This window comes from Desulfatitalea alkaliphila (assembly GCF_022968795.1).
GTDB classification, from domain to species: domain Bacteria; phylum Desulfobacterota; class Desulfobacteria; order Desulfobacterales; family Desulfosarcinaceae; genus Desulfatitalea; species Desulfatitalea alkaliphila.
Map to the genome: position 1 here is coordinate 57,672 of NZ_JALJRB010000016.1, position 53,593 is coordinate 111,264.

Genomic DNA, 53,593 nt, shown 5'->3' on the forward strand with positions numbered 1-53,593 from the left:
TGCCCATGAAGTCGTCGATGTCCAGTGTGGGCAGGGTCACGTCCTTTCCCTCGCCCTCCATGAAATCGGACAGGGGGACCACATAACCGTAGCGCGCATGGGTGCCGATCAGGTCGGAGTCGTTGATCCAGCCGTCGTAGATGTTTTGCCCCGACGCCCACTGGGTTTGCAGCTTTTCGATGACGTCCCCTTCCTGGATCAAGTCGAAGGAGATTTTGATGCCGGTGATCTCCTCGAAGGCCTTGGCCAGCACCTTGGCTTCGTATTCGTGGGTCGGGATGGTTTCGGAAACCACCTTGATGTTCATGCCCTTGTAGGGCTTGGCGGCGTTGATGAACCACTCCATCTCCTTGAGTTGTTCCTCCTTGGTCAGGGTCGACGGCTGGAACTCCGTTTCGACCCACCGCTTGGCGGCCGCCATGTCCGCCGCGACCGGAGCGGCCGCCAGGGCGAGAATGAACGTCGCCGCAATGACGAGGGGCAGTGTCTTTTTCAATCGGACTCTCATGGGGAACCTCCTTTGCGCCTTCAGGGGTGGGATGGGCATGACGGACGGGGTTCGCCGGCGTGAAGGCAGGGGCGTCGGGCGATTGTCGGCCGTCCGGATCGGGTGGCAGTGCCGGGAGCTGACGCACCGGCGGCTGTTTTCCTCCTTGGGCAAATGCATTGCATCGACTTGGTGGTGCATCGGGTGTTTTGGGCGGTGGCTGTCAACCCCACCGCATTACGGTGAAAACCCATACTGCCGATACAGGCAGTGCAATCCACAAATTCAAATCCGTGAAGCCGATCCAGACCAGATGAATGTAGGCGGTGCCCAGCAAACCGACGAAAAAGCGCGTTCCCCGGGTGGTGGGGATTCTCAGAAAACCACGGCGTACCAGGGTGGGCGATACCAACTCCCAAACGAGCATACCCATGATCAGCAGAAAGATGACGATGAAAAAGATGGCCGTAGGGACCGTCCAGTACATCCACTCGAGACCCATTTTAACGCCTCCCTATACGCGACCCAGAGCGAATCCCTTGGCCAGGTGGTTGCGCACGAACCAGATGACCAGGGCGCCCGGTACGATGGTCAGGATGCCGTTGGCGGCCAGCAGCCCCCAGTCCAGGCCGGTGGCGCTGATGGTGCGGGTCATGGTGGCCACGATGGGTTTGGCCTGGGTTACCGTAAGGGTGCGGGCGAAGAGCAGCTCGACCCAGCTGAACATGAAGCAGAAGAAGGCGGTGACGCCCACGCCGGCCCGGATCAGCGGGATGAAGATGGTGATGAAAAAGCGCGGGAAACTGTAGCCGTCGATGAAGGCGGTTTCATCGATTTCCTTGGGCACCCCGGACATGAAGCCTTCCAGAATCCACACCGCCAGGGGCACGTTGAACAGGCAGTGGGCCAGGGCCACTGCGATGTGGGTGTCGATCAGATTGAAGGTGGAATAGAGCTGAAAATAGGGCAGCAAGAAGACGGCCGGCGGTGCCATGCGGTTGGTCAGCAGCCAGAAGAACATCTGCCCGTCTCCCAGAAAACGGTAGCGCGAAAAGGCGTAGGCCGCCGGCAGGGCGCAGGCCAGGGAGATCACGGTGTTGATGGTCACGTAGATGATGGCGTTGACGTAACCCATGTACCAGCCGGAATCGGTGAAGATTTTAATGTAGTTGTTGAAGGTGATGTCCACCGGATAGAGGGAGAAGGTGCTGAGAATGTCGGCGTTGCTGCGCAGCGACATGTTGAGCATCCAGTAGATGGGCAGCACCAACAGGAAGAAATAGGCCGCCAGGGCCAAGGTGCGCTTGCGGACTCTCATGATATCTTTTCTCCTCTGCCGACGTTGAGCAGGGCCTGGTAAAAGATGAAACAGAACAACAGCACGATGAGAAAGTAGATCAGGGAGAAGGCGGCCGCCGGCCCCAAGTCGAACTGGCCGGTGGCCAGCTTGACCAGGTAGATGGACAGGAAGGTGGTGGTGTTGCCCGGCCCGCCGCCGGTCAGGGCAAAGGGTTCGGCGTAGATCAGGAAGCTGTCCATCCAGCGCAGCAGCACGGCGATGGTCAGCACGCCGCGCATTTTGGGCAGTTGGATGTAGCGAAACACCGCCCAGGCCGAGGCCCCGTCGATGCGGGCCGCCTGGTAGTAGGCTTCCGGTATGGCCCGCAACCCGGCATAACAAAGCAGGGCCACCAAGGGGGTCCAGTGCCACACCTCCATGGCCATCAGGGTGATCCAGGCGTACAGGGGGCGGGCCGTGTGGTCGAAGGGCACTTGCAGCAAGTCGAGGCTGTTGATCCAAACGCCGAACAGGCCGATGTCGGGGCGGGTGAAGATGATCCAGATGGTGCCGATCACGTTCCAGGGGATCAGCAGCGGTATGGCCAGGGTCACCAGACTGGCCGACACGCCCCACCCCTTTTTGGGCATGGCCAGGGCGATGAGGATGCCCAGGGGAATTTCAATCAGCAGCACCAGTCCGGAAAAAATGAACTGCCGCCACAGGGCATCGTGCAGCCGTTTGTCGGTCAGCATCTCTTCGTACCACTCGGTGCCCACGAAGACGGCGTTGCCCGGTCCGAAGATGTCCTGGATCGAATAGTTGACCACGGTCATCAACGGGATGATGGCGCTGAAGGCCACCACTACGAAGACCGGCAGCACCAGATACCACGCCCGATTGTCTTCCCACTTTTCCATCATCAGCCCACCAGCCTTTCGTCGGCGAACAGTCGGGTCCATTGGGGTGGAAAGCGCAGCCAGGCTTTTTCCCCAGGTACCGGGTGGGTCTCGGGAATCCGGGCCACCACCGTTTGACCGTCCAATGCCGTGGTGACGATCTTGGCGTCGCCCTGATCTTCGATGAGCCGGACCGCCACCGGTACGCCGCCGCTGACCTGCCGGCTGTGCACTTCCAGGTGCATGGGGCGGATGCCCAATTCCAGTTTGCCTCTGGCCCGGCGGCCTGCTTCGGCCGTTTCGGAATCCAGGGGAATGACGGCGCCGTTGACATGGGCCGTGTCGCCTTCCAGCCGGCAGGCGAGGAAGTTCATCCCGGGGCTGCCGATGAAGTAGCCGACGAATTTGTGTCTGGGTTGCTCGTAAAGCGCCTCGGGCGTGCCCACCTGGACCACTTCGCCTTCATACATGACCACGATGGTGTCGGCGAAGGTCATGGCCTCCACCTGATCGTGGGTCACATAGACCATGGTGGTGCGGGACCGTTCGTGGATCTCCTTGAGTTTGCGGCGCAATTGCCATTTGAGGTGGGGGTCGATGACCGTCAGCGGCTCGTCGAACAAAATGGCGGCCACATCATCGCGCACCAGGCCCCGCCCCAGGGAGATTTTCTGCTTGGCGTCGGCGCTCAGGCCCGCCGCCTTTTTGTTGATCACGCCCGTCAGATCCAGCATGTCCGCCACCTCCTTGACCCGGTGGCGGATCCGGTCGGGGGCGACGCCGCGGTTGCGCAGGGGAAAGGCCAGGTTTTCGGCCACGGTCATGGTGTCGTAAAGCACGGGGAACTGGAAGACCTGGGCGATGTTGCGCCGTTCCGGGGCCATGGCGGTCACATCCCGACCGTCGTAAAGGACTTTTCCCTGGCTCGGTACCAGCAAGCCCGAAATGATGTTGAGCATGGTGGTCTTGCCGCAACCGGATGGTCCCAACAGGGCGTAGGCCCCGCCGTCTTCCCAGGTGATGTGGATTCGCTTCAAGGCATAGTCTTGCAGCGACTGGGTGCGGGGAGCATAGCTGTGGGCCACCTCCTCCAGGTCGATCCGCGCCATGGAAGCACTCTCCTCGGTTTCGCGGTGCCCTCAGACCCGGCAGGCTTCACCGGGGGCGGCTGCCAGACGGCCCGCCGCGTCGAACACGAAAAATTGGCAGGGGTTGACGTAGACCGGCACCTCCCGCCCGATTTTCAATTGCTGCACGCCATTGTGCTGGATGACCAGCCGGTGGCCGTCGTAGACCACATGAATGAATGTTTCCGACCCATTGATTTCACTCAGCTCCACTACGGCGCGCAACTGAATGTCGTCGGCGCCGGACGGTGCGATGCACAGATGGTTGCATCGCACGCCGAAGGTGTAGTCGCTCTCCGCCAGACCCTGCATATGCTGTTGCAACGGCATGTGAATGTCTTTGCCGAGATGCGCCCGTCCCTGGTGCACCTTGCCCGGCAGAAAGTTGATCGGCGGGTCGGAGAAAATCTCCGCCACCCGGGTGGTGGCCGGTCGGCGATAGACTTGGGCCGTGGGCCCGACTTGCAGCATGCGTCCTTCGTCCAGCACCACGATGTCCCCGCCGAGCATCAGCGCTTCGGCCGGTTCGGTGGTGGTGTAGACCACGATGGCATCCCGCTGCTGGAAAATCTGTTGCAGCTCGACCCGCAACTCTTCGCGCAGCTTGTAGTCCAGGTTGACCAGCGGCTCGTCGAGCAGCAGCAGTCGGCTCTCCTTGACCAGCGCCCTGGCGATGGCCGTGCGTTGCTGCTGGCCGCCGGACAGTTCCGAGGGCAGGCGGTCGAGCAGATTGTCGATGTGCAGCATGGCCGCCGTGCGGCGCACCCTGGTGTCGATCTCCGTTTTGGGTATGCCGGCCAGCTTGAGGGGCGAGGCGATGTTGTCGTAGACGGTCAGGGAGGGGTAGTTGATGAACTGCTGGTACACCATGGCCACGCTGCGTTTGCGCACGGTCACTTTGGTGACGTCCCGGCCGTCTTCCAGCACACGACCGTGGGTCGGTTTGTCCAGACCCGCCATCAAACGCAGCAGGGAGGTTTTGCCGGCCAGGGTGCGGCCTAGGATGACGGTGCGCGAACCCGTGGCGAGTTCGAGCTGGATGTCCTTTAAATGGATTTCACGGCCGACGATTTTGTCGACCCCTTCAAGCAGCAGCCCCATTGCCGGCTCCCCGATCCGATTCTACCGCAAGGCGGCATTTCATCCCGTTCGTATCCGGTGGTGCGGGTGTGGTGGCACTTTTGCCGTAGTGCTTGGAAAGAATGGGCCGATGGTCCTGCGAAAAGGAAAACCACGCATTTCGGATTTTGTTGATCCTGTCATCTGCTACCCGCTTGAAAGCGGAGCGTGGCGCTATGTCGATACTCGCCTTTTACGACGCCATCTTAAACCATGATCATTTTATATCAACCCCATTTCTGTTTCGCAAGTGAAAAATTGTCTTTCGAAGATGAAAATCAGGGTCAAGGTTGTATTGGCTGAATACCAATGCGCAGCGGCCGCTTTGGCCCACTGTCAGGCCACGATCAAGCGCACTTCGGCGGCGGTCATGATTTCCACCAGGCTGCCGGGCGGCTGTCGGTCGGTGAAGAGGGTGTGGATTTCGGCGATGCTGCCCAGACGCACCATGGCGTTGCGGCCGAACTTGGTGTGATCGGCCGCCAGAAAGACTTTGCGCGAATTGTCGATGATGGCGCGCGCCGCGCGCACTTCGCGGTAATCGAAGTCGAGCAGGGTGCCGTCCAGATCGATGCCGCTGATACCGATGATGCCGAAATCCACTTTGAACTGCTGGATGAAGTCGATGGTGGCCTCGCCGATCAGGCCGCCGTCCCGGTGCCGCAACAGACCGCCGGCGACGATCAGTTCGAAATTTTCGTTGGCGGAAAGGATGTTGGCCACGTTCAGGTTGTTGGTGATGATCCGCAGCCGTTTGTGGTGCACCAAGGCCTGGGCGATGGCCTCGGTGGTGGTGCCGATGTTGATGAAGAGGGATGCATGGTCCGGGATCTGCTCGGCCACCCGTGCGGCGATCTGCCGCTTTTCTTGAAAGCAGATGATTTTGCGTTCCTTGTAGGCCACATTTTCCGTGCTCGAAGCGATGCCGGCACCGCCATGAAAGCGTTGGATCTCGCCCGCCTCGCTCAAGGCATTGATGTCCCGGCGAATGGTCTGGGGGGTGACCTGGAATTGGTTCGCCAGGCCTTCGATGGTCATGAAGCCGCTGGCTTGCACCAGTTGCTTGATGCGGGTGTGGCGTTCGTTGGGCGTCAGGCGGCCGGATCGTTGTGCAAGATGGTCCGGCGTCCGGGCCGGCGCCTGATCGGGATCATGGGGAGGGGCATCGGTACGGTGGGTCATCGGGCCTCCGTTGGTTTGGCGAGACGATATTCGATGTGTAATATTATGAAAATAAAACTTTCAATAATGAACATTTTCGAGGTGACAGTTGTGCATAAATTTGCTAAATATTCAATATGCGTTTGCATGTGGGTGCATGTTCGCCAATGTCAAAGAAGTAACATCCGGACGGTTCATTCACAAGCATAAACCCCCGGCGCGGGCCCTTGGCGCAAATTGATCCTGAAAGAAGGGCGATATTGCGATGCAAACCCAAGTGCTGATCATTGGTGCGGGCGTTACCGGTACCGGTTTGGCGCGTGACTTGGCCATGCGCGGCGTTGACTGCGTCGTGGTGGACAAGCAGGATGTCAACGCCGGTGCTTCGGGCGGCAACCATGGTCTCCTGCACAGCGGTGCCCGCTACATCGCCTCCGATGCGGCCGCCGCCGCTGAATGCCATGCCGAAAATCGGATTTTGAAACGGATCGCGCCCCACTGTATCGAGGCCACCGGCGGTTTGTTCGTGGCTGTCGCGGGCGATGATGAAAATTACATCACCGATTTCGCCGACGCCTGCCGTCGCTGTCGCGTTCCGGTCATGGCCGTGGAACCGAAAGACGCCCTGGAGATGGAGCCGGCCCTTTCCCGGCGGCTCATCGCCGCCTTTGCCGTGGATGACGCCACCATCGACCCCTTCAGGTTATCCCTCAACAATATGGCCGGTGCCCGGCAAGCGGGAGGGCGTTTGTTGCGCCATCACCGGGTGACCGGATTCGAGGTGCATGCCGGTCGCATTCGCCACACCCGGTTGCGCGATGAAATCACGGGGCGCGATCTTTTCGTGGCGGCCGATGTGGTGGTCAATGCCGCCGGCGCCTGGGCCGGCACGGTGGCGGGTCTCGCCGGCGCCCCGCTGCCCATGCGCTGTTCCAAGGGTACCCTGCTGGTTACTCAGAGCCGTTTGGCCTCACGGGTGATCAACCGTTTGCGCCGCCCCACGGACGGCGACATCCTGGTGCCCGGCGGCACCGTATCCGTGCTCGGCACCACCTCGGCGCGGGTGGCCGATCCCGACGGTGTCTATCCGGAGATCGATGAGGTGGATGCCATCATCGCACAGGGCGCGGCCATGATCCCCGAATTGGCGACCAGCCGCTATATCCGCGCATTTTGCGGCGTGCGGCCGTTGCCCGGCGATGGGGCGGCATTCGCCGATGGCGACGGTGACGATCGGGCCGCCAGCCGCGGTTTTCTGCTCATGGATCACCACCGGGCACCGGAACGCTTGGCCAACTTCATCACCATCACCGGCGGTAAGTTGACCACCTTCCGTTTGATGGCTGAGAAAACCGCGGACCTCGTGTGCGAGCGGCTTGGGGTGGTCGCACCCTGCCGCACCCACTGTGAACCGTTGCCCGATGCGACCACCGAACGCTGGACCCAGCCGGGGCTGGCACCCGCGGAGTGGTGGCGCCGCAAGGCCGGCGGCGATCTGTTGCTGTGCGAGTGCGAGATAGTGCCCCAGAGCACGGTGGATCAGATCGTGGCCGGCCTCGGCGCGCTGGGTGGTCGGCCGAACCTCAATGCCGTCGCCCTGCGCAGCCGCATCGGCAAGGGCCCCTGCCAGGGGACTTTCTGCAGTCAGCGGCTGGCGGCCTACCTCTATGATCGCGGCCATTTGGCGGGCGATGTGGGCATCGAGCAACTGCGGTTGTTTTTGCGTGAGCGCTGGCGCGGGCAACGGCCTTTGCTGTGGGATCTTCCCCTGGCCCAGGCCGAGTTGCTCGAGGCCATGCACTGCGGCCTCTTCGGTTTGGAACTGGACTGAAGGTCCCGTGCCGACCCAAAAACAGGGGCAATTGCGATGAACGATGAACGCTGCGATGTGGTCGTCATCGGCGCCGGCTTGACCGGGTTGGCCGCCGCGCTGTTTGCGGTGCGCCGCGGTCTGGACACGGTGCTGGTGGGGCGGACGGGCGCCCTCGGCTTTGCCAGCGGACTGTTGGACCTGCTCGGGGTGCACCCGGTGGGCGGTCACACGCCGCTTGAAGACCCCTGGCAAGGCATCACCGCTTTGCGCGCGGATCAACCGCAGCATCCCTATGCCTTGATCGATAATCCCGCCATCGAGCGGGCGTTAGGGACGGTTTTGGCTTTTCTCGCCGCCAACGGCCACCCCTACATCACCCGGCCCCATCGCAACCAGACCGTTCCGACCGCCGTCGGCACCTTGAAGACCACCTACGCGTTGCCCTGTACCATGGCGCCGGGCGCTATGGCATTGGCCCGCCGGGTCCCTTGTTTGTTGGTGGATTTCCACGGATTGAAAGGATACAGCGCCCGCCAGATCGCCGCCACCCTCGCCGGTGTCTGGCCCGGACTGACCCCGGTGCGCATCGCCTTTCCCGAAGCCCATGGGGAACTGCTTCCCGAACGGCTGGCCCGCGCCCTGGATACGGTGCCGGCGCGGGAAAAGCTGGTCGCCGCCATTGGTCCCCACCTGGGCGAAGCGGCCGCCGTGGGCCTGCCGGCGGTTTTGGGGTTTTATCACAGCCCGGCGGTCGTGGCGGAGCTGCAGCAGGGGTTGGGGGTGCCGGTTTTCGAGATTCCCACCATGCTACCGGCCGTCGGCGGTTTGCGCCTGCGGGAGCTGTTCGAAACGGCGTTGCCCGCAATGGGGGTCCGTTCCCTGTGGCAGCAATGGGTCGATGGGGCGCGACGCCTGCCGGACGGGCGATGGCGTTTCAGCGTGGCGGCGCCCTCCGGGGAACAGCACTTCACCGCCCGCGGCGCAGTGCTGTGCAGCGGCCGTTTTTTCGGCAAAGGGTTGCATGCCGATCGGCACGGTATCAGGGAACCCCTTTTCCAGCTGCCGGTGGTACAACCGCCCCATCGCGCCGATTGGCATCACAAGGATCTGCTGGCCCCTGAAGGCCATCCCATCAATCGGGCCGGGGTGGCGGTGGATGAGACCTTTCGTCCCGTGGACGGCCGGGGGCGGCTTGTTCACGACAACCTCTTCGCCGCCGGCACCCTTCTGGCCCACCAGGATTGGGTGCGCCAGAAGTGCGGCAGCGGGCTGGCCATCGCCACGGCCTACGCCGCCGTGCGGGCTTGTGCGGCTTTGATTTGAACAGCGTACCGTTCGATGCCGCTCAGCGAAGAACGATTGGCATTCAAGCCGGCCCTCGTATATGATGGCACAGCAGCCATCCCAGCTTCCGGGGGTGCATTTCCGATGGAAACTGTCCAATGTCAATGGAGGGATTATGGGAGATTACATCGGCGCCTTGGATCTTGGCACCACCAGCAACCGCTTCATCGTTTTCGATCGCCGCGGTCGTATCGTCGGAGAGTCCCAGAAGGAGCACCACCAGATTTTTCCCCAAGCCGGTTGGGTCGAGCACGACCCCATGGAGATCTGGCACAACACCCGGGAGGTGATTCGCCGCGCCCTGGCCAAAACAGGCCTGCGGGGCACCGACATCACGGCCATCGGCATCACCAACCAGCGGGAAACCACGGTAATGTGGGACAAACGCACCGGTCGCCCTTACATGAACGCCATCGTCTGGCAGTGCATGCGCACCGATGAGATGTGCCGACGGTTGACCGCCGACGGCGGGCAGGACCGTTTCCGGGAAAAGACCGGCCTGCCCGTTTCCACCTACTTCGCCGGGCCCAAGGCCCGCTGGATCCTGGACCATGTGGACGCCGCGGGGCAAGGGGTCGCGGCCGGCGATGCGCTGTTCGGCACCATCGAAACCTGGATCATCTGGTGGCTCACCGGTGGACCGGACGGCGGCGCCCATGTCACGGACGTCACCAACGCCAGCCGGACCTTGTTGATGGATGTGCACACTTTGTCCTGGGACGATGAGATTTGCGACATCATCGGCGTGCCGCCGTCCATCTTGCCGCGCATCGTGCCCTCGATCGACGTGGACACCTGGGGCACCACCCGCAAGGACGGCCCCCTGGGGGCCGAAGTGCCGGTGTGCGGGGCCTTGGGCGACCAGCAGGCCGCCCTGGTGGGCCAGGCCTGTTTCGACGTAGGTGAAGCCAAAAACACCTACGGCACCGGTTGCTTTCTGCTGCTCAACACCGGTGAAACGGCGGTGGCCAGCCGCCACGGCATGCTCACCACCGTGGCCTATCAAGTGCGCGGCCGCAAGCCGATCTACTGCCTGGAGGGGTCCATCGCCATCGCCGGCGCCCTGGTGCAGTGGCTGCGGGACAATTTGAAGTTCATCCAGCACGCCGCCGAAATCGAACCCATGGCCGCCAAGGTGCCGGACAACGGGGGCGCCTACATCGTGCCGGCCTTCTCCGGCCTCTTCGCGCCCTACTGGCGCTCCGACGCCCGGGGCGTCATGGTGGGATTGACCCGCTTCATCAACCGCAACCACATCGCCCGGGCGGTGCTGGAGGCGGTGGCCTATCAAACCTTGGATGTGGCCGAGGCCATGCAGAAGGATTCCGGCGTGGCCCTGAGCAGTTTGCGGGTGGACGGCGGCATGGTGGTCAATGAACTGCTGATGCAGTTCCAGGCTGATATCCTGGGCGTGCCGGTGATTCGTCCCAAAATCACCGAAACCACCGCCCTGGGCGCCGCGTCGGCCGCCGCCCTGGCCAGCGGCTTCGTGAGCGGCTTCGTCGAACTCAAGGCCAATTGGGCCATGGACAAAACCTGGCAGCCGCGAATGGACGCCGACCAGCGGGCCAAGGGCATCGCCGGCTGGAAGAAAGCGGTGGAGCGCACCCTCAACTGGATCGATTGACATGTCGCTTTCAACCCCCGATTTCGATTTCGCCACCGCCGGCCGGATCCTCTTCGGCGCCGGCGTGGCGGCACGCATTTCCGCCGAAGCGGCGACGATGGGGCGCCGGGCCTTGCTGGTCTGTGGCCGCCGGACGGTGCCGGCCCTGGCGTTGGGGCGGCGACTGGAAGCAGAAGGAATGAAATGGCACATCTTCTCCGTGGCGGGCGAACCGGAGGTCGAGCAGGTGTCCCAGGGCGCGCGCATGGCGCGGGACCAACGCTGCGATCTGGTGATCGGCTATGGCGGCGGCAGTGCCCTGGACGCCGCCAAGGCCATCGCCGCCCTGGCGACCAACACCCGGCCGGTGGAGACCTATCTGGAGATCATCGGTCGTGGCCGACCCTTGGACCGGGCGCCGCTGCCCTGCATCGCCGTTCCGACCACCGCCGGTACGGGCAGCGAAGTGACCCGCAACGCCGTGCTCAAAAGCCGTGATCATCAGGTCAAGGTCAGTTTGCGCAGCCCCGGCATGCTGCCCGCTGTCGCCGTAGTGGATCCGGCACTGACGGTGGATGCACCGGCCCACATCACCGCCGCCACCGGCTGTGACGCGCTCACCCAATTGCTGGAAGCCTTCGTGTCGACCAAGGCCAATGCCCTGACCGACGCATTGTGCCGGGAGGCGCTGGGTCGGGCGGCGCGGGCCCTGCCGCGGGTCGTGGCCCGGGGGGATGACCTGGCGGCCCGCACCGAGATGTCCCTGGCCGCGTTGTTCAGCGGTCTGGCCCTGGCCAACGGCGGACTGGGCGCGGTGCACGGCATCGCCGGACCGTTGGGCGGCATGATCGAGGCCCCCCACGGCGCCCTGTGCGCAAGGCTGTTGCCTGCGGCGGTGGCCGTCAACCTGGAGGCCCTTGCCCGCCGGCAACCGGACGGCCCTGCACTGGCACGTTTCGACGAGGCCGCGCAGCGCATGCTCGGTCGTACCGACGCCGGCGGCGTGGATCTGGTGGCCTGGCTGGAACAACTATCCTCCCAATTGCAAATTCCATCCCTGCGCCACTGGGGATTCACATCCGAAGCCGTGCCGGCGCTGGTTGCCAAGGCCAAGGCCGCCAGCAGCATGAAAGGCAACCCGATCCCGCTGAGCGAAGAAGAACTCGCCAAGATCGTATCCCAGGCAATGTAGTGGGGGACGAAAAGGGGGACGGGTGGGGGACGTTCATGAAAATATGAATTTTCCTTGCGCGATAGTTGCTGTGCAAGCAGATGAAACGGAAAATTCATATTTTCATGAACGTCCCCCTTTTGCGTCCCCCTTTTGTCAGCGCAGGTATTTGTCGCGCAGGGCGGCGGCCATTTGATTGACGGCGGCGAAGGCGCGTTCCACGGTGCGCTCTTTGTCGGGGTTGACCAGGCAGCAGGTGGCGGGGGATAGCATGCCTTGGGCGATGGTCCGGTCCCGGTCGACCCCCTTGGCCCACACGGTCTGCCAAACGGTCTCCAGACGCTGGATCAGGGTGGGGATCTCTTCCTGGGCGAAGGCTTCGAAGCCGGTGGGCACGATACCCCACACGATGATGCCGCCGCGGTCGAGAAAGCGGCCAATGGCGGGGGCGTAGGAGGCGAAGATCTCCGCGTTGGTGTAGACGTCCAGCGAGAGTACTTCCAGGTCCAGGTTGAGCAGGAAATCCCAGTCCGGATTGCCGCAGAGGTGGATGCCCCGGGGACGGTCCACCTGGGAGAAGAATTGGTCCAAGTCCCCTTTGGCCTTGATGTCGCCGTAACCCGCCATGGCGGAGAAGAGAAACTGCAGGCCCGGTTCGTCGACGAACATGAAGGCGTTGGAATTGAGCTGCCGCAGTCGCGCCAGTTGGACGTTCAGGCGCTGGGCCATGAAGTCGAGCATGAAGGGCCGCACAGTGTCGTCGAAGAGAATGGGCCGCTCGTCCTGGTCGAGCACATTGAAGCCGAAGCTGATGGGGCCTTCGAGTTGACCGCGGATGGCGGGCCGCTCGGAAAGGTCCAGCTCGAGGAACCGGTGGTATAAGGCCGAGTAGGTGGTACTGATGTCGAACATTTCGGGATCGCCGAAACGGGACAGCACGCCTTCCAGTTCTTCGGCGAATTTGTCCATGGAGAAGCGCAGGGTGCGTTTCTTCATGTCCAGCACGATGCCCGGAAAGTGTTCGGCGGCCTGGACATACATGTCTTCGTAGTAGTTGTAGTTGGGCAACTGGGGCCAGAAAGGCACATCCAGGGAGAGGGCCGTTTCCAGGGCGCGCTCCACATCGGTGTGCGGCATGACCGCCATGGCGGTGGTCAGCAGGTTGCCGGGGATGGGGTTGTCCATTCAGTTCCTTTTCCGCGCGGGCGTGACCTGCGCTATCATTTCAAAGGATTTCCTTCTCTTCGCCGCCGAAGTAGCGCATGAACTGCACCCGCTCGTAAACAGCGGGATTGTCGGCGGCATCCTGGCTCAATTTGCCGCGGAAATCGGCTACCCTTGCATACTTATGGCGCAGCATCCAACTTTGCAGATCGCTGCGCATGGCGCTGATCTGTTCCGGTCCGTTGCGATAGAGACTGGAGGCCACCTGCACGGCCGCGGCGCCGGCCAGCAGTTGCTTGATCACCGCGGCGCCATCGTGCACGCCGGTGGAGGCGGCCAGGTCGCAATCCACCTTCTTTGCCATGATGGCGATCCAGCGTAGCGAAACGGTCAGCTCGGCCGGCGTGCTGAACACGAAAGAGGGTTTGATTTCAAGCTTTTCGATGTCGATGTCCGGGCTGAAGAAGCGGTTGAACAAAACGAGCCCGGCCACGCCTGTGCGGGAGAGCCGCTGGATCGTTTGGGCCAGGTTGGAGAAATAGTAGCTGATTTTCAAGGCCACCGGGATGGATACCGTCTTGAGCAGTTTTTCGATGATGGCGAAGTAGATCTGTTCCTGCTCCTGGCCGGAGCGCGCCAGATCCGAAGGCATGAAGAACATGTTCAGTTCGATGGCATCCGCACCGGCTTCCTGGATCATGCGGGCAAAAGCGGTCCATTCGTGGGAATAGACGCAATTGATACTGGCGATCACGGGGATCTCCACCCGGCTTTTGGCCGATTTGATCAGCTGGAGATAGTGCTCCAGCTTCTTGCCCCGCAGGTGGAAATCATAGTAGTCGAACTGATCCAAGGGCACTTTTTCCGCCGCCGCCTCCTTGAGCACCGCCTCGTGCTCGTGGGCGATCTCCTCTTCGAAGATCGACTTCAGCACCACGGCGCCGGCACCGGCCCGAGCCACCCGCTCGATCTTTTCCACCGATCCGGTCCACCCGGAGCTGCCGGCGATGATGGGATTGTTCAGGTGCAGGCCAAGATAACGTGTCGACAGGTCCATCGGATTCTCCTTTCTGAAAATCCCTGAAGTGTATTACGCTTTTCTCACCCTTACGACCACTTTGCCTTTGACCTTTCGGTCCATCAACCGTTTCATGGCCTCGGGTATCTGCGCCAGGTCAATGGTCGAATCGATGACCGGTGCGATTTTGCCTTCCGTGAACCAGCGGGCCATGGTTGCCAGGTTGCGCCGCTGACCCTCCACGTCGCGGGCCGCCCAGGCGCCCCAGAAGACGCCGACGATGGACCTTTCGCTGAGCAGAGCGTAGTTGAGCGGGATGCGCGGTATGTCGCCGGCGGCAAAACCGACCACCAGCAGTCGCCCGCCCCATGCGGTGGCGCGGAAGGCCGTCATGGAGTATTCACCGCCCACCGGATCGAAGATTACGTCGGCGCCCCGGCCGTCGGTCAGTTCCAGGGTGCGTTTGCGCAGATCTTCCGAGTTGTAATTGATGGTGAGGTCGGCCCCTTTCTCCCGGCAAAGGGCCAGTTTTTCATCGGTGGAAGCCGCCGCGATCACCCGCGCGCCCATGGCCTTGGCCACTTCGATGGCGGCGATGCCCACACCGCCGGCGGCGCCCAGCACCAGCACGGTTTCACCGGGCTGCAGTCGGCCGCACTCCTGAAAGGCATGAATGGCGGTGGAATAGGTGATGCCGAAGGCCGCGGCAGCGTCGAAGGTCATGCCGGCCGGCATGGGCACAATCTTGTCCCGAGGCGCCAGGCACATTTCGGCAAAGGCGCCGTGGCCGGAGAAGGCGATCACCTTGTCGCCAGGCGCCACATGGGTGATGTTGGTTCCGACTTCGCGCACGATACCGGCCAGATCCATGCCCGGACTGAAGGGCAGCGGCGGTTTGAACTGGTAGCGCCCCTCGACCATCAGGGCGTCGGGAAAGTTCAGCGAGGCACTGTGGACTTCGATCAACACCTGATCGTCGTCCGGCGGCCGCAGCTCAATCTCTTCCACGGCACAATTGTCGACAGGTCCGAATTCGGTGCACACAAACGCTTTCATGGCTGCTCCTTACTGCGGGATTCATTGTCCGGTCCGGCCGGCTTGGCGATTCAGCATGGCCATCAGAACCATGGCCAGCAGGCCGAAAAGCACGAAAACCGAGAACCCCTGCGGGTATCCCGCCGGGCCGCTGATCTTGACGAACAACCCCATGGCCAGAGGGATGACGAACCCGCCGAAGGCGCCCAGGCCGCCCACGATGCCGGCCGCGCCGCCCACCGCCGCCGGGGTGTACTTGGGCACCAGTTTGAAAACCGCCGCATTGGCGAACCCCATTCCCAGGGCCAGCGACATGGCGCCGGCGATGGCGATGGAGCGAAGGGGGCCGGCCAGCAGCACCAGCAGGGCCCCGAGGGCCACGACGGCGAAGGCGGCCATGGTCACCCGTTCGCCGCCCCATCGGTCGGCGGCGAACCCTCCCACCACCCGCAACAAGCTGGTGGAGAGGGAGTAGAGGGCGGTCAAGCCGCCGGCGGCCACCATGCCCATGCCGAAATGTTCGGCCCAGTAAGTGGGGAACCACACTGTCAGGGCGATGAAGCCGCCGAAGGAGATGAAATAGAGCAGCGTCAGCACCCAGGTGCGGTAATCGCCGGCCGCCTTGCGCAGCGATTGCCGTGCGGTTCCCGTGGGCATCAGCTCCTGGCCGCAGGCGTGCAGCAACGCGTCCGGATCGATCTCGATGCCCATTTCGCGGTACTGAAAGTAAGGCGCATCCCGCATAAAGGCAAACAACAATATCATCAGCAGCACGATGGCGGCGAACCAGAGCACATAGGCCAAGGAAAAACCGAGCCGGATCACCAGAAACGGGAGCAGCAGGGCGAACAGGCCGGGGGCCAGGTTGCCCAGGCCCGCGTAGACGGCCAGCGCCGATCCCTGCCGTTTTTGCGGATACCAGTAAGAAACGCTGGGCACGCCCACGGAGAAGGTGGCGATGCCGCTGCCGCACAACACGCCGAAGAATAGAAAAAGGGGGTAGTGGGCGGGCGACGGTTGCGGATAAAGGTGGAACATCAGGGTGATGCCGGCGATGCCGGCCGCCGCCAAACCCAGCAGCAAAAGTACGGGTTTCTTGCCGCCCACGCGGTCCACCACGGCGCCGAAGGGAATGCGCAGCAGGGAGCCGCTCAAGGCCGGACTGGCGGCCAGCAATCCCATCAGCAGGGGGCTCAAGGCCAGACCCTCCTTGAGTTGGGAGACGATGGGGCCGAAGGCCGAAACGCCGGCAAAGCCCCCGAAAAAGGCCAGGCTGCTCCACACCAGGGCGGCGCCGCGGGTTGACCGGGCCTGACACACATTTACCATGTCGTTCATGGCGACACTCCTATGGGCTTGGTTCTGTGACCCGGCGCCTCGATCAGATCCGGCGTGCGTCCGGCGTTGCCCGCGCCGGCGCAACATGACGCCGGAAGAGCACCCGGCGCCGGAACAGGTAGAAAACCGGCGCGCTCCAGATGTGCACCAGGCGGCTGAAGGGCGAGAAGGCCAGCAGGGCCCAGGCGGCGGTCACGTGCAGTTGGAAGCTGATGGGCACGCCCTGCATGAGGGCGGCATCGGGGGTGAAGGTGACGATGCCCCGGATCCAGGGGGCCACGGTGTACAGTACGTTGTGGTCGCCGAACAGCACATTGAAAAGCCCGGTGGTGATGACGAACAAAAGCCCGAAGACGGTGATCGTGTCGTTGATGGTGCTGACCGCCCGCACCCGTGGGTGGGTCAAACGGCGCCACAGCAGCAGCACAATGCCGACAAAGGCGGCGATGCCCACGGCCAGGCCGCTCCAGTGGGCGATGGCCAGGTGGGCCTGGTCGTCGATGCCCACCAGGTCAAAGTACCGCTGGGGAACCAACATGCCGCCGGCGTGACCGAAGAAGGTGAGGATGATGCCCCAGTGAAAGATCACCGAGCCGGCGAAGAGGGATCGCTTCTCCAGAAACTCGCTGGAGCGGGCGTTCCAGTGGTAGCGGTCGGTGATGTAGCGATAGCTGTGTCCCAGCACGAAGGTGGCCAGGCACATATAGGGAAACACGGTGAACGCGAGAATGTGGGCCAGGTCCATGGTAGCCTCCTTATTGGGTGGCGCGGGCCAGTGACCGGAGCAACGCGGCGTATGCCGGCGCCGTTTGCGCAAGCGGCCCGGCGATCTGTTCCAGGCTTGCCAGGCACTCCTTGATTTCGCCGTCTGTACCGGCTTGCGGGCATAGCGACAAGAATTCCAACACCAACGGCAGGTAGTCGGGCAGATCCCCCGTGGTGCGCTCCCAGCCGGCCTGTTCGTATTGCCGCTGCAGCCGCGCCAGGGCGGCGGCCCGCTTTTCGTTGTCGCCATATCGGTGCCAGGTCAGGTTCAGGGGGGTGGATGGGTCCAGGTCGAAGGCGCTGGTGTACTCGGTTTGCAGGGACAGCAGGGAATTGTTCGTTAAATGGTTGAGGAACCCGTCGATGCTCTTCCGCAGGTCATCATGCGCCAGGCGGGCGGCGGCTTGACGCATATGGGGCACCTCGGCCAGCAGTTCATCGTCCGGGTAGTGCAACAGGGCGGATACCAAACTCAAGGCTTCGGCAGGCAAGGCAGTGGTCATGGGGGGCCTCCTTTCCGGGCTACATGGCGTCGCCGAAGCCGCAGGTGCCCTGGCGCTTGTATATACCGGCGTCTCCCGCCGGCGCAGTGGGCAGCACAAATCGGTCGTCCAGGCGCGCCAGGGCCAGCAGATGGTAGATCCGGTCGGCCGTGGGCAGGTCGAGGCCGACCTTGTCCAGCACTTGGGTGTCCGCGGTTTGTCCCAACCGCAGGGAGCGCATGTATTGCCGCACAGCCATCAGCCGGGAGAGGGCCAGGCGCACGGGCACTTCATCGCCGGCGGTGAGTAAATTGGCCAGGTAGGTGATGGGGATGCGCATGCGGTCGACCTGGTCCACCTGATCCTGCGCGTCGGTCGTGTCGGCCTGGACGCTGACCGGGCTCAGGGGCGGCACGTACCACACCATGGGCAGGGTGCGGAATTCCGGGTGCAAGGGCAGGGCCAGGCGCCACCGGCAGATCAGGGCGTGGACCGGCGAGCGTCGGGCGGCGGCCAGCACATTGTCGGCCAGACCCTGGGCCTTGGCGGCGCGCCGCACTTCGGGATCTTCGGGGTCCAGTAGCATCTCCATTTGCGCCGGGTAAACTGCTTGGTCGGTTGGGGCCGCGGCGGCCTGGGCAATGCGTTCCGCATCGTAGAGCAGCACGCCCACATAGCGGATGCGGCCCACGCAGCTGTGGGCGCACAGGGTGGTCTGTCCGGCTTCGGTGCGCGGATAGCAGAAAAGGCACTTTTCGGCCCGGCCGGTGTGCCAGTTGAAGTAGACCTTCTTGTACGGGCAGCCGGAGACGCAGTAGCGCCAGCCCCGGCAGCGCTCCTGGTCCACCAGCACGATGCCGTCCTCTTCGCGTTTGTAGAGGGCGCCGGAGGGGCAGGAGGCCACGCAGGCCGGGTTGAGGCAGTGTTCGCACAACCGCGGCAGCCAGAACATGAACACGTTGCGGAACTGCAGGTAGGTGGCGACTTCCAGGTTTTTGAAGTTGACGTCGCCGCCGCCGGTGGTGGCCAGACCGGCCAGGTCGTCCTCCCAGTTGGGGCCCCATTGCAGATCCAGGGGTTCGCCGGTGAGCTGGGAGCGGGGCCGGATGGCGGGCTGGTGTTGGCGCGCCGGGCTTTCGATCAGCTTGGCGTAGTCGTAGTCCCACGGCTCGTAGTACTGGTCGATGGTGGGCAGGTCGGGGTTGTGGAAGATGTTCAGGGTTTTGTGCACCCGGCCGCCGGCCGCCAGTTGCAGACCCTTTTCACCAAGGGTCCAGCCGCCCCGGTGAATCTGCTGGTTCTCCCACTTGCGCGGATAACCGATGCCGGGTTTGCACTCCACATTGTTGAACCACATGTACTCGGCGCCTTTGCGGTTGGTCCAGACGTTGTTGCACGGCAGGCTGCAGGTGTGGCAGCCGATGCATTTGTCCAGATTCAACACCATGGCGTATTGGGCTTTAATCTTCATACCACTGCACCTCCCCGGCCTTGCGGACCACGATCATCTCGTCGCGCTGGGCGCCGATGGGTCCGTAGTAGTTGAATCCGTAGCTGAACTGGGCATAGCCGCCGATCATGTGGGTGGGTTTGACCATCACCCGGGTGACGCTGTTGTGGGTGCCGCCGCGTTTGCCGGAGCGCTTGGACCCCGGCGTGCTGATCAGCCGCTCCTGGGCGTGGTACATGAAGGCCTTGCCCGGCGGGATGCGCGGGCTGACCACGGCCTTGGCCATCACAACGCCGTTGAGATTGAAGCACTCCAGCCAGTCGTTGTCCTGGATGTCGATGGTGCGGGCGTCCGCGTCGTTGATCCAGATGGCCTCGCCGCCGCGGAACAGGGTCAGCATGGGCAGGGTGTCGGAGTAGGTGCTGTGGATCGACCACTTGGAGTGGGGGGTGAGGTAGTTGAGCACCAGCTCCTTGCCCGGTTCGCGCGCCATCCGGGTGGATGCCAGGGCCTGGAGGTCCAGCGGCGGCCGGTAGAGGGGCAGCTGCTCGCCGAAATCGCGCATCCAGGGGTGGTCCTGGTAGAACTGGGCGCGGCCGGTTAGGGTCCGGAAGGGCACTTTTTCTTCGATATTGATCACGAAGGGCGAATAGCGGCGCTCTTCCGACTCGATGCCGCTCCAGACCGGGGAGGTGATGATTTTGCGCGGCTGGGCGGTCAGGTCGTCGAAACGGAAGCGCTCGCCGCGGCGGGCTTCACTCAAATGGCGCAGGGCGAGGCCGGTGCGCTTCTCAAGGGCGGCCCAGGACTTGTACGCCGTTTCGCCATTGGTCTCCGGCGCCAGCATCAGAATGGTCTCGGCCACCTGTTTGCCGGTCTCAAGAGATGGCCTTCCCTGTGAAATGCCCGGTTCCGCCACGGTGCCCAGCAGTTTTTGCAGCGCCTCGGTCTCTTCTTTGGCCGGCCACATGATGCCTTTGGAACCGACCCCCACGTCGGCGGCCAGCGGCCCCAGCGCGGTCATCATCTTGTAGGTGTTGGGAAAGTCGCGGGTGACCACCGTCATGGCGGGCATGGTGCGGCCGGGTACGGGATCGCACTGGCCCTTGCGCCAATCCAGCACTTCGGACTGGGCGATTTCACCGGGGCTGTCGTGCAGCAGCGGCGTTGCCACCAGATCTTTCATACTCCCCAGGTGTTCGACGGCCAGGGCGGAGAACTTCTCGGCGATGGTCTTGAACTGCTCCCAGTTGGTGCGGGTCTCCCAGGGCGGGTCGATGGCCGGGTTGAAGGGGTGGATGAACGGGTGCATGTCGGTGGTGTTCAGATCGTGCATTTCGTACCAGCCGGCCGCCGGCAGGGCGATGTCGGCGTACATGGCGCTGGTGGACATGCGCAGTTCCAGGGTCACCAGCAGATCCAGTTTGCCCTCGGGGGCCGGCTCGCGCCACTCGATCTCCTGCGGACGCAGCGCGCCGTCGGTGTTGAATACCGCATGATCGGTGCCCAGCAGATGTTTGAGAAAATATTCGTGGCCCTTGGCGCTGGCCCCCAGCAGGTTGGCGCGCCAGAGAAACAGCAAACGGGGGAAGTTGGCCGGGTGGTCGGGGTCTTCCGCCGCGAAACGCAGCTCGCCTTTTTTGAGTTCTGCCACGGCGTGGGCGATGATCTGTTCATCGCTTGCGGCGCCTTGGGCCACGGCCTCCCGAACCAATTCGAGGGGGTTGTGGTTGAACTGGGGATAGGAGGGCAGCCAGCCCAGGCGGGCGGCGATGACGTTGTAATCGGCCAGATGGGTGGCCGGGGGCGATTCGGCCAGGGGGGAGCGCAGCGCTTCGGGCTTCAAGGTGTCATAGCGCCACTGGTCGCTGGCGAAGTAGTAAAAAGAGGTACCGTTCTGCTGGCGGGGCGGTCGGCGCCAGTCCAGGCCGAAGGCCACCTGGGACCAGGCCGCCTGGGGTCGTACTTTCTCCTGGCCCACATAGTGGGCCCAGCCGCCGCCGTTGACCCCCTGGCAGCCGCACAGGGTGGTCAGGTTGATGATGGCGCGGTAGATCATGTCGCTGTGAAACCAGTGATTGGTGCCGGCGCCCAGGAAAATTATGGATTTTCCGCGGGTCTGCTCGGCATTGGCGGCGAACTCCCGTGCCACCCGGATGGCATCGGCCCGGGGCACGCCGGTGATCGCCTCTTGCCAGGCGGGGGTGTAGGGACGGGGGTCGTTGTAATCGGCCGGGTCATCGGCGGCGGCTTCAGGTGCGCCTGGATGCCGGACCCCCAGATGGGCGGCCATCAGATCGAACACCGTGGTCACCTGCAATGCGCCGGTGGGGGTGTTGATGGAGAGGATCGGTACCCGGCCTTGGCGGATGCCGGCCCCGTCGACGGCAAACAGGGTGAAGGACGCGTCGGCCCAGCCGTCGGCCGTTTCGGCCAGGCTCAGCAGCGGGTCGATGCGTCGACCGTTTTCTTCCAGCTTGAGATTCCAGCGCCCCTCCTCGCTCCAGCGGAACCCGATGCTGCCGTTGGGCACTTGCAAAGACCGGTCCCGGGCGTCGCACACCACCGTTTTCCATGCGGCGTTCGGGGTCTCCAGGCCAAGGTCCGCGGCCCGCAGGAAGCGGCCCGGCACATGGCTGTCCGCGCTGGGCGTCAGCACCACCAGGAAGGGCAGGTCGGTGTACTGCCGGGCGTACTCCATGAAATAGGGCACCTGGCGCTCGATATAGAACTCCTTGACGATCACGTGGGTCATGGCCATGGCCAGGGCCGCGTCGGTGCCCGCCTTGGCCGGCAGCCAGGTGTCGGCGAACTTGACGTACTCGGCGTAGTCGGGCGCCACGGCCGCCACCCGGGCGCCCCGGTAACGGGCCTCGGTGTAGAAATGGGCGTCGGGGGTGCGGGTCATGGGCAGGTTGGTGCCCCAGACGATGAAGTAGGCGGATTCGTACCAGTCGGCGCTTTCGGGCACGTCGGTCTGCTCGCCCCAGATCTGGGGCGAGGCCGGCGGCAGGTCGCAGTACCAGTCATAGAAGCTGAGCATGGCGCCGCCGATCAGGGAGAGAAAGCGGGCACCGGCGGCATAGCACACCATGGACATGGCCGGAATGGGCGTGAAGCCGAAGATGCGGTCCGGGCCGTGGGTTTTGATGGTGTGCACTAGGGCCGCGGCGATCAGAGCGGCCGCCTGGTCCCAGGAGACGCGCACGAAGCTCCCCTTGCCGCGTGCCTTCTGAAACCGGCGTCGTTTGGCGTCGTCGCCCACGATGCCCGCCCAGGCGGTGACCGGATCCTCGCCCCTGTCAAGAGCGGTCTGCCACATCTCCATCAGACCGGCGCGCACCAGGGGGTGTTTGAGCCGCACCGGGCTGTAGGTGTACCACGAGTAGGTGGCCCCGCGGGGGCAGCCCCGCGGCTCGTGGTTGGGGAACCCCTCGCCGCAGGCCGGATAGTCCGTGGCCTGGGTTTCCCAGACCAGGATGCCGTCTTTCACATAGACATCCCAGGAGCAGGAGCCGGTGCAGTTGACGCCGTGGGTGGAGCGCACCTTCTTGTCATACTGCCAGCGGCGGCGGTACAAGTCCTCCCACTCGCGTTGGCCGCAGCGGGTTTCGGACCAGCCGTCGGCGCTTTTTTCCTCCTGGCACCCATGCTGCGATCCGCGCGGTCGAAAGAAACGCAATCGCTGCAACCATCCATTGGTCATGAGACACCTCCCGGTCAGGCAAAGGGAAACGAAAGATTGGTGCACAAAATTGCGAAAAATGCGGGCCTTGGAGATAGGATATGCGCCATTCTAAAACAACGCATTGACTTAAGTCAAAAATTAAGCCTTGCATTCATCGGCACCGCTTGTTAAGCGAATATGCAATTGTAAATGTTTCCGCTGTTCATTCCCTTTCTGCGGAAGCATTGGTGCGGCACCGGAACTGGCTTCCCCCACCACAGGGGTCCGGCGCCGCCAGGACACGCTGGGACATAACAAATCGAAGAAAGATGCAATCCATTTTGAATCCGAAGTGGACGTTTGCCGTTTACCTGCTTGCACTCTTGTTGGGATGCCATGCCATGACTGCAGATCAATCTCCGGCAGGGCCGCCGGGTGCCGATGACGCCGGTTCCGGCGAAACGTCGCCGCCCATCTCGATCCAGGTGGTGCGTTCCCGCCCCGTTCAATTGACGCCTCCCCTGGATTACCCGTCTCGATTGCAACCGGGAGATGAGCTGACCATCCCGCTGTTCGACGGCGAGGTGTGCCGTGCGACCATCCGGAGGGTGGCCGCCGATGTCCGGTCAAGCGTGACGGTCACCGCCGATGTGCGGCAGCCTTCTCCCGGGACCCTGGTGGCTGCCACCACCGACGGCCGTTCCCTGATTCAGATTGATCTGCCCGGGGAGGACAGGCGATATCGCATCGTCTTCGATGAAGGGATCGCCGGGTACCGGCTCGACGAGCTGGCGGTGGAAGTGCTGCCCGGCGGTCCAGCGGATCCACTGATTCCCCCCGCTTCGGATCCATAGGGGGCAAAAGGAGAGATGATTATGAAAAAGTTTTCTGTGATGGGCCTGGTGAGGGTCCGTTGGCTTCCGGTGTTTTTGATATCGTTGTTGGTGCTTGCCCTGTCGGTGGGCACATCGTGGGCCGCCGGCCGTTTGCTGCTGCGCGAAGCCATCGGTGCAAGGGAGCAGATCGGCGAGAAGGCGGAGCGCCACTTCAAAGCCAAACGATTTCGCGATGTCCGTTGGGGGGATGGGTTGGAAAAAGCCGACGCCATCGCCGCAGGGGATGCATTGACCCTCAATCTGTTCGATGATGTGCGCTTCGAGGCGCGGGTGGATCGGGTTACCCGGAACAAAATGGGTACCCGCACGTTGCGGGCCCGGATTCCGGGCAAGCGGTTCGCCAACGCCGTGGTGGTCACCAGCGGTGATCAGACCAGCGCGTTCATCGATGTACCGGAACGGGGCAAGTTCTACCAAGTGCTGAAGGATCGCGCCACGGGTGCTTACCGGGTGTTCGACATCGACCGCGAGGATCTGGAGTACCGTTTGCCTCTGGTCAAGCGCATTCCCCAAAGCGCGGCCGCCGAGAGCGAGGCATCGCCCGCAGCCGCGGATCAAACGGCGTTGCACGGCACAATGGTCAATGCCGAGCAGACCGTCATCGACGTGATGGTGGTCTACACGCCGGCCGCACGGCAATATGCGGCCAACCGGGGCGGGATCGACAACATCGTCGCAGCGGCCATGGCCAATGCCCAGTTGGTGGCCGACAACAGCGATGTGGGGGTGAATTTCCGGCTGGTGCACAGCGCCGAGGTCAATTACACTGAATCCGGCAGCAATACAGACCTGCAGCGGCTGACCAATCGCGCTGACGGCTATATGGACGAGATGCATGCGTGGCGCGACGCCCACGGCGCCGACATGGTGGCCCTCCTTACCAACGCCACCGATGTCGGCGGCGTCGGCTGGCTGCTGACAGAGCGCAGGGGCAATGCGCGTTACGCCTTTTGTTTGGTGTCGGTCCGCCAGGCGGCCACCAGCTACACCCTGGTCCACGAGATGGGGCACAACCTCGGGATGCACCACCATCGGGAGCAGACCTTTCAGCCCGGGCCGGGGATTTTCAGCTATTCCGCCGGTTGGCGCTGGACCGGTTCGGACAATCGGCGCTACAATTCCGTGATGTCTTACGAAAGCGGCGCTTACTACACGGACCGGGTCACGAGCCGCCCGGTGCCCTACTTTTCAAACCCTGATGTTCGTCACTTGGGCGCCGCCACCGGTCATGCCCAGTATGCCGACAACGCCCGCACTTTGCGGGAGACCAAGGATGTGGTGGCCGCCTACCGGCAATCGACCGTCGCCGTCGGCGAATGGCGCGTGACACCGGCGGAAGAAGTGCTTGCCGCAAGAGATTATCCCAACGGCGCCGTTGTTCCCGCGCGCGTGGTGTACAACCTGGCCAACACCGGCGGCACCGAGGTGCGCTGGAGTGCGGCCGCCGATGCCGATTGGGTGACGCTGACACCGCGCAGCGGGGTTCTGTCCCCCGGCGCATCCATTTCGATCACCGCCGCTTTCAACAGCGCCGCTGCCGGTTTGACGCCGGGCCGTTATGGCTGTGAAATCACTTTCAGCGAGGCCGAGACCGGTCTGGTTCAAAAGCGCGCCATCGCGCTGTCGGTCACCATGCCGCTGGGGCGGGCATTGAACAACAGCGCCCTGGCGTGGACATCCGGCGACGATGCGCCATGGTTCGGCCAGGCGGCAGTGACCCATGACGGGGAGGCGGCGGCCCAAAGCGGCGCCATCGCCAACGGCCAAGTCTCTTGGCTGCGTGCCGTGGCGCCCGACAGCGGGACGTTGAGCTTCTGGTGGCGCACCGCTTCAAATTCGGGGCGGCACCATCTTGAATTCCACCGCAACAACGCTCTCGTGGAGCGCTTGAGCGGCACCACCCAGTGGCAGTTCGTGACCGCACCGGTGGAGGCCGGACAGCAATTGCAGTGGCGCTACGTGAAGGAGGCGGTGGCCTATACCGACGAAAACGCCGCCGGATGGGTGGACCAGGTGGCGTTGCAAGCAGCACCGCTGCCGCCACCGGTGGTGGAAGGGATGGAGGATTATGATGCACAAAATCCCGTCACCTGGCCGGTGTTGGATGCGACCCAAACCGCTCGGTTCCAGGCGGCTGATCCATCCCGCAGTTACAACTGGACGGTGCGCAACTGGCAGGGCCAAACGGTCACCGAGCAAACCAACGGTGCCGCCGTCTTCGAGGTGGATCCGGCCGTGCTGCTCGGTTCCGCCGGCGCCGGTGTCTATACGCTGACCTTGACCGACCGCACGGCGCCGGGCGCAGGGCAGAGAGAGATCCACATCCGTGTGCCGATGCAGTTTGTGGCCGGCAAGTTCGCCGGATCGGACACCCCCGACCGGGGCACCTACTATGACGACCACGGCAGCGATACCTTCACCGTTCTGGGTGGCCCTCAAGGGCGTGTCTACCGATTCGAAGTACTGGACCAGCAGGATCGTCCGGTGACGGAGGCCAATTGCGGGGTGCTGGCCGATGCGCTCTCCACCCATGAGAACGATTTTTTCTTCACCCAAGGTATTGCAGGCCAGATTGCCTTCCGGGTGCGGGTCCGGCTTGATCGCTCCGCCGACAACCCCGATGTGCAGCGACTGGTCGATGCCGGCCTGGATGAAGTGTGGTCCGATGTCTTCACGCTCATTCCCAGGCCCGATACGGGCGGCTGCGGCGGTTATTGGTTCCGCTGGCCGTACAGCCGGTATACGTCCAACCGCTGATTGAGGTAGCCAACAGCAATCGTTTTATCGTCAACGCCCCGCAACGCCGGCGGATCTCCGCCGGGTTTGCGGGGCGTTTTATTGGGCGGTGTCGGCTTCGCCCCGGAAGGCAAGCCGGGCTTCCCGGCAAAGCAGGTGCGCCTGATCGGCGTAACGGGGCGAGTGGTGGAAAATGGTCATCCGGGCGACATTGGCCCGGCGGGCCAACAGGCCGGCTTGATGGGCGGTCAAGTGGTATTTGGCCCGGGCGATGGCCGCTTCGCTTTGCAAAAAGGCGGCTTCGATGAACAGATGGTCCGCATCGCGGGCCAGGGTGACGATCTTGTCGGCATTGGCCGGGCTGTATAGCGCATCGGTGACATAGGCGATCTTTTGGCCGGGGGTGATGCGGCAGACGGTGTGCGCCAATCGGCCCAGGGTGAACCGGCGTTGTCCTGGCGCATCGCCCGGCGTCGGAACCAGGATCGGGGTGTCGGGGTCGGCTTGCTGATGCAACAGTTGTTTGAATCGGGTGAGCCAGGGGCCCACCGGCAGGTCCATTTGTGCAAGGTGTTCTTTCAGTACATTGACGTGGAACCGCTCCTGCACATTGAAGGCCAGACAAGGCGTGTGGTGATCCAGGAGGGCGGCATGCACCTCGAAGGCCGCATCGCTGAAGATGGGGCCGCCGGCCGCCGGTTGGGTCTGTCGTTCCGATCCTTTGAAACCGGTTTGGGCGGCGAAGGTTTGGCTGACGCGCCGGTCATCGTCGATTTCGGTGGCATCGATCACCAGGGCTTCGCGGTAGTTGTGCACCAGGTTCCAGGTGTAACCGGCCAATTTGGCGGCCACCTGGCTCAGAAAACCCTTGGGCCCGAACAGGCGCAAGCGCTTGTCGCGGCCCAACAGCATCCGCAACAACTGATCGAAGCCGATGAAATGGTCCATGTGGGTATGGGTGACGAAGACGGGATCGATCTTCAGGACATCCCCCGGGGACAATGCACGCAGATTCCCCACGTCGAACAGCAAGGCCTGCTTGCGGAAAACCAGGTTGACCAACAGTCCGGGATCGTCGAAGGGGCCGTTGATCAGGCGAGGATGGAAGGATGGGCGCATGCCGTGGCGTGTCAGGGCAGGATGCGCGTCACCTGCTGGTGGATGCATCCGTAAATGTCGGCGTCCGAACCGTAAATGTCCACCACCGATTTGTGATTGATCAACTTTTCCAGCAAAAAGGCCGTGACATAAAGGCTCACCACATTGGGGTGCTGAATCAACTGCCGGTAAGGCGCCACCAGGTAGTCGATGTCGAAATCGTCGGCGCGGCACATGGCCTCCAGGCATTTGACGATCTGCTCCTCCAGCGTGTTCTTGCTGGTGGTTTCCACCAATTGGTTTTCCACCAGCTTCATGGCGATGGCATTGCCCAGCTCATCGACATGGTCCCGCGCGGCGCTGATGGCCCGCCGGCGGGCATGCTCCTTGGAGGATTCAATTTTGGACAGGATGCTGGACTCTCTGTTGCTCGGTCTAAAAACCTTTCCCATGGCACACCGCCTTGCTTTTTTTAGGATGGAACGATGGTGGTCCCGCTTGGAGAACCCCGAAGGGCACCGGCGCGTGGATCGTAACAAGGCATAATAAATTCAAGCCTCGTGGTTTTCAAGCAAAAATGTGTTCTTGCGCCATTTTACCATCGACCGTGGCGGCTTGCCCTTCAGAACCCTTCCACAATCATCTGGATCTCCTTGGCGCCGCGAAAACGGTTCCATTGCAGGCGGAAGGCCAACTGTTCGAAGGACTGGGCACGGGGTGTGTCCGACGTGATGTTGAAATGCATGGCGCCGATGGGCGGGGTGCATTGGTCCGGCTGACAGAGTACCATGCGGCGGTGCCTTTGCCCCACAATGGCGGCGGTGGTGACCCGCACATCCCGAGCCATGAAAAGAGGAGACGGGTTGTCCGTTCCGAAAGGCGCCAGGGATTCCAGCTCATCCAGCAGTTGCGGCGAGATTTGGTCCAAGGTGATCAGGCTGTCGATCCGCAGTTCCGGGGCCGGGTCGTGGGCCGGCAGTTGTTCGGCCACCGCCGCTTCGAAGGCGGCCTGAAGGAGGGTGATATTTTCCGTTGCCACGGTGAGCCCGGCGGCCAGACGGTGTCCGCCGAATTTTTCCAGCAGGTGGTCGCAGCAAGCCAGTGCGTGGTGCAGATCCACCTGGGGGATGCTGCGGCCCGAGCCCTTGGCCTGGTCGTCCCGGGCCGAAAGGACGACCACCGGTCGGTGGTAGCGGTTGACCAGCTTGGCGGCCACGATGCCCAACACCCCTTCATGCCATTGGGTGCCGGCCAACAGGAGGGTCTTGCGCGCCGTCACCCATTCGGGGCGATTGGCCAGGCGGCCGTCGATCTCCGCCAGGATTTTGTTTTCCATCTGCTGTCGGCGCTGGTTGAGGCCATCGAGATCCTGCGCCAAGGGCTGCGCCGCCGCCAAGGTGGGGGCGGCGAGCAGGTCGAAGGCGAGGTGGGCGTGGGCGATGCGTCCGGCGGCATTGATCCGCGGCGCCAGGCGAAAGGCGATGTCGTCGGCGGTGATCGGCAATTGGCGAATACCGGCTGCCGTGATCAGGGCCTGGATGCCGGGGCGCGCACCGGTGTTGATCACCTCCAGCCCCACACGGGTCAGCAACCGGTTGACGCCTCGCAGCGATACCATGTCCGCAACCGTGCCGATGGCCACCAGGTCGCAATAGCCTTTGAGGTTGGGTTCCGGCCGTTGCTGCCACCAACCCTGTTCCCGCAGGGCGGCACGCAGGGCGATCACCAGGTAGAAGGCCACCCCCACGCCGGCCAGATCGTTCAAGGGCCCGGGGGCTGTCTCCCGCTTGGGGTTGATAAAAGCGCAGGCCCCGGGCAGGCAACCATCGGTGTTGTGGTGATCGGTGACGACCACGTCGATGCCGAACCGCTTGGCTGTTGCCACGGCATCCGCGCCGGCGGAGCCGCAATCCACCGTGACGATGAGTTGCACATGCCGGGGAACGGCCAGCTGCATGATGTGCATAGTTTGCAACCCATACCCCTCCTGGATGCGGTGGGGCAGATGGCAGATCACGTCGGCGCCCGCCGCCTGCAGAAAGTGGTGCAGCACCGCAGCGGCGGTGATGCCGTCGGCGTCGTAGTCGCCGAAGACCAGTATGCGTTCCCGGTGCGCGATGGCTTCAGCGATGCGGGCCACCGCTTCGGCCATGCCCGTCAGGCAGGCGGGCGGGGGCAACTGTCCCAGGTCGGGCTTGATGAAGTCGGCCGCCTCTTCGGCCGAGCGGATTTGCCGGTTGGCCAGCACCGCCGCCGTGACGGGGTGGCATTGGAGCTGCTGTTGGATTTCCCGGACCAGGTCCTTGTCGGGCTGCAGAAGTGTCCATTGCGTTTGCATCCTGGGGGCATATCTTATATTGATTGGGCCGACAAGGAGAAATCCCCGTGCCGTTTCGGGGCTGTGGAACGGCGCGTGCCCTAAGGTATTCAATGAACACCGAACGTTATTATTACCGCGTTGACCGGCGCAAGATCAGTTTGCTCAAATTCACCTTCGACGCCTATGAAGGGGTGGCGGTGGTCACCACCCTGGATGCGGTCAAAGGGCTTGTGGTGCTGGCTGTGGCGCCGGGATGCGCCGACATGGTGCGGCACATCATGACCGATCTGGGCCGCCGGTTCTTGATCGAACCTCGAGACGGGCCGCTTGCGCCCCCATGTGAGTGATCATGCCGATAAAGCAGCTGTATATCAACACCATGGGATGCCAGATGAATGTGTACGATTCGGACCAGATCCGCAACCGTTTGGCACCCCTGAATTACGCACCGGCGCCATCGCCCGAGCAGGCCGACTTGATTATCGTCAACACCTGCGCGATCCGGGACAAGGCCGAACAGAAGGCCTTCAGCTTCCTTGGACGGCTTGCGCCCTTGAAGGCGGCCAATCCCGAGCTGATTATCGGCATCGGCGGCTGCGTGGCCCAGCAGGAGGGGCAAAACATCCTGCGCCGAATGCCTTATGTCGACTTGGTTTTCGGCACCCAGGCGATACCGCGCCTGCCTGAAACCATTCAGCGCATCGCCGCCACCCGCTGCCGCCTCGTGGATGTGGCCATGACCGATGAACTGGCGCCCGATGCCTTTGTCAGTGACGGCGCCGCACCTTCGGCGGTTTCGGCCTTCGTGACCATCATGCGGGGGTGCGACAACTATTGCACCTACTGCGTCGTGCCCCATGTGCGGGGCCGGGAGGCGAGCCGGGCGCCGGACGCCATTCTGGAGGAGATTCGCCACCTGGTGGCCCAGGGGGTGCGCGAGGTGACGCTTCTGGGGCAGAACGTCAACAGTTACGGCATCAAGGAGGGCTTGCCGGGATTCGCTCGATTACTGGCAATGGTCAACGACGTGGTAGGGTTGGCGCGAATCCGGTTTACAACTTCCCATCCCAAGGATTTGTCCCCTGAACTGATCGAGGCTTTCGGGCGTCTGGAGAAGCTGTGCCCCCACATCCATTTGCCGGTTCAGTCCGGTTCCGATGCCGTGCTCAAACGGATGAACCGCCGTTACAACAGTGCGCAGTATCTGGAAAAGGTGGCGCACCTGCGGCGAATCCGGCCCGACATCGCCCTCACCTCGGATATCATCGTCGGCTTCCCGGGTGAAACGGAGCAGGATTTTCAAGCCACTTTGGATCTGATCCGCGAGGTGCGCTTCGACGGCCTTTTCGCCTTCAACTACTCGGATCGGCCCAACGCGCCGGCGGCGCGCTTCGACGGCAAGATCCACCTTGCGTTGAAAAACGAGCGGCTGCAACGGGTGTTGGCGTGCCAGGAACAAATGACGGCACGCATCCACCGGGAGATGGTCGGTCGGGTTTTCTCGGTGTTGGTGGACGGGCCGGGCAAGCATGCGGTCGCGGAAACGGACGCCGACACCAGTTCGGACCTGCCGCACAACGACCCGTGGATGGGGCGCACCGGCGGCAACAAGATCGTCCATTTCCGCCAGGATGGAACGCCGCCCGGCGCGGCCAATCAAATATTGACAGGGCGCATCATGCCGATCATGATAGAAAGAGCAATGGCGCACAGCCTTTGGGGAAGTCCCTTGCCCGACACGTACCGATCAGCGGGAAAAGGAGAACGCAGTCATGTTGCATAAAGCCAGTGTGGCGGGTCTGACCATGGATCCCACCTCCAATACGCCGATCATCATTCTCAAGACCGAGGAAGGCGACCAGGCCATTCCCATCTGGATCGGGCTGCTCGAAGCCACTTCCATCGCATCGGTGTTGCAGAACGTGCACTTCGAACGTCCCATGACCCACGATCTGTTCAAAAACTTTAGCGAGCAGCTCAACACCAAGGTCACCAAGGTGGAGGTGTGCGACCTGCGTGACAACACCTTTTTCGCCTTGATCTACTTTGACCGCGATGGACGCTCTTTTTCCATGGATGCACGCCCCAGCGACGCCATCGCCATCGCCCTGCGCTTCGCGGCGCCCATTTTCGTCGACGACAAGGTGATCGAAAAATCCAAGCGGGGCGATGGTGAGGTGGAAGTGCTGGATCAGAGTGAGGAGGGAAAAAAATGGGCCGAATACCTGGAGAACCTCTCACCGGAAGATTTCGGTAAATACAAGGTGTGAGGCCCCGGCACAGGGGTTCCGCCGGCGGCCGGGCGCCATGCCGCCAGCGTCGGTGAATCTTTATGGATGGTCTTCCTTGAGAAACAGCGCGTGGTACTCCTCTTCGCTCAAATGCTTGCGCAGCAGCACCGACATCAGTTCGAACAGCGCTTCCAGATCTTTGTCCTCCATGCGCCGGCGCAGCACATCCAGCAATGCATCGTCGGAAAATTTCTGAAGGTAATAGATCACCGTGTTTTCGTCGGTTTCGCGATCCATACCGAACCCGACCATGCCTTGATAGTTTTCCACAAAGGTGTGTGCGTGCAGTGCCATTTTTGGTGCTCCTGTGCTAACGATGATTGTCGCCGATGGGCACCATACGGAAAAAAGAGACCCGGCGCAAGCTTCCTGTGGCGGTCCCGTCCTTTTTGGACCAGGGGCCCCTGGGGCCGTCGAAGGCAGACCCAACGGTTGTGTGTTGTATTGCCCGATCCACGACCCGGGCGGCAGCGCGGCCACCGTCTCCGGTGGGTATTGCGGCATTCCGTTGATTGTACTTGATGCCCCGGGACCATCTGGGCTATAAATCAACCCAACAGAACGCATGGCCGTGGTTTGCCTGCCAACGGTCGATTTTAAAGTGGATCTTGATACCACAGGGCCTTGTCGGGTCAGGTCGTTATGGAAGGGCGGTCGATGGGATGATCGCGCCCGATTCCATATCGGCGGCTGCCGCCGGTGAGGACACGCTGCTTCGGGGGTGGCTGGATGAAATGGAAGGACACCGGCGAGATGCCGGAAAAGGAAGAAAAACCCAAGGAAGAATACTACGACGAAGAGCATTTTTCGCCGTGGTCTGCGCGCAACAATCCTGCCGCGGGAGGTCTTTTGAAGCGATTGCCGATCTTTCTGATTCTGCTTGTCGTGGCCATCGTGACATCGGTTGTGGCCCTGCTGAGCCTCTTTTCCGGCAGGGGCGGCGAACCCGCCTCGCAACAGCAGATCGCGTTGCTGCAGCAAAACGTGCGCCAGATCGAGGAGCGATTGGAGCGCTATGAGGCCATCGACGAAAAGGTCTCCCGCATTTGGGAACAGGCCCAGTCTTTCGAGCGATTCAAGGAACGTTACGATCGGGGCGAAGCCTCCATGACCCTGCGCATGGACCATCTGACCATGAGCCTGGAGAATCTGCAGAAGCAATTGGCCGAAGCCCGCAAAGCGCCGGCCCCGCCCGTTGCCGCCGCGTCCGCCGACACGACCAAGAAGGCTGCCGCCGAGCCACCGGCGCCGGCCGCGACCGATGAGGGAAAAACGCAATACCACACGGTGGTGTCGGGTGACACGCTGTTCAGCATCGGGCAGCGCTACGGTCTGAAAGTGGACCAGCTGCGCAACCTGAATCGTCTGGGTGAGAATGCCATCCTGCAACCGGGGCAACGACTGATCGTCAGCCCCTGAGCGGTGGCTGGAACAAAGGAGATCGCTGATGATGCGTATCGGTGCGGTGCTGTTGTTGGTGGCTTGGATGGGATGCGGTCTGCTTGGCGTTGCCGCGGCTCACGGCGCGGGTATCGAGCTGGCCGTGGGCGGATGGCATCAGGATCCCGGCGGTGACATCGGTTACAAGGCCGTGGCCACCGGGGACATTCTCGATGTGGACCGGGACCTGCGCTACGATACGGAGAACCGTGTGCTGGGGCGCATCAAGATCGATATGCCCGCCTTTCTGCCCAACCTCTATCTGGCGGCTGCCCCGTCGGAATTCGAGGCCAGGGGGCAAAAGAACGTTAATTTCCGTTTCGGTGATCAAGAGTTCGACGGCCGCTTCGATTTCTATTCCAAGCTGAAAATGAATCAGTACGACGTGGGGCTCTATTACGGATTGCCCTTCGTGAATACCGCCACGGCAGGGATCCTGAATGTCGATGCGGGACTCAATGTGCGCATTTTCGATCTGGAAGCCCGGCTTCGCCAGGAAGAGACGGGGATCAGTGAAAAAGAGACCATCACCCTGCCATTGCCCCAGCTTTACCTTGGCATTCAGTTGACACCCGTGCGCTGGCTTGCCGTGGAGGCGGAGGGTCGGGGGCTCACGGTAAGCGGCAACAGCGTGTACAGTTTGATCGGTCGTCTGCGTTTCAATGTGCTGGGCCCGGCCTTTGTCGCCGCCGGCTATCGCTATGACCGGGTGGATGTGGACGAGGATGACCTGCGGGTCGATTTCACCATTCAAGGCCCCTTCGTGGAAGTGGGGCTCGCTTTCTGAGCCGCCGCCGTCAAGACAATCCAAAAAACGCGATAAAACCTACAATCACTGACAACATCCTTTTCGATCCCGATCCCGATCCCGATTTCGATGCGTCCGAGCATACCCACCATCCGCTCGAACACCCCAACCCCCTATAATCGATAGAATTCCTTCAACTTAAAATTTAAAACTTAACACTTGATGGCCTCGTAAAAAGTCCCAAAAACGGTGTTTTTGCAAATTGCCATCGTATAAATTTAGGTACTTACAGCGTCGAAAATTGAAAATTCCGACTTTTTACGAGACCATCAACACTTAAAACTTAAAACTTAAAACTGCCCTTCTACCCCACCAACTGCCGCATCTCGCCGATTACGTTGCACATACGCTGTTGATGCTCGAATTACCCCATTGACAACCCACAACCGAATCAATAATCTGATCCGTTGCGTCAAGGGGGCGCATCTCTCGTTGTTTGTTTAGATGAAGCAAGGAAAGGAGTTCGGGGTCATGGTGGATATTCACGATAGCGTCGGGGCGGCCAAACAACAGGCCAATCCGCAGTTGGCGTTGGAGGAGGCGGTTAAAGCCGCCTTGGCGCGGATCAAACATAAGTTTGTGGTGATGAGCGGCAAAGGGGGTGTGGGGAAAACCAGCACTTCGGTCAACCTGGCCATGGCATTGGCCGGTCAGGGCGCCAAGGTGGGATTGGTGGACGTGGATCTGCACGGGCCCGATGTGCCGCGCATGCTCGGATTCAGCGGCGTGTTGGACGTGGATGCCGAGAAACGCATCATCCCCTTGCGCTACAATGACAACTTGAGCGCCGTTTCGGTGGAATCGTTGATTGCCGGCAAAGACAGCGCCATCATCTGGCGCGGGCCGGTCAAGCACTCGGTGATTCAGCAATTCATCGGTCTGGTGAACTGGGGTGACTTGGATTATCTGGTGATCGATGCGCCACCGGGCACCGGCGATGAGCCGCTCACGGTAGCTCAATCCATCAACGACGCCCGGGCCATCATCGTGACCACGCCCCAGGAGGTTTCCCTGGCCGATGTGCGCAAGTCGATCAATTTCTGCCAGAAGGTGAACATGGCGATTTTCGGTATCGTTGAGAACATGAGCGGGTTCACCTGTCCCCACTGTAACGAGATGGTGGACCTTTTTGGTGTCGGCGGTGGTGAGCGCACCGCCTCGGCCATGGGGTTGCCGTTTCTGGGACGCATTCCCTTCGATCCCCGGATCGTGGCCTGCGGCGACGCCGGCATCTCCTTCCAGGAGAAATATCCCGATACACCGGTGGCAAAGGCGTATGCGGCCATTGCTGAAAAGGTGATGGCGGGGTAAATGCGAGTTTTAAGTGTTAAGTTTTAAGTTTTAAGTTAAGGAATTCTATCTGTTGGAGTTTGTTGGGTATTTTGGGGTGGGCCGGGTGGTCCGCCCCTTTTTGTTTGGTGGGTCAGGGGGTGCGGACGGCGCGGACGTAGTAGGGGGCGCTGAAGTCTTGGCGGCCGATGAAGCCGAGGGCCATGTCGGCGTAATAGGCGGCGGTGAAGGTGCTGCGGTCGGCGCTCCAGATCCATCGTTGGGTGGTGTCGAACAGGGGGGGCTGGCAGAGGTCCCGGATTTGGGGTGCGGGGCGCAGGAGGGTGGTCAGTTCGTCGATGGTGGGCAGGCGCCAGTTGCGGTATCCGGCCCATTCTTGGCGGTTCAAGCCGTCGATGAAGGCTTGGGCCGATTGCCAGGTGTGGGGGTAGGGGCTGCCCGCGCGCTGCCACACCAGCCCCGTGGCGTGGTCGGTAACGATGTCCGCTTGCGGTGTTGCGAACGCGTTTGCAGTGTAGTGCAGCGGTCGCCAGAGCGGATCCAGGCCAAAGGTGGTGCGCGCGTTGCGCGGTGGCGCTTTGATGGGCACGGCGCGCAGCGGCGGGATGGGCGGCGTGCCGGCCGGTTCGGGTGCCGGCGGCGGGATGGCGCAAGTGCGCTCTTTTTCGGTTCGCCAGTGTTCGGCCAGATGCTCCAGGGCTTGGTGCATCGCGGCGGCATCGGGGAAGCGGCGGTCCGGGCGGGGGTCGATGGCCCGGGCGACGAACCGGTCCCAGGTCGGATTCAGGTCGCTGTTGCGCCGGCTGGGTGGCCCATAAGCGGCGTCATGGGGCGGACCGGCGGGCAGGCGGCCGGTGAGCATGCGGTAGACCATGACGCCCAGGGCATAGAGATCCGCCGCCGGCCCGGCACTGTCGGGGTCCGTCTCTTGCTCCGGGGCGGCGTAGAAGGGAGAGCCCACTTTGAGATGGGATGGCCCGGCAAATGTTTCGCCGCGCAACCGGGAGAGACCGAAATCGCAGATTTTGACCGTGTCCTGTGCTGTGACCAGCAGGTTGAAGGGTTTGATGTCCCTGTGCACCAGGCCGGCATCGTGCAGGCAGGCCAGGCCTGCAAGGGTCTGGGCGCTGTAATGCAGCACCTTGTCCGGGGCGATGCGACGGGACGGCTGTTCCACCCGGTAGGTTTCGCCCATCATGTCGCCAAGGTTGTTGGCGAAAAACGCCATTACGTAGAACGGTTCTTCCTCGTGGTGGTCGAAATCGTGGATAGCGACGATGTTGGGGTGATGGAGGGCCGCCATGGCACGCGCCTCGTCCACGAACCACTGCCGCAGTGCTGCCGTACCCATCAAGCGCGCCAGCAACGGGTCGGGCGCCAGCAGTTTGAGGGCTGCTGTTTTGTCGATCACTGGCAGGCGGACCTTGAACACCTTGGCCATGCCGCCTCGGCCCAGAAGGCCCTGTATCCGATAGCGACCGATGTGGCGCATCACCACAGCCTTCGGGCATGGGCTTCGGGCAGTCCGAGCGCTTCGATGGCGGCCACCGTGCGGGCGATGTCGTAGGTCACGAAACGGGTGTCCAGCAGGGCGTGGGCCTGATCCCAAATGACGTACTTGGCGTGGTTGGTGCCGTCCCGGGGTTGTCCAACGCTGCCTACATTGATCAGGTGGCACTGATCGGTGGCCAGGGTGGTGGTGCCTTGGTGCAATGGATGGCGCTCCAGGCGGCGGCCGTCGTAACCGATCCATTCCAGGTCATGGGTGTGACCGATGAAGCAGATGGGCGGCACCATGTCGGTGAGGGTTTGCTTGATTTCCTGACTTGTTTTCTGAAACAGGTAGGTTTGGGCCGAGTCGGGGGGGTAGCCGTGCACCAGGTGGCAGCCCAAGAGGGTGCGACTGTAGGGCAGATGCCGGATGAAGTCCAGGGAGTCTTCGCTGAGCAGGGTGATGGTTTTTTCCAACGACTGGCGGGCAAGGGGGTTGAACCATTGCAGGTGGATGCGGTCGCACACCGCCATTTCGTGATTGCCGATGATGGTGGGAATGCCCCGGCGGTAGATTTCCGTGATCACCGCTTCCGGCTCAGGGCCGTAGCCGATGCAGTCGCCCAGGCAGACCGCCTGGTCCACACGGCAGCGGTCCATGTCCTCCAACACCCGGGCCAGGGCTTCGAAATTGCCGTGAATGTCGGAGAGGATGGCGATTCTCATGGCATCAGGAAACCGTACAGGTACCAATCGATGAGCCGTGGCCCGAAAAAAAGATAGAGCAAGGCGCCGATGGCCAGAAAGGGGCCGAAGGGGACGGCCAGTTTCATGTCTTTGCCCATGCGGATCATCAGCGCGATGCCGACGGTGGTGCCGATGAAAGAAGAGGCCATGATGGTGAAGAACACCCCCTGCCACCCGATGAAGGCGCCCAGCATGGCGAGCATTTTGATGTCGCCGCCGCCCATGCCCTCCTTGCCGGTCAACAGGCGGTACCCCCAGGCCACGACCAGCAGCGAACCGCCGCCGACGACTATGCCTATCAGGGAGTCGCGCCAATGCAAGTGCGGCAGCAGGAAACTGCAGGCGAAACCGATGGGGATGCCGGGCAGGCTGATCACATCGGGAATGATGCGGTGATCGAGATCGATGAAGGTGATCACGATCAAAGCCGCCGTCAGGGCGAAATAGATGGGGGTTTGGATGTGCCATCCGAAACGCAGCCACACCGCCAGGGCCAGCAGTCCGGTCAGCAGTTCGACGATGGGGTAGCGGGCCGATATGGCACTGCCGCAGCCGCGACAACGGCCGCGCAGCAACAACCAACTGAATACCGGGATGTTGTCATACCAGCGAATGGGATTGCCGCAGGTGGGGCACGCCGAAGGGGGGTGGACAATGGAGCGGCCCGCCGGCAGGCGGAAGATGCAGACGTTGAGAAAGCTGCCGATGCACAGTCCGATCAGAAAAAAGTAGAGACCGGCCAACATTGGGGCCATGGGCGGAGCTGTCGCCTCCTTGATGCATGTGAGCCGTCGGGGTTGCCGGCGGCCGCACGGATTTTTTCTTTGAATACCGCCGTCTGTGTGTTAAACAGAACATTTACGGTGCGGTCGGCCGAGTGATTCATCTGGCCGCCAAAATGCATTTGTAGGCGGAATCAGTTAAAAAAGCAAGTCGGATATTGTCAACTCACGGTTATGTTTTATAATACCCATTTGATTCCATTTGCAAAAGCCGTTCGATTCCGATTTCCGGCATTTCGCCGGAATCTTTGCTTAATCCGGTTTGAAACGCACTTGTCGTGCAGCATGGAGCGCGGGCACACCCAATAGGAATGAAGACAGATGGCTGAAACGGACAAGGACGATCTCATCAGTATCATTGAAGAAGACATCGGTGACGTGGACATCCCCACCACCCTGCCCCTGTTACCGGTGCGGGATGTGGTGATTTTTTCCGACATGCTGCTGCCCCTGTTCGTGGGGCGTGAAAAATCGGTGCGCGCGGTGGAGGCCGCTCTGTCCAAGGATCGCTTTCTCTTTGTGGTCACCCAGAAGGATCCGGCCGTTGAGAATCCCAAGGCGGGCGACGTTTTCAACGTCGGGACCATCAGCCGCATTCTGCGGGTGCTGAAACTGCCCGATGGCCGTGTCAAGGCCCTGGTTCAGGGATTCGCCAAGGCGCGCATCGTGCGCTATGTGCAAAAGCGCACCTTTTACCGGGTGGCGGTGGAGCTCCTGGAAGAGCCCGAAGTGGCGCTGCCCGACCTGGAAGTGGAAGCGCTGATGCGCAATGTGCGCGATTACTCGGAAAAGATCCTGGCCCTGCGCGGTGAACTGACCGGTGACGTGGGGAGCATTCTGGAGGGCATCGAAGATCCGGGCAAACTGGCCGACCTGGTGGCCTCCAACCTGCGATTGAAGATCGAAGAGGCGCAACAGGTAATCGAGTTTGTCGACCCTGTGGCCCGCCTGCACAAGGTGCACGACCTGCTGTCGCGGGAGGTGGAGCTGTCGGCCATGCAGGCCAAGATCCAGTCCGACGTCAAAGACGAAATCTCCAAGAGCCAGCGGGACTATTTTCTGCGGGAGCAGATGCGCGCCATTCACAAGGAACTGGGCGAACTGGACGAGAAGAGTCAAGAGCTGGAGGAGTACCAGAAAGCCATCAAGCGGGCGCGTATGCCCAAACCGGCCATGGAGGAGGCCATCAAGCAGTTGCGGCGCCTGGAGCAGATGCATCCGGACGCCGCCGAGTCCGGCGTCGTGCGGACCTATCTGGACTGGCTGACGGAAATGCCCTGGCAGAAGACCACCAAGGATGTGATCGATATCAAACAGGCCAAGGAGGTATTGGACCGCGACCACTACGGCCTGGACAAAATCAAGGACCGCATCTTGGAGTACCTGAGCGTGCGCAAGCTCAACCCCCAAATCAAAGGATCGATCCTCTGCTTCGTCGGGCCGCCGGGGGTGGGCAAAACCTCCCTGGGCCAAGCCATCGCCAAGGCCATGCGGCGCAAATTCATTCGCATCTCCCTTGGCGGCATTCGGGATGAGGCGGAGATCCGGGGCCACCGGCGCACCTATATCGGCGCCATGCCCGGGCGCATCCTCCAAGGGCTGAAGACCTGCGGCACGCGCAACCCGGTTTTCATGATGGACGAGATCGACAAACTGGGCAACGATTTTCGCGGCGACCCCTCCTCGGCCCTGCTCGAGGCGCTGGATCCGGAGCAGAACTACGAGTTTTCGGACCACTACCTCAACCTGCCCTTCGATTTGTCCCAGGTGATGTTCATCCTCACCGCCAATGTGACCGACACGATCCCGTCGGCGCTGTTGGACCGCATGGAGGTGATCCATCTCTCGGGCTACACCGAGGATGAAAAGCGGATCATCGCCGAGAACTACCTGGTGCCGCGCCAGCTAAAAGAGAACGGGCTCAAGCCGCGGCAACTGACCATCAGCGCCAATGCCATGATGACCATGATCACCGAGTACACCTCCGAAGCCGGCTTGCGGAATCTGGAACGTGAGATCGCCACCATTTGCCGCAAGGCGGCCCGCAAGATCGCCGAGGGCCGCAAAGGCCCCTTTGCCATCACCCGCGGTAATTTGGAAAAATATCTGGGCGTCCCCAAATTCTACCCTGAACTCGACCAGGAAGCGAGCCAGGTGGGGCTTTCCACCGGATTGGCCTGGACCCAGGTGGGCGGTGAGGTGCTTTATGTGGAAGCCAGCCTGATCCGGGGCAAGGGCGAGCTGATCATCACCGGCCAGATCGGCGAGGTGATGCAGGAGTCGGCCCGTGCCGCACTGAGCTACGCACGGGCCTATTTCGATGCGGTGGGCATCAAGAATTCCAACTTCGAGAATCTGGACATCCACATACATGTGCCGGCCGGGGCCATCCCCAAGGACGGTCCCTCGGCCGGCGTCGCCATGGCGGCCGCCCTGATTTCGGTCGTCACCCAGCGGCCCATTGACAAGGATGTGGCCATGACCGGCGAGATCACCTTGCGCGGCCGTGTCCTGCCCATCGGCGGCTTGAAGGAGAAATCCCTGGGAGCGCTGCGGGCCGGCATCAAAACGGTCATCATCCCCGCGAAAAACAAGAAAGAACTGGAAGAGCTGCCGGCCACCATCAAACGCAAGCTCAAGTTCGTGGCGGTTCAGAACATGGACGAGGTGTTGGACATCGCCTTGCTTGCACCGGTGGCCAAGCCCCGCGCCGTCGTGCCGGCCCGCAGGGTGAAAGCGGCGAAGAAGCACTGACGAAGGCCATGCGCATTCTGGCCGTGGATACCGCCACCGAGGTGTGCGGCGTGGCATTGGCCCGCGAGAGTGGCGATGTGGCGGCCGAGCTGTGCCTCAACCGGGGACGGACCCACACCGGCACCCTCATGGCGGCCATCGAGGCTGTGTTGAGTCTTGCCGACCTTTCGCTCAAACAGGTGGATGCCTTTGCCGTCACCCGTGGCCCGGGCAGCTTCACCGGCCTGCGCATCGGCATCAGCACCGTCAAGGGGCTGGCCTTGGCAACAGGCAAACCGTTGCTGGGCGTCTCATCCTTGGCAGCCCTGACGTGCCGGGTCCCCGAGGGCATCACACGCATCTGCCCCATGATCGACGCCCGGCGGCACCAAGTCTACTGGTCTCTGTACGAGCGGCATCAGCAAGGATTGGTACAGATCCATCCGGAGACCGTCGGTCCGCCGCGGGAAGCAGCGGGACAGGTGGCAGGACCTTGCCTTTTCGTCGGCAACGGCGCGCGGCTCTACAACGAACAGTTGCGGGCCGCCTTGTCGCGGCCGGAGTGGTTGCTGGCGGCGGGTGAGGGGCTGGACACTTTGTCCGCCGCTGCCGTGGCGCGGCTGGCCGGCGAACAGCTGAGGCGCGGGGAGTGGGTGGATGTTCATCGTTTCGCGCCGCTATACATTCGACCATCGGATGCCCGGCTCAATGTTTGATCTGAATGTTTGATCTGCTTGACACGCCTGCTGGAAATGGGTAAGGGATTTCAGGTTGAACAACATTCAGTAGGTGGCAGACAAACCAATGGGACTTCGCCGTCCGGCGGGGGAGCATTGGTTTCTGTATTGCTTCCGATGAATGCCGGCGGCATATGGAAGGATCGCCCGTAGATGGGACGATGCCGCCGGGCGTAGCGTATCACAATTCAATATGGCAGCGGCGGCCCCCTTCCGGGCCGTCGCGCTTTTAACAAAGGAGTGACTGTTGGATAGAGTGCCCATTACCCCCCGTGGCTATGAAGCCTTGAAAAAGGAGTTGACGCAGTTGGTGTCGGTGGAACGCCCCCTGGTGATCAAAGCCATTGAAGAAGCCCGTGCCCACGGCGATTTGTCCGAAAATGCCGAATTCGAGGCGGCCAAGGAGCGCCAGGCGTTTATCGAGGCGCGGGCCAACGAACTCAAATTCAAGCTGGGCAACGCCGATATCATCGACCCGGACAAGTTGCCCCGCGACCGGGCCGTTTTTGCCAGCCGTGTGCTGCTTGCCAATGTGGACACCGGCGAGGAGGTGGAGTATCAACTGGTCGGGCCGGACGAGTCGGACATCAAGGAGGGTCGAATTTCTGTCGCCTCACCATTGGGCCGGGCCATCATCGGGCGTCGGCCCGGCGACGAGATCGTCCTCGAAGCGCCGGCCGGCAAGCGGACATATGAGCTGGTGGAGATTCGTTGATTCTGCTATAGGGATGGGCATACCAAGCCTGCCGCGCGCGCCGGGCGGGCTGACAACAAATGGAGGTTAGGGCAATGGCAAGGATAACCATTGAAGATTGTTTGAAAAGAGTTGATAATCGGTTCCGGTTGGTGCATTTGGCGGCCTCTCGGGTGCGTCAAATTCGGGAGGGATCCGAATATCTTGTCAGCTCACCCAAAAACGAAGACATCGTGGTGGCGTTGCGTGAACTGGCGGCGGGCAAGGTGACCCAGAAGAGTCTGGCCGAAGATCAGGCCTGACCCGTCGCTTGAAGATCGTCCCTTGCCGACCCACAGCAACACATACAAGTCCCTCAACCGGTCCATGGGCAAGGCCCTGCACGCCTATTCGATGATCCAGGACGGGGATCGCATCGCCGTCGGGCTCTCCGGCGGAAAAGACAGTTGGGCCTTGATGTGGCTCCTGGCGGAGCGGCAAACCCGTGTACCCGTCCGATATTCACTGCACCCCATCCATATCGATCCGGGTTTCGAAGGCGGACCGAGCGGGGCCATTGAGGCCTTCTGCCGGCGCATGGGTTGGACCGTTCACATCGAGCGGACCGATTTCGGTCCCGTCGCCCACAGTGACGTCAATCGGGAAAATCCCTGCTTCTTGTGCGCCCGCAACCGGCGCCGGCGACTGTTCGAGGCGGCCGACCGAATGGGGTGCCGCAAGCTGGCCCTGGGGCACAACAAGGACGATCTGATCGAAACACTGTTCATCAACATGTTCTATGCCGGCGAGATCAGCACCATGATGGCCCATCAGCCTTTTTTCGATGGCCGGATAACCGTCATTCGACCACTGGCATATACCGATGAAGCGCATCTGGAACGTTTCGCCCGGATCATGCAATTTCCGGTGCCTCCCAATCCCTGCCCCAGTGCGGGACGTTCCAAACGGGCGGCCGTCAAGGACATGCTGCGGCGCCTCTACGCCGACAACAGAAAAATCAAAGGCAACATATTCAGATCGATGCGCCACGTCCGAGCTGAATATCTGCCCCGATAAGGCCATTGGATGGGTGTTGATGCCGGCGGCTCCGGGAACGGGACCTTTGGCCGAGGCATGGAAGGCGGATCGATGAAAGACGTGCAAAGCCAACGCGACACGCGCAACATTCCCATTGACAAAGTGGGGATCAAGAATCTGCGCTACCCCGTAACCGTGCGGGACCGCCGTGAGGGCCGCCAGGCCACCGTGGCGATCATCAACATGTATGTGGATTTGCCCCATCAGTACAAGGGCACCCACATGAGTCGTTTCGTGGAGATGCTCCATCTGCTCAAAAGCGAGGTTTCCCTCAAGCGGTTCGCCACCTTGCTGGAGCAGATGAAAAAGCATTTGGATGCCGCTTCGGCGCACATCGAAATGACCTTCCCCTATTTCATCGAAAAACAGGCGCCGGTCAGCAAGGCGCCCGGTCTAATGGACTACACCTGCCGCATCATGGGTTCCAGCAACGCCCGGGACGAGGTGGACCTGATCTCCGAGGTGAACGTCCCTATCAGCTCAGTCTGCCCGTGTTCCAAGGCCATCAGCGATGCAGGGGCCCACAACCAGCGCGGTGAAGTGAAGCTGCAAACCCGCTTCAAGCGTTTCATCTGGCTGGAGGACATGATCGAGCTGGTGGAAGCTTGCGCCTCTTGCGATGTTTTTTCGGTACTCAAGCGAGTGGACGAAAAGCGGGTCACCGAACAGAGCTACAACAACCCCAAGTTTGTCGAGGATGTGGTCCGGGACGTGGCCTCCCGCCTGATGCAGGACGACAACATCATCTGGTTCTCCGTCAGCGCCGAAAACTTCGAATCGATCCACAACCACAGCGCCTACGCCCACATCACCAGCGGACCGTGGCCGGTGTGAGAGATAGTTTTAAGTTTTAAGTGTTAAGTTTTAAGTTGAAGGAATTCTGGCGGTTAGAGATGGTGGGGGCGTTGGGTTGCCGGGTCGGCAACACCCTTGTAGGGGCACGGCATGCCGTGCCCGGGTAGCCCCAGGCGGCCCGTTCATGCACGACATGCCGTGCCCCTGCGCCACAGGTGACATAACCATTATTGTCTGTTCCTGCACGGCGGCTGGGGTTGCTGTGATGCGTGCAGGCGCTTAGGGACCGTTATGAGGTGGGCGCCGGATGTTCGGCCCCCACTGTTTTAGCGAAGCGCGTTTTGATCCACCCCCGGAGACCACCCTCAACCCCCTAAAATCGATAGAATTCCTTCAACTTAAAACTTAAAACTTAACACTTAAGACTTGCTTTTAACTCAACAAAACCCACCCAACCCGATAAACCCAACAAACCCAAAAAACCCAAAAAACTAACGCAAGTTTCTTTCGAGCAGTTGCATGATGCGGTCGGTGGTGCGGCCGGGGGTGTTGCACAGGACTGCGAAACGATAGAGGCCGCCTGCTTCGGATTCCAAATAGCCCACCCGGGTGCTGACGCCTTGCAAGGTGCCGGTCTTGTACCATTGGCGCCCTTCTTGACGCATCAGGTGGTGGTGCGGCTGGAAACGGGCCAGCACGTGCAGCATGGTGCGGGCCGAGACCCGGTTGTGGCGCGAAAGTCCCGACGCTTCCACCAGGGTGCCGGTGGTGATGCCCAGGTGTTGGGTGTAATAGTGCTGCAGCACCGCCACGCCTTTTTCCATGGTGGCCGGCGGCCCGTGGACCTGTGCGCCCATGGCCAGCAACAGTTGGTTGGCGATGAAGTTGTTGGAAAATTCGAGCAGGTCGGCGATGATCTTGGTCAGCGGATGTTCGGAACGATGGCGCCACAGCAGTGTGTGGAGATCGGTATCGAGAAGGCCCGGTGCGATGGTGCCCGCCGTAGCCACGCCGGCATCCCGCAGGAAGTGCTCGAACAGCTCCCCTGTGTAGCGCAGCATCTCGTGGCGATTGCCGGCGATGGTGATCCGGCCGCTGGTCAGACCCGATGCCTCGATGGCATCGATCATGAACGGCAGCAGAGGGGTTTGGGGTTCGGCACTGGCCCAGGCGCCGTTGCGCCGTTCGAAAAAGAAGGTGTTGAAATTGACGCACAGGGCGCCGTTGGGCGCATCGTAGGCCCGCGCCGAGCCGCCGCGTCCCGGGATTGTCAGGGGTTGGTCGAAATAGGTGTCGTCCAGCACCAGGCCGTCGATGCGCTCAAGGCGGCCGGCCAGCTCGGCGGCCATGGCCGCCACCCGTTCGGAGACCAGTAGCGGATCACCGTATCCCTTGATCGCCAGGCGGTTGTCGCCATCGAGATGAAAATCGGTGATGAATCGATGTTCCGGCCCCAGGTGGTGCAATGTCGCCAGCGCCGTCACCACCTTGAGAATGGAGGCGGGCACCAGCAAAGCATCGGGGCGCACCGCGACCACCGGGTTACCGTCGGGCGCCGCCACCATCACGGCATCCCGGGGTCCCAGCAGAGCGGTCAAGCGTTCATTGAGCGTGGTGTCCGCCGCGGTGGTGCCGGCGCCGATCAACAACATCAAAACAAGCAACCCGATGCTTCCCGTTGACCGCCGCTTCAATCTTGCAATGTGCACCATTTGCTCCGATCCTCGATCCAATGAGGCGCTTGGCATGTTGGCGTTTGTGTCCATTGCCATCCTCCCCTTTTTTCATGCCGCTGGAAATTTTTCAAGATCGCCGGCGGACGGTCGATAATAGTGAGATGAACGCCACAGTCGCCTCCGGCGGCGCTTCGCCGCACTGGTGAATGGCCTTTGTGCGTGTAACTTCAGTGGGATGATCGGGATGGAGTCGAATCAAAACCGCCGCTTTGCCCTGTTGCTGGTCGATGACGAACCCGCTGTCCTGGCGGCTTTGAAGCGGGTGTTTCGCAAAGCGCCCTACGTGTTGCACGCGGCGGAAAACGGTCAGGCCGCCCTGGAGATACTGCGCCGGACGCCCATCGATGCCGCCTTGGTGGATCTGATGATGCCGGAAATGGACGGCATGACCTTGCTGTCGCAGATGCAGGCCAAATGGCCCACGGTGCGGGTCGTGATTCTGACCGGCCACGGTGGCGTCGCGGAGGCGGTGGCCGCCATCAAAATGGGGGCGGTCGATTTTCTGCAAAAACCGTTCGAAGAGGAGAATCTGCTGGCCCGCTTGGAGCAGCTGCACCGGATCTGGCAGCTGGAGCAGGAGAACCGCCGGCTGCGGGCCGCCATGGAGATCCGCTTCGGATTCGATCAGCTCACCGGCCAGGCCGAGGCCATGCTCAACCTCAAGCGGATGATTCTGCAGGTCGCGCCGTCGGATGCCTCCATTTTGATCCAGGGCGAAACCGGCACCGGCAAGGAGTTGGTGGCGCGTGCCATTCACCACCACAGCCCCCGGGGCAAGGGGCCTTTCGTTCCGGTGGATTGCGCCGGCATCAATGAAACGGTGATGGCCAGCGAGCTGTTCGGGCACGTGCGCGGCGCCTTTACCGGCGCCCACGAAAGCACCGCCGGATTGGTGCGTTCGGCCGATAAAGGCACCCTTTTTCTGGATGAGGTGGGTGAGCTGTCGCTGTCCATGCAGGTCAAGCTGCTGCGCACCATCCAGGAGAAGGAGGTGCGTCCGGTGGGCGCCGGCCGCAGCCATCCGGTGGATGTGCGTATTCTGGCGGCCACCAACCGCAATCTCGAGCAGGAGGTGGCGGCGGGGCGCTTTCGCCAGGACTTGTACTACCGCCTCAATGTGGTGGTCATGACAGTGCCCCCATTGCGCGACCGACTGGACGATGTGCCGCTGCTGGTGCGCCATTTCATCGAGCGGTTTCGCACACCCGCCTCCCCGGTGCATCGCATCACCAAGCAGGCCTTGCTGTGCCTCATGGCCTACGACTGGCCGGGCAATGTGCGGGAGCTGGAAAATGCGCTGCGCCGGGCCGTGGCCATGGGCCAGGAGGAGCGCATCGGACCGGCGGATTTACCGGAGAACATTCACGCGCCGGCCCCCACCGGCGCCGCGACCGGGGTGCCCGGACAAGCCGCCGGCATTGAAGGGGATTCCCTGGAGGTCTACGAAGCGGCCGCCATTCGCAATGCCTTGACCAAGTCGGGCGGCAACCGCCGCAAAGCCGCCGGCCTGTTACAGATTGGGGAGGCCACCCTCTATCGCAAGCTCAAAAAATACGGCATCGATGGCTGAGGGCGCGAATCGGCGTGCCTGTTTCGGGACCGGTTTTCAGGCGGTACCCCCGGTTTCAAGGATCAGGGTGACCGGGCCGTCGTTTACCAGGGAGACTTGCATCATGGCGCGAAAACGGCCGGTGGCCACCGGAATGCCCAGTTCGCGGACGTGAGCGACGAACCGTTCATAAAGCGCCTCGGCCTGCGGCGGTGGTGCGGCGCCCACGAACGAGGGGCGCCGCCCCTTACGGCAATCGCCCAGCAAGGTGAACTGGGATACCACCAGCATGGCGCCGCCCGTGTCGATCAGGGAGCGGTTCATCTTGCCCTGATCATCTTCAAAGATCCGCAAATGGGCCACCTTGTCGGCCAGGTAGTCGGCTTCCCGGGCCGTGTCGTCGACGGCCACGCCCAGCAAGACCATCAAGCCCGCCTCGATGGCGCCCACCGTTTCGCCACCCACCGTGACCGCGCTCTGGGTCACCCGTTGCACCACTGCCCGCATATCGGCTTCGCTCCCCTCCATCCATGCCTGTCATTCAATTGTGCCGGGCTTATCATTGCCTTAACGGAATTGCTTCACTTTTTTCATCGGCACCTTGAAGGAGATCCGGGCCGACGGGCAGTGGTCCCAACGATTGCACTGGAAGGTCTTTTTTGCCCTCGGTTTGTTCGTCTGCTCCTTTTTCATTCCCCCGCTGCTCAAACGGTGGCGCCGGTATCGCCATGAGGGTTTGACGGATCGGTGAGGGAGTCTTTCCTGCCAGCGGTTTCATGCTTCGAAGAGAAAGGCCGCAAAACCGGCGCCGGGGGCCATGCCCGGAGTGATGACGGGCGCATTCGCCGGCTCATGGTCCGGGGAATGCAGCAGGGCGCCGGCACTTTGCCGGAGGACCAGGCCGGTGCGGGCCGCCATTGCAAGGGTTTTCTTCAAGGGGCGAAAGCGGGCATGGGCGTATATCGGGTGGCCTTGGGCCCCTTTTCGCATGTAGGCGCGCGCCCAGGCGCCTTCGGTGGGCAGGGTGCCCAGGAGCAATCGGCCGCCCGGTCGTAACACCCGCCGGCACTCTCGGAAGACCGCGTCGGGTCGGTCCAGAAAACACAAGGTGAAGGCGATGAGAATGCCGTCCAAGGCGTCGGCGGGGTAAGGCAACCGCTCGGCCCGGGCCAGCTGCACCCGGATGCCCCGCGCGGCTGCCTTGACGGCCATGGGCAGCGAAAGGTCGATGCCATAACCGATGCTCAATGCCTCGGCGAAGCGCCCGCTGCCCACCCCCACCTCCAACCAACGGCCGGCAAAATCGTTCCACACTGCTCGCAGGCAGGCCACTTCCTCCCGAAAAAGCGCCCGCCCTGCCGCATCATCGTACCAACGGTCATAATCATCGGCAATGGTATCGAAAACGGTCCCCATTCACCCAACCCGAAGAACTCTAACCGGCAGAATTCATTAACGTAAAACTCTTAACACTGAACACCTGAAACTCTATTTTAACCCAACAAACGCAACAAACTATTTTTTATCCCCCAACCGCTCCAAAGCGGCAAAGGGATTGTTGAACGGCTGCTTTTCGGGCCGCCCAGGCCTTTGGGGTTTGCCGCTGCCGCCGGGTTTCCTGGATGCAGGGCCGCTTTTCCGCGCCGGTTGATCTTTGCGGGATGCCGCGTCGGCCGATGCCCCGGGCTTGGCGCCGGTGCGCATGGAGAGGCTGATGCGCTTGCGCTCCAGGTCCACTTCCAGCACGGTGACGGTCACCTTTTGTTGCACCTTGACCACTTCGGACGGGTCCTTGACGAAACGGTCGGCCAGCTCGCTGATGTGGACCAGGCCGTCCTGATGAACGCCGAGATCCACGAAGGCGCCGAACTTGGTCACGTTGGTGACGATGCCGGGCAACCGCATGCCCGGCTCAAGGTCCTTGATTTCGGACACATGGTCGGCAAAAGCGAAAGCTTCGAAGGTGCGGCGCGGATCGCGGCCCGGTTTGGCCAGTTCCGCCATGATGTCGGTGAGGGTGGGCAGACCCACTGTATCGGTGACGTAGCATTGGATGTCGATCCGTTGGCGCAATTCCGGCTGTTCCATCAACGCCTGTACCGTGCAGCCCAGGTCAGCGGCCATGGCATCCACGATGGCATAGCTTTCGGGGTGCACGGCACTGGCGTCCAGGGGGTTGGCGGCCCCGGGAATGCGCAGGAAGCCGGCCGCCTGCTCGAAGGCCTTGGGGCCCAGGCGGGGTACCTTCTGCAGCGCACGGCGGGTGGCGAAGGGGCCGTTGGCATCCCGGTGGGCCACGATGTTGCGCGCCAGTTGGGGACCGAGCCCGGACACGTAGGTGAGCAGTTGGGCACTGGCCCGGTTGAGGTCCACCCCTACGCCGTTGACACAGCTCATCACCACATCGTCCAGGCCGGCCTTCAAAGCGGTCTGGTCGACATCGTGCTGGTATTGGCCCACGCCGATGGATTTGGGGTCGATCTTGACCAGTTCGGCCAATGGGTCCATCAGCCGCCGACCGATGGAGACCGCGCCGCGCACGGTGAGGTCGTGGTCGGGAAACTCCGACCGCGCCACTTCCGAGGCCGAATAGATGGAGGCGCCGCTTTCATTGACCAGCAGCACCATCACCGATGGGTCAAGGCCCAGGCCCCGCACGAAATGTTCGGTTTCGCGGCCGGCGGTGCCGTTGCCGATGGCGATGGCCTCGATCTCGAAGCGGGTGCACAGTTGGCGCAGGGTGTGGCGCGCCTTATCCGCCTGTCCCTCGCCGGTGTGGGGATAGACGGTGTCGTGGTGCAGCAGCTTGCCCTGGCGATCGAGGCAGACCACTTTGCAGCCGGTGCGAAAACCCGGGTCGATGCCCATCACCCGCTTGGCCCCCAGGGGCGGCGCCAGCAACAGTTCGCGCAGGTTTTTGGCGAACACCCGGATGGCCTCGGCGTCGGCGCGTTCCTTGAGCGTGACCCGCAATTCGGTTTCCAGGGAGCGGGAGAGCAGCCGCTTATAACTGTCGTGGACCGCTATGCGTACTTGGGCGCTGTCCGGGCCTTGGCCCTTGAGAAACAGGCTTTCCAGCAGCGGCAATGCCTCATCTTCATCGGGCAGGAGGGTCAGCGAGAGAACATCTTCCCGCTCGCCCCGGCGCATGGCCAGCAGGCGGTGCGAAGGGACGGTCGCGGCCGGTTCCTGCCAATCGAAATAGTCCTTGAATTTGGCCCCCTCGGCCTCCTTGCCCGCCACCACCGCGCTGCGTACCGTCGCTTTTTGGGCGAACAGCGCCCGCAGCCGCGAGCGCGCGGTTTCGTCCTCGTTGACGATCTCGGCGATGATGTGGCGCGCGCCTTCGAGGGCCTCTTCGCCCGAGGCCACGCCTTTTTCCACATCCACGAAGGGCAGGGCCGCCTCTGGCGGATCGGCCCCCTCCTGGGCCAGCAGCACCAGGGCCAATGGTTCCAGGCCCTTTTCCCGGGCAATGGTGGCCTTGGTACGCCGTTTGGGTCGGTAAGGCAGGTAGATGTCCTCCAAAACCGCCATGGTCTCCGCCGCCAGCACCCGCTCTTTGAGTTCGTCGGTCAGGTGGCCGTTTTTTTCAAGGCCGGCCAGGATGGCTTCGCGACGGCTGTCGAGTTCGGCCAACTGGCCCAGGCGGTCGCGCACGGCCGTGATCTGGACCTCGTCCAGGCTGCCGGTGACCTCCTTGCGATAGCGGGCGATGAAGGGCACCGTGGCGCCGTCGGCAAATAAAGCGGCCACGGCTTCGACCTGGTGGGGTGCAATGGTCAATTCGGTGGTGATGGTGGCGAGGTGCTGGGGGTTCATGGAACAACTCCTGGTTCGGATAGGCTCCCCGGCGCCGCCGCAGGGAGAATGGATCGGTTGGGGCGCGATGGCCGATGCAGACAGCGCTCGGCCATCCGGCAATGGATGGTCACGACCTATAGGGTTTCGGCGCGGCAGTTGTCAAGTGGAGCGGGATCAGTAGGAAAAGGAGAAGGTGAGCGAGCCGTAGGATTGGGGGTCCTTCTGGCCATAAAACTCCTTGGTTTGGAACACATGGCCGTAGCTGACCTTCAAACGGTGAAAAATCACGCCCACCCCCACCATGAAGTTGCCGACCACGGGCCGTTTGTCGACGCTGTGGCTGTCGCGGAAGGTGTTGCCGTCCAGAAAGATGTAATGGGCCATGTAGCGCACGTCGACGCCGGCGAACAGATGAATGCCCAGGCGATGGAAGCGGGGGTTGAAACGGGGATCCTGGTCGTCGATGGGGGCGTTGGTGTCGGAGCCCGGACGGATCAGGAAGGTGCCGAAGTCGTTGGGCAGGTTCCAGCCGAAGCGGACCTGGCTGCCGACGTTGAGGCCGTTCCAGGCGTTGCCCAGGGCGCCGCCCAGATGGGGAATCAGATCCGCGCCCCATCCGCGGCCCATGTCCACCTCCTTGAAGCGCCACTTGCGTTCGTAAAACAGGTTGATGATGAACTCGTCCTTGAGCTGGTGGCGCCACCCCCGGGGTTCCGCGCTGTCGGTGATTTCGTGCACGATCTTTTGGGTCTCTTCGGCATAGGAGTGGGGGCCGACCATCCCGAGATTGATTTCGATGGTGTCCATGCGCCGACGGTCCTTGCTGTGGAGGCCGAACCCAAGGTAGGTGATGCCGGCGTAAGGGCGGTCGTTCTCTGACAATTCGGTTAGACGGATGTCTTCGGGGGTGTAGATGTTCTGGCCGATGGAAAAGGAGAAGATCCGTTGGGCGCCGGGCCGGTTGATAATGGGTAGCGCTTCGATGAGGGGGTAGCTCCACTTGGGAATGCGCCGGTCGTCCTGATAGCGGCTCAGGTCCTGGGACATCCAGGTCAGTTTGACGCCGTTGGTGTACTGGCGGTCGGTGCCGTCGAACAGGTCGTTTTCGAAAGAGAGGGTGAAGGTCTTATATTCGCCGGGCCGCTTTTCCGCGTGGGTCGTGGGTGGTGTCGCTGCGGCCGGCAGGAGCAGGCAGAAGGCAAGGATTGTCAAGGCAAGCGTTTTGCGCATCGGTTTGCTGCTGCTTTCTTTCGGGGGGTGTTCAGGAACGTATCGCCGCCATCTGTTTTTTACTGTCGCGTTGCAGTTTATTTTGCATTGATATATCAAGTGTTCTCGGTTGGCAAGACGGAGATGGGCGGGCGGCAACTATAGCGGAACGCGGTTTTCCGATAAATTCTTCGGTTTTCAAACCAGCTGGAAGCATTCATGTTTGCAATGATTTGATGTCCGATGGCCGTTGGGTGGTGCAATTTTTGGAATCCGATATTGGTTGATTGGTTGGCCAGAGGTTTGAATTTCCGACGTAGGTTGTCGGGAGCGTTGAACGTCCTTTTGGTGGTGCTTTGACGATGGTTGTAGTGAGCGTTGATCGACCGCCGGCGAATGGGTCGGGGGGCGGGTGATGCGCGTTTTGGCGCATAG

Annotated in this window: 47 protein-coding genes (1 of these 47 running past the window's edge); 19 read left to right on the forward strand and 28 right to left on the reverse strand. The window is 62.1% G+C overall.

Features of this window, described 5'->3' with window-relative positions:
* From MRX98_RS14030 to MRX98_RS14060, 7 genes are all read right to left on the reverse strand, one after another.
* On the reverse strand, positions 1-508 hold the start of the coding sequence (locus MRX98_RS14030; RefSeq protein WP_246910473.1) for an ABC transporter substrate-binding protein. It extends 1,226 nt beyond the left edge of the window; the window shows 508 of its 1,734 coding nt (coding positions 1-508); it begins with the start codon at positions 506-508; its stop codon lies beyond the left edge, outside the window.
* A 202-nt stretch (positions 509-710) separates the two neighbouring features.
* Positions 711-989 (reverse strand): DUF2160 domain-containing protein, encoded by a 279-nt coding sequence (locus MRX98_RS14035; protein ID WP_246910477.1) that lies wholly within the window; start codon positions 987-989, stop codon positions 711-713.
* Between the two features lie 12 nt (positions 990-1,001).
* Positions 1,002-1,805, reverse strand: a complete 804-nt coding sequence (locus tag MRX98_RS14040; RefSeq protein WP_246910480.1) for a carbohydrate ABC transporter permease — start codon at positions 1,803-1,805, stop codon at positions 1,002-1,004.
* A complete protein-coding gene (locus MRX98_RS14045; RefSeq protein WP_246910483.1) occupies positions 1,802-2,689 on the reverse strand; it encodes a carbohydrate ABC transporter permease in 888 nt (295 codons plus the stop codon). Before MRX98_RS14045 ends, MRX98_RS14040 begins: the two co-directional genes overlap by 4 nt.
* Entirely contained in the window at positions 2,689-3,774 is a 1,086-nt protein-coding gene (locus tag MRX98_RS14050; protein ID WP_246910485.1) for an ABC transporter ATP-binding protein, read from the reverse strand. The genes MRX98_RS14045 and MRX98_RS14050 overlap by 1 nt, the downstream gene beginning before the upstream one ends.
* Before the next feature lie 30 nt (positions 3,775-3,804).
* Positions 3,805-4,893, reverse strand: coding sequence for an ABC transporter ATP-binding protein (locus tag MRX98_RS14055; RefSeq protein WP_246910500.1), 1,089 nt, complete (start codon positions 4,891-4,893; stop codon positions 3,805-3,807).
* Between the two features lie 354 nt (positions 4,894-5,247).
* Positions 5,248-6,093, reverse strand: coding sequence for a DeoR/GlpR family transcriptional regulator (locus MRX98_RS14060; RefSeq protein ID WP_281432359.1), 846 nt, complete (start codon positions 6,091-6,093; stop codon positions 5,248-5,250).
* Positions 6,094-6,337: 244 nt separating this feature from the next.
* Between MRX98_RS14060 and MRX98_RS14065 the strand changes: the two genes are divergently transcribed.
* The 4 genes from MRX98_RS14065 (at position 6,338) to MRX98_RS14080 (ending at position 12,027) form a co-directional block, all read left to right on the forward strand.
* Positions 6,338-7,903: an FAD-dependent oxidoreductase gene (locus tag MRX98_RS14065; RefSeq protein WP_246910528.1), complete on the forward strand. Its 1,566-nt coding sequence runs from the start codon at positions 6,338-6,340 to the stop codon at positions 7,901-7,903.
* Positions 7,904-7,939: 36 nt separating this feature from the next.
* A complete protein-coding gene (glpB, locus tag MRX98_RS14070) occupies positions 7,940-9,208 on the forward strand; it encodes a glycerol-3-phosphate dehydrogenase subunit GlpB (RefSeq protein WP_246910531.1) in 1,269 nt (422 codons plus the stop codon).
* A gap of 136 nt (positions 9,209-9,344) precedes the next feature.
* Positions 9,345-10,856: a glycerol kinase GlpK gene (gene glpK, locus MRX98_RS14075; RefSeq protein WP_246910559.1), complete on the forward strand. Its 1,512-nt coding sequence runs from the start codon at positions 9,345-9,347 to the stop codon at positions 10,854-10,856.
* A 1-nt stretch (position 10,857) separates the two neighbouring features.
* Entirely contained in the window at positions 10,858-12,027 is a 1,170-nt protein-coding gene (locus tag MRX98_RS14080; protein ID WP_246910562.1) for an iron-containing alcohol dehydrogenase, read from the forward strand.
* A gap of 135 nt (positions 12,028-12,162) precedes the next feature.
* On the opposite strand, the gene MRX98_RS14085 is transcribed toward MRX98_RS14080, so the two are convergent.
* From MRX98_RS14085 to MRX98_RS14120, 8 genes are read right to left on the reverse strand one after another with little or no spacing between them, the layout of a single operon-like run.
* Positions 12,163-13,191: a uroporphyrinogen decarboxylase/cobalamine-independent methonine synthase family protein gene (locus MRX98_RS14085; protein ID WP_246910565.1), complete on the reverse strand. Its 1,029-nt coding sequence runs from the start codon at positions 13,189-13,191 to the stop codon at positions 12,163-12,165.
* 40 nt (positions 13,192-13,231) lie between these two features.
* Complete coding sequence (locus tag MRX98_RS14090; protein ID WP_246910568.1) at positions 13,232-14,227, reverse strand: dihydroorotate dehydrogenase-like protein; 996 nt, start codon at positions 14,225-14,227, stop codon at positions 13,232-13,234.
* 33 nt (positions 14,228-14,260) lie between these two features.
* Positions 14,261-15,244 carry an NADPH:quinone oxidoreductase family protein gene (locus MRX98_RS14095; protein WP_246910582.1) on the reverse strand — a complete coding sequence of 328 codons (984 nt, stop codon included), beginning with the start codon at positions 15,242-15,244 and terminating at the stop codon, positions 14,261-14,263.
* Positions 15,245-15,265: 21 nt separating this feature from the next.
* On the reverse strand, positions 15,266-16,561 hold the full coding sequence (locus MRX98_RS14100; RefSeq protein WP_246910610.1) for an MFS transporter: 1,296 nt from the start codon (positions 16,559-16,561) through the stop codon (positions 15,266-15,268).
* A 43-nt stretch (positions 16,562-16,604) separates the two neighbouring features.
* Positions 16,605-17,306: a respiratory nitrate reductase subunit gamma gene (narI, locus tag MRX98_RS14105; RefSeq protein WP_246910613.1), complete on the reverse strand. Its 702-nt coding sequence runs from the start codon at positions 17,304-17,306 to the stop codon at positions 16,605-16,607.
* 10 nt (positions 17,307-17,316) lie between these two features.
* The gene (narJ, locus tag MRX98_RS14110; RefSeq protein ID WP_246910616.1) at positions 17,317-17,829 is read right to left on the reverse strand and encodes a nitrate reductase molybdenum cofactor assembly chaperone; all 513 of its coding nucleotides are present in this window, start codon (positions 17,827-17,829) and stop codon (positions 17,317-17,319) included.
* A gap of 19 nt (positions 17,830-17,848) precedes the next feature.
* The gene (narH, locus tag MRX98_RS14115; protein WP_246910619.1) at positions 17,849-19,279 is read right to left on the reverse strand and encodes a nitrate reductase subunit beta; all 1,431 of its coding nucleotides are present in this window, start codon (positions 19,277-19,279) and stop codon (positions 17,849-17,851) included.
* Positions 19,269-22,964, reverse strand: coding sequence for a nitrate reductase subunit alpha (locus tag MRX98_RS14120; protein WP_246910621.1), 3,696 nt, complete (start codon positions 22,962-22,964; stop codon positions 19,269-19,271). The genes narH and MRX98_RS14120 overlap by 11 nt, the downstream gene beginning before the upstream one ends.
* A gap of 362 nt (positions 22,965-23,326) precedes the next feature.
* Here MRX98_RS14120 and MRX98_RS14125 point away from each other — a divergent pair, with 362 nt between their 5' ends.
* Together MRX98_RS14125 and MRX98_RS14130 are read left to right on the forward strand one after the other, a co-directional pair.
* Positions 23,327-23,779, forward strand: coding sequence for a hypothetical protein (locus MRX98_RS14125; RefSeq protein ID WP_246910624.1), 453 nt, complete (start codon positions 23,327-23,329; stop codon positions 23,777-23,779).
* 21 nt (positions 23,780-23,800) lie between these two features.
* Positions 23,801-26,578, forward strand: a complete 2,778-nt coding sequence (locus MRX98_RS14130) for a M12 family metallo-peptidase (RefSeq protein WP_246910639.1) — start codon at positions 23,801-23,803, stop codon at positions 26,576-26,578.
* 78 nt (positions 26,579-26,656) lie between these two features.
* Here the strand turns inward: MRX98_RS14130 and MRX98_RS14135 are convergent, their stop codons facing one another.
* From MRX98_RS14135 to recJ, 3 genes are all read right to left on the reverse strand, one after another.
* Complete coding sequence (locus MRX98_RS14135; protein WP_246910641.1) at positions 26,657-27,676, reverse strand: ribonuclease Z; 1,020 nt, start codon at positions 27,674-27,676, stop codon at positions 26,657-26,659.
* Between the two features lie 11 nt (positions 27,677-27,687).
* The gene (locus tag MRX98_RS14140) at positions 27,688-28,107 is read right to left on the reverse strand and encodes a hypothetical protein (protein WP_246910644.1); all 420 of its coding nucleotides are present in this window, start codon (positions 28,105-28,107) and stop codon (positions 27,688-27,690) included.
* Between the two features lie 170 nt (positions 28,108-28,277).
* Complete coding sequence (gene recJ / locus MRX98_RS14145) at positions 28,278-29,993, reverse strand: single-stranded-DNA-specific exonuclease RecJ (protein ID WP_246910647.1); 1,716 nt, start codon at positions 29,991-29,993, stop codon at positions 28,278-28,280.
* A 92-nt stretch (positions 29,994-30,085) separates the two neighbouring features.
* Here recJ and MRX98_RS14150 point away from each other — a divergent pair, with 92 nt between their 5' ends.
* From MRX98_RS14150 to MRX98_RS14160, 3 genes are read left to right on the forward strand one after another with little or no spacing between them, the layout of a single operon-like run.
* Positions 30,086-30,322, forward strand: coding sequence for a DUF4911 domain-containing protein (locus tag MRX98_RS14150; protein WP_246910650.1), 237 nt, complete (start codon positions 30,086-30,088; stop codon positions 30,320-30,322).
* A gap of 2 nt (positions 30,323-30,324) precedes the next feature.
* Positions 30,325-31,758, forward strand: coding sequence for a tRNA (N6-isopentenyl adenosine(37)-C2)-methylthiotransferase MiaB (miaB, locus tag MRX98_RS14155; protein ID WP_246910659.1), 1,434 nt, complete (start codon positions 30,325-30,327; stop codon positions 31,756-31,758).
* Positions 31,748-32,245, forward strand: a complete 498-nt coding sequence (locus MRX98_RS14160; RefSeq protein WP_246910662.1) for a bifunctional nuclease family protein — start codon at positions 31,748-31,750, stop codon at positions 32,243-32,245. The genes miaB and MRX98_RS14160 overlap by 11 nt, the downstream gene beginning before the upstream one ends.
* A 60-nt stretch (positions 32,246-32,305) precedes the next feature.
* Here MRX98_RS14160 and MRX98_RS14165 read toward each other — a convergent pair whose 3' ends face one another.
* The gene (locus tag MRX98_RS14165) at positions 32,306-32,560 is read right to left on the reverse strand and encodes a cytoplasmic protein (protein ID WP_246910678.1); all 255 of its coding nucleotides are present in this window, start codon (positions 32,558-32,560) and stop codon (positions 32,306-32,308) included.
* Between the two features lie 435 nt (positions 32,561-32,995).
* Between MRX98_RS14165 and MRX98_RS14170 the strand changes: the two genes are divergently transcribed.
* The 3 genes from MRX98_RS14170 (at position 32,996) to MRX98_RS14180 (ending at position 35,825) form a co-directional block, all read left to right on the forward strand.
* Positions 32,996-33,685 carry a LysM peptidoglycan-binding domain-containing protein gene (locus tag MRX98_RS14170; protein WP_246910681.1) on the forward strand — a complete coding sequence of 230 codons (690 nt, stop codon included), beginning with the start codon at positions 32,996-32,998 and terminating at the stop codon, positions 33,683-33,685.
* Positions 33,686-33,713: 28 nt separating this feature from the next.
* On the forward strand, positions 33,714-34,493 hold the full coding sequence (locus MRX98_RS14175) for a TIGR04219 family outer membrane beta-barrel protein (RefSeq protein ID WP_246910683.1): 780 nt from the start codon (positions 33,714-33,716) through the stop codon (positions 34,491-34,493).
* A 492-nt stretch (positions 34,494-34,985) separates the two neighbouring features.
* Positions 34,986-35,825 carry an Mrp/NBP35 family ATP-binding protein gene (locus MRX98_RS14180; RefSeq protein ID WP_246910686.1) on the forward strand — a complete coding sequence of 280 codons (840 nt, stop codon included), beginning with the start codon at positions 34,986-34,988 and terminating at the stop codon, positions 35,823-35,825.
* 112 nt (positions 35,826-35,937) lie between these two features.
* Here MRX98_RS14180 and MRX98_RS14185 read toward each other — a convergent pair whose 3' ends face one another.
* From MRX98_RS14185 to MRX98_RS14195, 3 genes are read right to left on the reverse strand one after another with little or no spacing between them, the layout of a single operon-like run.
* The gene (locus tag MRX98_RS14185) at positions 35,938-37,296 is read right to left on the reverse strand and encodes a protein kinase domain-containing protein (RefSeq protein WP_246910701.1); all 1,359 of its coding nucleotides are present in this window, start codon (positions 37,294-37,296) and stop codon (positions 35,938-35,940) included.
* Complete coding sequence (locus MRX98_RS14190) at positions 37,296-38,021, reverse strand: metallophosphoesterase family protein (RefSeq protein WP_246910705.1); 726 nt, start codon at positions 38,019-38,021, stop codon at positions 37,296-37,298. Before MRX98_RS14190 ends, MRX98_RS14185 begins: the two co-directional genes overlap by 1 nt.
* Positions 38,018-38,797: a prepilin peptidase gene (locus MRX98_RS14195; RefSeq protein ID WP_246910707.1), complete on the reverse strand. Its 780-nt coding sequence runs from the start codon at positions 38,795-38,797 to the stop codon at positions 38,018-38,020. Before MRX98_RS14195 ends, MRX98_RS14190 begins: the two co-directional genes overlap by 4 nt.
* A gap of 348 nt (positions 38,798-39,145) precedes the next feature.
* Between MRX98_RS14195 and lon the strand changes: the two genes are divergently transcribed.
* The 6 genes from lon (at position 39,146) to folE2 (ending at position 44,899) form a co-directional block, all read left to right on the forward strand.
* Positions 39,146-41,578: an endopeptidase La gene (gene lon / locus MRX98_RS14200; RefSeq protein ID WP_246910723.1), complete on the forward strand. Its 2,433-nt coding sequence runs from the start codon at positions 39,146-39,148 to the stop codon at positions 41,576-41,578.
* An 8-nt stretch (positions 41,579-41,586) separates the two neighbouring features.
* Entirely contained in the window at positions 41,587-42,273 is a 687-nt protein-coding gene (tsaB, locus tag MRX98_RS14205; RefSeq protein WP_246910739.1) for a tRNA (adenosine(37)-N6)-threonylcarbamoyltransferase complex dimerization subunit type 1 TsaB, read from the forward strand.
* A gap of 277 nt (positions 42,274-42,550) precedes the next feature.
* Positions 42,551-43,009, forward strand: coding sequence for a transcription elongation factor GreA (greA, locus tag MRX98_RS14210; protein ID WP_343217766.1), 459 nt, complete (start codon positions 42,551-42,553; stop codon positions 43,007-43,009).
* A 74-nt stretch (positions 43,010-43,083) separates the two neighbouring features.
* On the forward strand, positions 43,084-43,290 hold the full coding sequence (gene rpoZ, locus MRX98_RS14215; protein WP_246910745.1) for a DNA-directed RNA polymerase subunit omega: 207 nt from the start codon (positions 43,084-43,086) through the stop codon (positions 43,288-43,290).
* 22 nt (positions 43,291-43,312) lie between these two features.
* Positions 43,313-44,044 (forward strand): PP-loop family protein, encoded by a 732-nt coding sequence (locus tag MRX98_RS14220; RefSeq protein WP_281432362.1) that lies wholly within the window; start codon positions 43,313-43,315, stop codon positions 44,042-44,044.
* Between the two features lie 72 nt (positions 44,045-44,116).
* Positions 44,117-44,899: a GTP cyclohydrolase FolE2 gene (gene folE2, locus MRX98_RS14225; protein ID WP_246910761.1), complete on the forward strand. Its 783-nt coding sequence runs from the start codon at positions 44,117-44,119 to the stop codon at positions 44,897-44,899.
* Between the two features lie 452 nt (positions 44,900-45,351).
* On the opposite strand, the gene MRX98_RS14230 is transcribed toward folE2, so the two are convergent.
* Positions 45,352-46,524: a D-alanyl-D-alanine carboxypeptidase/D-alanyl-D-alanine-endopeptidase gene (locus MRX98_RS14230; protein ID WP_246910769.1), complete on the reverse strand. Its 1,173-nt coding sequence runs from the start codon at positions 46,522-46,524 to the stop codon at positions 45,352-45,354.
* Positions 46,525-46,780: 256 nt separating this feature from the next.
* Between MRX98_RS14230 and MRX98_RS14235 the strand changes: the two genes are divergently transcribed.
* Positions 46,781-48,166: a sigma-54-dependent transcriptional regulator gene (locus MRX98_RS14235; protein WP_246910772.1), complete on the forward strand. Its 1,386-nt coding sequence runs from the start codon at positions 46,781-46,783 to the stop codon at positions 48,164-48,166.
* Between the two features lie 36 nt (positions 48,167-48,202).
* On the opposite strand, the gene dtd is transcribed toward MRX98_RS14235, so the two are convergent.
* The 5 genes from dtd to MRX98_RS14260 form a co-directional block, all read right to left on the reverse strand.
* Positions 48,203-48,652 carry a D-aminoacyl-tRNA deacylase gene (gene dtd, locus MRX98_RS14240; protein ID WP_246910774.1) on the reverse strand — a complete coding sequence of 150 codons (450 nt, stop codon included), beginning with the start codon at positions 48,650-48,652 and terminating at the stop codon, positions 48,203-48,205.
* Between the two features lie 267 nt (positions 48,653-48,919).
* The gene (locus tag MRX98_RS14245) at positions 48,920-49,561 is read right to left on the reverse strand and encodes a class I SAM-dependent methyltransferase (protein WP_246910778.1); all 642 of its coding nucleotides are present in this window, start codon (positions 49,559-49,561) and stop codon (positions 48,920-48,922) included.
* A 99-nt stretch (positions 49,562-49,660) separates the two neighbouring features.
* The gene (locus tag MRX98_RS14250; protein WP_246910781.1) at positions 49,661-51,967 is read right to left on the reverse strand and encodes a Tex family protein; all 2,307 of its coding nucleotides are present in this window, start codon (positions 51,965-51,967) and stop codon (positions 49,661-49,663) included.
* A 156-nt stretch (positions 51,968-52,123) separates the two neighbouring features.
* Positions 52,124-53,179 (reverse strand): lipid A deacylase LpxR family protein, encoded by a 1,056-nt coding sequence (locus MRX98_RS14255; RefSeq protein ID WP_246910784.1) that lies wholly within the window; start codon positions 53,177-53,179, stop codon positions 52,124-52,126.
* 95 nt (positions 53,180-53,274) lie between these two features.
* On the reverse strand, positions 53,275-53,593 hold a 319-nt coding region (locus MRX98_RS14260; protein ID WP_246910787.1), incomplete at its 5' end, for a hypothetical protein.

Excerpts from the sequence above, each read along its gene's own strand:
- tsaB (WP_246910739.1), top strand. The coding sequence starts at position 41,587 with ATGCGCATTCTGGCCGTGGATACCGCCACCGAGGTGTGCGGCGTGGCA.
- MRX98_RS14180 (WP_246910686.1), top strand. The coding sequence starts at position 34,986 with ATGGTGGATATTCACGATAGCGTCGGGGCGGCCAAACAACAGGCCAAT.
- MRX98_RS14245 (WP_246910778.1), bottom strand. The coding sequence starts at position 49,561 with ATGGGGACCGTTTTCGATACCATTGCCGATGATTATGACCGTTGGTAC.
- MRX98_RS14175 (WP_246910683.1), top strand. The coding sequence starts at position 33,714 with ATGATGCGTATCGGTGCGGTGCTGTTGTTGGTGGCTTGGATGGGATGC.
- MRX98_RS14085 (WP_246910565.1), bottom strand. The coding sequence starts at position 13,191 with ATGGACAACCCCATCCCCGGCAACCTGCTGACCACCGCCATGGCGGTC.
- MRX98_RS14035 (WP_246910477.1), bottom strand. The coding sequence starts at position 989 with ATGGGTCTCGAGTGGATGTACTGGACGGTCCCTACGGCCATCTTTTTC.
- MRX98_RS14080 (WP_246910562.1), top strand. The coding sequence starts at position 10,858 with ATGTCGCTTTCAACCCCCGATTTCGATTTCGCCACCGCCGGCCGGATC.
- MRX98_RS14165 (WP_246910678.1), bottom strand. The coding sequence starts at position 32,560 with ATGGCACTGCACGCACACACCTTTGTGGAAAACTATCAAGGCATGGTC.
- MRX98_RS14170 (WP_246910681.1), top strand. The coding sequence starts at position 32,996 with ATGAAATGGAAGGACACCGGCGAGATGCCGGAAAAGGAAGAAAAACCC.
- MRX98_RS14135 (WP_246910641.1), bottom strand. The coding sequence starts at position 27,676 with ATGCGCCCATCCTTCCATCCTCGCCTGATCAACGGCCCCTTCGACGAT.
- miaB (WP_246910659.1), top strand. The coding sequence starts at position 30,325 with ATGCCGATAAAGCAGCTGTATATCAACACCATGGGATGCCAGATGAAT.
- MRX98_RS14055 (WP_246910500.1), bottom strand. The coding sequence starts at position 4,893 with ATGGGGCTGCTGCTTGAAGGGGTCGACAAAATCGTCGGCCGTGAAATC.
- MRX98_RS14150 (WP_246910650.1), top strand. The coding sequence starts at position 30,086 with ATGAACACCGAACGTTATTATTACCGCGTTGACCGGCGCAAGATCAGT.
- MRX98_RS14090 (WP_246910568.1), bottom strand. The coding sequence starts at position 14,227 with ATGGACCTGTCGACACGTTATCTTGGCCTGCACCTGAACAATCCCATC.
- MRX98_RS14185 (WP_246910701.1), bottom strand. The coding sequence starts at position 37,296 with ATGCGCCACATCGGTCGCTATCGGATACAGGGCCTTCTGGGCCGAGGC.
- dtd (WP_246910774.1), bottom strand. The coding sequence starts at position 48,652 with ATGCGGGCAGTGGTGCAACGGGTGACCCAGAGCGCGGTCACGGTGGGT.
- MRX98_RS14250 (WP_246910781.1), bottom strand. The coding sequence starts at position 51,967 with ATGAACCCCCAGCACCTCGCCACCATCACCACCGAATTGACCATTGCA.
- glpK (WP_246910559.1), top strand. The coding sequence starts at position 9,345 with ATGGGAGATTACATCGGCGCCTTGGATCTTGGCACCACCAGCAACCGC.
- MRX98_RS14040 (WP_246910480.1), bottom strand. The coding sequence starts at position 1,805 with ATGAGAGTCCGCAAGCGCACCTTGGCCCTGGCGGCCTATTTCTTCCTG.
- narH (WP_246910619.1), bottom strand. The coding sequence starts at position 19,279 with ATGAAGATTAAAGCCCAATACGCCATGGTGTTGAATCTGGACAAATGC.
- MRX98_RS14120 (WP_246910621.1), bottom strand. The coding sequence starts at position 22,964 with ATGACCAATGGATGGTTGCAGCGATTGCGTTTCTTTCGACCGCGCGGA.
- lon (WP_246910723.1), top strand. The coding sequence starts at position 39,146 with ATGGCTGAAACGGACAAGGACGATCTCATCAGTATCATTGAAGAAGAC.
- MRX98_RS14050 (WP_246910485.1), bottom strand. The coding sequence starts at position 3,774 with ATGGCGCGGATCGACCTGGAGGAGGTGGCCCACAGCTATGCTCCCCGC.
- glpB (WP_246910531.1), top strand. The coding sequence starts at position 7,940 with ATGAACGATGAACGCTGCGATGTGGTCGTCATCGGCGCCGGCTTGACC.
- folE2 (WP_246910761.1), top strand. The coding sequence starts at position 44,117 with ATGAAAGACGTGCAAAGCCAACGCGACACGCGCAACATTCCCATTGAC.
- narJ (WP_246910616.1), bottom strand. The coding sequence starts at position 17,829 with ATGACCACTGCCTTGCCTGCCGAAGCCTTGAGTTTGGTATCCGCCCTG.
- MRX98_RS14140 (WP_246910644.1), bottom strand. The coding sequence starts at position 28,107 with ATGGGAAAGGTTTTTAGACCGAGCAACAGAGAGTCCAGCATCCTGTCC.
- MRX98_RS14130 (WP_246910639.1), top strand. The coding sequence starts at position 23,801 with ATGAAAAAGTTTTCTGTGATGGGCCTGGTGAGGGTCCGTTGGCTTCCG.
- MRX98_RS14235 (WP_246910772.1), top strand. The coding sequence starts at position 46,781 with ATGGAGTCGAATCAAAACCGCCGCTTTGCCCTGTTGCTGGTCGATGAC.
- MRX98_RS14045 (WP_246910483.1), bottom strand. The coding sequence starts at position 2,689 with ATGATGGAAAAGTGGGAAGACAATCGGGCGTGGTATCTGGTGCTGCCG.
- MRX98_RS14095 (WP_246910582.1), bottom strand. The coding sequence starts at position 15,244 with ATGAAAGCGTTTGTGTGCACCGAATTCGGACCTGTCGACAATTGTGCC.
- MRX98_RS14100 (WP_246910610.1), bottom strand. The coding sequence starts at position 16,561 with ATGAACGACATGGTAAATGTGTGTCAGGCCCGGTCAACCCGCGGCGCC.
- recJ (WP_246910647.1), bottom strand. The coding sequence starts at position 29,993 with ATGCAAACGCAATGGACACTTCTGCAGCCCGACAAGGACCTGGTCCGG.
- MRX98_RS14195 (WP_246910707.1), bottom strand. The coding sequence starts at position 38,797 with ATGGCCCCAATGTTGGCCGGTCTCTACTTTTTTCTGATCGGACTGTGC.
- MRX98_RS14255 (WP_246910784.1), bottom strand. The coding sequence starts at position 53,179 with ATGCGCAAAACGCTTGCCTTGACAATCCTTGCCTTCTGCCTGCTCCTG.
- MRX98_RS14190 (WP_246910705.1), bottom strand. The coding sequence starts at position 38,021 with ATGAGAATCGCCATCCTCTCCGACATTCACGGCAATTTCGAAGCCCTG.
- narI (WP_246910613.1), bottom strand. The coding sequence starts at position 17,306 with ATGGACCTGGCCCACATTCTCGCGTTCACCGTGTTTCCCTATATGTGC.
- rpoZ (WP_246910745.1), top strand. The coding sequence starts at position 43,084 with ATGGCAAGGATAACCATTGAAGATTGTTTGAAAAGAGTTGATAATCGG.
- MRX98_RS14065 (WP_246910528.1), top strand. The coding sequence starts at position 6,338 with ATGCAAACCCAAGTGCTGATCATTGGTGCGGGCGTTACCGGTACCGGT.
- MRX98_RS14160 (WP_246910662.1), top strand. The coding sequence starts at position 31,748 with ATGTTGCATAAAGCCAGTGTGGCGGGTCTGACCATGGATCCCACCTCC.
- MRX98_RS14060 (WP_281432359.1), bottom strand. The coding sequence starts at position 6,093 with ATGACCCACCGTACCGATGCCCCTCCCCATGATCCCGATCAGGCGCCG.
- MRX98_RS14125 (WP_246910624.1), top strand. The coding sequence starts at position 23,327 with ATGACTGCAGATCAATCTCCGGCAGGGCCGCCGGGTGCCGATGACGCC.